The sequence below is a fragment of the Nitrosomonas sp. TNE100 genome (assembly GCF_055387135.1).
On sequence record NZ_AP040997.1, the window covers coordinates 182,332 to 238,659 of the forward strand.

57 protein-coding genes, 2 tRNA genes and 4 pseudogenes (2 of these 63 cut by a window edge) are annotated in these 56,328 nt (G+C 48.4%); 49 read left to right on the top strand and 14 right to left on the bottom strand.

Annotation, left to right across the window (positions count from 1 at the left end; genetic code table 11):
• From glmS to queC, 14 genes are all read left to right on the top strand, one after another.
• Positions 1-1,688: the 3' portion of a glutamine--fructose-6-phosphate transaminase (isomerizing) gene (glmS, locus tag ACZ5EJ_RS00895; RefSeq protein ID WP_074455742.1), read on the top strand. 160 nt of this gene lie to the left of the window's left edge; 1,688 of the gene's 1,848 nt are visible here — the last part of the coding sequence; the start codon falls outside the window, past its left edge; the stop codon is at positions 1,686-1,688.
• A 142-nt stretch (positions 1,689-1,830) separates the two neighbouring features.
• On the top strand, positions 1,831-2,556 hold the full coding sequence (locus ACZ5EJ_RS00900; RefSeq protein WP_011633409.1) for a YebC/PmpR family DNA-binding transcriptional regulator: 726 nt from the start codon (positions 1,831-1,833) through the stop codon (positions 2,554-2,556).
• Between the two features lie 2 nt (positions 2,557-2,558).
• Positions 2,559-3,095, top strand: coding sequence for a crossover junction endodeoxyribonuclease RuvC (gene ruvC, locus ACZ5EJ_RS00905; protein ID WP_074455741.1), 537 nt, complete (start codon positions 2,559-2,561; stop codon positions 3,093-3,095).
• Entirely contained in the window at positions 3,092-3,676 is a 585-nt protein-coding gene (ruvA, locus tag ACZ5EJ_RS00910; RefSeq protein ID WP_011633411.1) for a Holliday junction branch migration protein RuvA, read from the top strand. Before ruvC ends, ruvA begins: the two co-directional genes overlap by 4 nt.
• An 18-nt stretch (positions 3,677-3,694) precedes the next feature.
• Complete coding sequence (gene ruvB / locus ACZ5EJ_RS00915; RefSeq protein ID WP_074455740.1) at positions 3,695-4,735, top strand: Holliday junction branch migration DNA helicase RuvB; 1,041 nt, start codon at positions 3,695-3,697, stop codon at positions 4,733-4,735.
• A gap of 60 nt (positions 4,736-4,795) precedes the next feature.
• A complete protein-coding gene (ybgC, locus tag ACZ5EJ_RS00920) occupies positions 4,796-5,209 on the top strand; it encodes a tol-pal system-associated acyl-CoA thioesterase (protein WP_074455739.1) in 414 nt (137 codons plus the stop codon).
• The gene (tolQ, locus tag ACZ5EJ_RS00925; RefSeq protein WP_011633414.1) at positions 5,202-5,906 is read left to right on the top strand and encodes a protein TolQ; all 705 of its coding nucleotides are present in this window, start codon (positions 5,202-5,204) and stop codon (positions 5,904-5,906) included. The genes ybgC and tolQ overlap by 8 nt, the downstream gene beginning before the upstream one ends.
• Entirely contained in the window at positions 5,903-6,319 is a 417-nt protein-coding gene (gene tolR, locus ACZ5EJ_RS00930; RefSeq protein WP_176752576.1) for a protein TolR, read from the top strand. Before tolQ ends, tolR begins: the two co-directional genes overlap by 4 nt.
• Positions 6,320-6,338: 19 nt before the next feature.
• Positions 6,339-7,253: a cell envelope integrity protein TolA gene (gene tolA / locus ACZ5EJ_RS00935; RefSeq protein ID WP_074455738.1), complete on the top strand. Its 915-nt coding sequence runs from the start codon at positions 6,339-6,341 to the stop codon at positions 7,251-7,253.
• A gap of 38 nt (positions 7,254-7,291) precedes the next feature.
• Positions 7,292-8,563 carry a Tol-Pal system beta propeller repeat protein TolB gene (gene tolB / locus ACZ5EJ_RS00940; RefSeq protein WP_464557273.1) on the top strand — a complete coding sequence of 424 codons (1,272 nt, stop codon included), beginning with the start codon at positions 7,292-7,294 and terminating at the stop codon, positions 8,561-8,563.
• 62 nt (positions 8,564-8,625) lie between these two features.
• Positions 8,626-9,147, top strand: a complete 522-nt coding sequence (gene pal / locus ACZ5EJ_RS00945; protein ID WP_011633418.1) for a peptidoglycan-associated lipoprotein Pal — start codon at positions 8,626-8,628, stop codon at positions 9,145-9,147.
• Positions 9,147-9,968 (top strand): tol-pal system protein YbgF, encoded by an 822-nt coding sequence (gene ybgF, locus ACZ5EJ_RS00950; protein WP_074455736.1) that lies wholly within the window; start codon positions 9,147-9,149, stop codon positions 9,966-9,968. Before pal ends, ybgF begins: the two co-directional genes overlap by 1 nt.
• 101 nt (positions 9,969-10,069) lie before the next feature.
• Positions 10,070-10,705 carry a 7-carboxy-7-deazaguanine synthase QueE gene (queE, locus tag ACZ5EJ_RS00955; protein WP_011633420.1) on the top strand — a complete coding sequence of 212 codons (636 nt, stop codon included), beginning with the start codon at positions 10,070-10,072 and terminating at the stop codon, positions 10,703-10,705.
• Positions 10,706-10,726: 21 nt separating this feature from the next.
• Positions 10,727-11,407, top strand: a complete 681-nt coding sequence (gene queC / locus ACZ5EJ_RS00960; protein ID WP_074455735.1) for a 7-cyano-7-deazaguanine synthase QueC — start codon at positions 10,727-10,729, stop codon at positions 11,405-11,407.
• On the opposite strand, the gene ACZ5EJ_RS00965 is transcribed toward queC, so the two are convergent.
• On the bottom strand, positions 11,408-11,761 hold the full coding sequence (locus ACZ5EJ_RS00965) for a dihydroneopterin aldolase (RefSeq protein WP_074455734.1): 354 nt from the start codon (positions 11,759-11,761) through the stop codon (positions 11,408-11,410). It lies immediately after the preceding gene.
• 85 nt (positions 11,762-11,846) lie between these two features.
• On the opposite strand from ACZ5EJ_RS00965, the gene plsY reads away from it, so the two are divergent.
• Positions 11,847-12,449: a glycerol-3-phosphate 1-O-acyltransferase PlsY gene (gene plsY, locus ACZ5EJ_RS00970; protein ID WP_074455733.1), complete on the top strand. Its 603-nt coding sequence runs from the start codon at positions 11,847-11,849 to the stop codon at positions 12,447-12,449.
• Between the two features lie 17 nt (positions 12,450-12,466).
• On the opposite strand, the gene tsaD is transcribed toward plsY, so the two are convergent.
• Positions 12,467-13,483, bottom strand: coding sequence for a tRNA (adenosine(37)-N6)-threonylcarbamoyltransferase complex transferase subunit TsaD (tsaD, locus tag ACZ5EJ_RS00975; RefSeq protein WP_464557274.1), 1,017 nt, complete (start codon positions 13,481-13,483; stop codon positions 12,467-12,469).
• Between tsaD and ACZ5EJ_RS00980 the strand changes: the two genes are divergently transcribed.
• The 7 genes from ACZ5EJ_RS00980 to cspE all read left to right on the top strand — a co-directional run bounded on the left by ACZ5EJ_RS00980 (position 13,456) and on the right by cspE (position 19,808).
• Positions 13,456-13,701, top strand: coding sequence for a hypothetical protein (locus ACZ5EJ_RS00980; protein ID WP_464557751.1), 246 nt, complete (start codon positions 13,456-13,458; stop codon positions 13,699-13,701). The genes tsaD and ACZ5EJ_RS00980 overlap by 28 nt on opposite strands.
• 58 nt (positions 13,702-13,759) lie before the next feature.
• Complete coding sequence (rpsU, locus tag ACZ5EJ_RS00985; RefSeq protein ID WP_011110871.1) at positions 13,760-13,972, top strand: 30S ribosomal protein S21; 213 nt, start codon at positions 13,760-13,762, stop codon at positions 13,970-13,972.
• A gap of 31 nt (positions 13,973-14,003) precedes the next feature.
• Positions 14,004-14,453 carry a GatB/YqeY domain-containing protein gene (locus tag ACZ5EJ_RS00990; RefSeq protein ID WP_011633425.1) on the top strand — a complete coding sequence of 150 codons (450 nt, stop codon included), beginning with the start codon at positions 14,004-14,006 and terminating at the stop codon, positions 14,451-14,453.
• 94 nt (positions 14,454-14,547) lie between these two features.
• The gene (dnaG, locus tag ACZ5EJ_RS00995) at positions 14,548-16,341 is read left to right on the top strand and encodes a DNA primase (protein WP_074455731.1); all 1,794 of its coding nucleotides are present in this window, start codon (positions 14,548-14,550) and stop codon (positions 16,339-16,341) included.
• 181 nt (positions 16,342-16,522) lie between these two features.
• Positions 16,523-18,772, top strand: coding sequence for an RNA polymerase sigma factor RpoD (gene rpoD, locus ACZ5EJ_RS01000; protein ID WP_464557276.1), 2,250 nt, complete (start codon positions 16,523-16,525; stop codon positions 18,770-18,772).
• 51 nt (positions 18,773-18,823) lie between these two features.
• Positions 18,824-18,900 (top strand) — tRNA-Ile (locus ACZ5EJ_RS01005).
• A 704-nt stretch (positions 18,901-19,604) separates the two neighbouring features.
• A complete protein-coding gene (gene cspE / locus ACZ5EJ_RS01010; RefSeq protein ID WP_011633429.1) occupies positions 19,605-19,808 on the top strand; it encodes a transcription antiterminator/RNA stability regulator CspE in 204 nt (67 codons plus the stop codon).
• 931 nt (positions 19,809-20,739) lie between these two features.
• Here cspE and ACZ5EJ_RS01015 read toward each other — a convergent pair.
• Positions 20,740-21,375, bottom strand: a complete 636-nt coding sequence (locus tag ACZ5EJ_RS01015; RefSeq protein ID WP_074455729.1) for a c-type cytochrome — start codon at positions 21,373-21,375, stop codon at positions 20,740-20,742.
• Positions 21,376-21,487: 112 nt separating this feature from the next.
• Between ACZ5EJ_RS01015 and ACZ5EJ_RS01020 the strand changes: the two genes are divergently transcribed.
• The 7 genes from ACZ5EJ_RS01020 (at position 21,488) to ACZ5EJ_RS01050 (ending at position 28,344) form a co-directional block, all read left to right on the top strand.
• Positions 21,488-22,090: a hypothetical protein gene (locus ACZ5EJ_RS01020; RefSeq protein WP_074455728.1), complete on the top strand. Its 603-nt coding sequence runs from the start codon at positions 21,488-21,490 to the stop codon at positions 22,088-22,090.
• A gap of 114 nt (positions 22,091-22,204) precedes the next feature.
• Positions 22,205-23,011 (top strand): type I methionyl aminopeptidase, encoded by an 807-nt coding sequence (gene map / locus ACZ5EJ_RS01025; protein ID WP_074455774.1) that lies wholly within the window; start codon positions 22,205-22,207, stop codon positions 23,009-23,011.
• A 59-nt stretch (positions 23,012-23,070) separates the two neighbouring features.
• The gene (gene rph / locus ACZ5EJ_RS01030) at positions 23,071-23,799 is read left to right on the top strand and encodes a ribonuclease PH (RefSeq protein WP_011633435.1); all 729 of its coding nucleotides are present in this window, start codon (positions 23,071-23,073) and stop codon (positions 23,797-23,799) included.
• An 18-nt stretch (positions 23,800-23,817) separates the two neighbouring features.
• Positions 23,818-24,432 (top strand): RdgB/HAM1 family non-canonical purine NTP pyrophosphatase, encoded by a 615-nt coding sequence (rdgB, locus tag ACZ5EJ_RS01035; protein ID WP_074455727.1) that lies wholly within the window; start codon positions 23,818-23,820, stop codon positions 24,430-24,432.
• A 34-nt stretch (positions 24,433-24,466) separates the two neighbouring features.
• A complete protein-coding gene (gene hemW, locus ACZ5EJ_RS01040) occupies positions 24,467-25,702 on the top strand; it encodes a radical SAM family heme chaperone HemW (protein WP_011633437.1) in 1,236 nt (411 codons plus the stop codon).
• Positions 25,703-25,732: 30 nt separating this feature from the next.
• Positions 25,733-27,532 carry a copper resistance system multicopper oxidase gene (locus ACZ5EJ_RS01045; protein WP_011633438.1) on the top strand — a complete coding sequence of 600 codons (1,800 nt, stop codon included), beginning with the start codon at positions 25,733-25,735 and terminating at the stop codon, positions 27,530-27,532.
• Positions 27,529-28,344: a copper resistance protein B gene (locus ACZ5EJ_RS01050; protein ID WP_074455726.1), complete on the top strand. Its 816-nt coding sequence runs from the start codon at positions 27,529-27,531 to the stop codon at positions 28,342-28,344. Before ACZ5EJ_RS01045 ends, ACZ5EJ_RS01050 begins: the two co-directional genes overlap by 4 nt.
• Before the next feature lie 40 nt (positions 28,345-28,384).
• Here ACZ5EJ_RS01050 and ACZ5EJ_RS01055 read toward each other — a convergent pair whose 3' ends face one another.
• Positions 28,385-28,972: a GIDE domain-containing protein gene (locus tag ACZ5EJ_RS01055; protein ID WP_074455725.1), complete on the bottom strand. Its 588-nt coding sequence runs from the start codon at positions 28,970-28,972 to the stop codon at positions 28,385-28,387.
• Between the two features lie 91 nt (positions 28,973-29,063).
• Between ACZ5EJ_RS01055 and ACZ5EJ_RS01060 the strand changes: the two genes are divergently transcribed.
• The gene (locus ACZ5EJ_RS01060) at positions 29,064-29,381 is read left to right on the top strand and encodes a DDE transposase (RefSeq protein ID WP_074455724.1); all 318 of its coding nucleotides are present in this window, start codon (positions 29,064-29,066) and stop codon (positions 29,379-29,381) included.
• Positions 29,382-29,486: 105 nt separating this feature from the next.
• Here ACZ5EJ_RS01060 and ACZ5EJ_RS01065 read toward each other — a convergent pair whose 3' ends face one another.
• Together ACZ5EJ_RS01065 and ACZ5EJ_RS01070 are read right to left on the bottom strand one after the other, a co-directional pair.
• The gene (locus ACZ5EJ_RS01065; protein WP_074455723.1) at positions 29,487-31,400 is read right to left on the bottom strand and encodes an ABC-F family ATP-binding cassette domain-containing protein; all 1,914 of its coding nucleotides are present in this window, start codon (positions 31,398-31,400) and stop codon (positions 29,487-29,489) included.
• A gap of 173 nt (positions 31,401-31,573) precedes the next feature.
• Positions 31,574-32,546, bottom strand: a pseudogene (locus ACZ5EJ_RS01070) (IS481 family transposase).
• 208 nt (positions 32,547-32,754) lie between these two features.
• Here ACZ5EJ_RS01070 and ACZ5EJ_RS01075 point away from each other — a divergent pair.
• The 3 genes from ACZ5EJ_RS01075 to ACZ5EJ_RS01085 all read left to right on the top strand — a co-directional run bounded on the left by ACZ5EJ_RS01075 (position 32,755) and on the right by ACZ5EJ_RS01085 (position 36,438).
• Positions 32,755-34,461, top strand: coding sequence for a cation:proton antiporter domain-containing protein (locus ACZ5EJ_RS01075; RefSeq protein ID WP_074456199.1), 1,707 nt, complete (start codon positions 32,755-32,757; stop codon positions 34,459-34,461).
• A gap of 581 nt (positions 34,462-35,042) precedes the next feature.
• Positions 35,043-36,098, top strand: coding sequence for a methyltransferase domain-containing protein (locus ACZ5EJ_RS01080; RefSeq protein ID WP_011633444.1), 1,056 nt, complete (start codon positions 35,043-35,045; stop codon positions 36,096-36,098).
• A 67-nt stretch (positions 36,099-36,165) separates the two neighbouring features.
• A complete protein-coding gene (locus tag ACZ5EJ_RS01085) occupies positions 36,166-36,438 on the top strand; it encodes an ABC transporter permease family protein (RefSeq protein ID WP_011633445.1) in 273 nt (90 codons plus the stop codon).
• Positions 36,439-36,615: 177 nt separating this feature from the next.
• Here the strand turns inward: ACZ5EJ_RS01085 and trmB are convergent, their stop codons facing one another.
• Genes trmB through thiS form a run of 3 tightly spaced genes read right to left on the bottom strand, consistent with a single transcriptional unit; the run spans position 36,616 to position 38,389 of the window.
• Entirely contained in the window at positions 36,616-37,290 is a 675-nt protein-coding gene (gene trmB, locus ACZ5EJ_RS01090; RefSeq protein ID WP_011633446.1) for a tRNA (guanosine(46)-N7)-methyltransferase TrmB, read from the bottom strand.
• Between the two features lie 32 nt (positions 37,291-37,322).
• The gene (locus tag ACZ5EJ_RS01095) at positions 37,323-38,129 is read right to left on the bottom strand and encodes a thiazole synthase (RefSeq protein WP_011633447.1); all 807 of its coding nucleotides are present in this window, start codon (positions 38,127-38,129) and stop codon (positions 37,323-37,325) included.
• Positions 38,130-38,188: 59 nt separating this feature from the next.
• Positions 38,189-38,389: a sulfur carrier protein ThiS gene (gene thiS, locus ACZ5EJ_RS01100; RefSeq protein WP_011633448.1), complete on the bottom strand. Its 201-nt coding sequence runs from the start codon at positions 38,387-38,389 to the stop codon at positions 38,189-38,191.
• A gap of 59 nt (positions 38,390-38,448) precedes the next feature.
• On the opposite strand from thiS, the gene ACZ5EJ_RS01105 reads away from it, so the two are divergent.
• From ACZ5EJ_RS01105 to ACZ5EJ_RS01120, 4 genes are all read left to right on the top strand, one after another.
• Positions 38,449-38,519: transfer RNA gene (locus ACZ5EJ_RS01105), tRNA-Gly, on the top strand.
• Between the two features lie 96 nt (positions 38,520-38,615).
• A complete protein-coding gene (locus ACZ5EJ_RS01110) occupies positions 38,616-39,203 on the top strand; it encodes an ATP-dependent zinc protease family protein (protein ID WP_011633449.1) in 588 nt (195 codons plus the stop codon).
• Positions 39,200-40,732: an inactive transglutaminase family protein gene (locus tag ACZ5EJ_RS01115; RefSeq protein ID WP_074456200.1), complete on the top strand. Its 1,533-nt coding sequence runs from the start codon at positions 39,200-39,202 to the stop codon at positions 40,730-40,732. Before ACZ5EJ_RS01110 ends, ACZ5EJ_RS01115 begins: the two co-directional genes overlap by 4 nt.
• 4 nt (positions 40,733-40,736) lie before the next feature.
• Positions 40,737-41,687, top strand: coding sequence for an alpha-L-glutamate ligase-like protein (locus ACZ5EJ_RS01120; RefSeq protein WP_074456201.1), 951 nt, complete (start codon positions 40,737-40,739; stop codon positions 41,685-41,687).
• A 184-nt stretch (positions 41,688-41,871) separates the two neighbouring features.
• Here ACZ5EJ_RS01120 and cls read toward each other — a convergent pair whose 3' ends face one another.
• Both cls and ACZ5EJ_RS01130 read right to left on the bottom strand, forming a co-directional pair.
• Positions 41,872-43,350 carry a cardiolipin synthase gene (gene cls / locus ACZ5EJ_RS01125; RefSeq protein WP_083331359.1) on the bottom strand — a complete coding sequence of 493 codons (1,479 nt, stop codon included), beginning with the start codon at positions 43,348-43,350 and terminating at the stop codon, positions 41,872-41,874.
• Positions 43,351-44,005: 655 nt separating this feature from the next.
• A complete protein-coding gene (locus ACZ5EJ_RS01130; RefSeq protein WP_074456202.1) occupies positions 44,006-44,545 on the bottom strand; it encodes an AmiS/UreI family transporter in 540 nt (179 codons plus the stop codon).
• Between the two features lie 236 nt (positions 44,546-44,781).
• Here ACZ5EJ_RS01130 and ACZ5EJ_RS01135 point away from each other — a divergent pair.
• From ACZ5EJ_RS01135 to ACZ5EJ_RS01145, 3 genes and pseudogenes are all read left to right on the top strand, one after another.
• Positions 44,782-44,972: pseudogene (locus tag ACZ5EJ_RS01135) on the top strand (transposase); the annotation flags it as partial.
• 207 nt (positions 44,973-45,179) lie between these two features.
• A pseudogene (locus ACZ5EJ_RS01140) lies at positions 45,180-45,310 on the top strand (IS5/IS1182 family transposase); the annotation flags it as partial.
• 471 nt (positions 45,311-45,781) lie between these two features.
• On the top strand, positions 45,782-46,942 hold the full coding sequence (locus tag ACZ5EJ_RS01145; protein ID WP_011633454.1) for a baeRF3 domain-containing protein: 1,161 nt from the start codon (positions 45,782-45,784) through the stop codon (positions 46,940-46,942).
• Positions 46,943-47,003: 61 nt separating this feature from the next.
• Here ACZ5EJ_RS01145 and ACZ5EJ_RS01150 read toward each other — a convergent pair.
• The 3 genes and pseudogenes from ACZ5EJ_RS01150 to flgA form a co-directional block, all read right to left on the bottom strand.
• A pseudogene (locus tag ACZ5EJ_RS01150) lies at positions 47,004-47,495 on the bottom strand (DDE-type integrase/transposase/recombinase); the annotation flags it as partial.
• Between the two features lie 92 nt (positions 47,496-47,587).
• Positions 47,588-48,595, bottom strand: coding sequence for a type I glyceraldehyde-3-phosphate dehydrogenase (gap, locus tag ACZ5EJ_RS01155; RefSeq protein WP_011633456.1), 1,008 nt, complete (start codon positions 48,593-48,595; stop codon positions 47,588-47,590).
• A 187-nt stretch (positions 48,596-48,782) separates the two neighbouring features.
• A complete protein-coding gene (gene flgA / locus ACZ5EJ_RS01160; protein ID WP_011633457.1) occupies positions 48,783-49,478 on the bottom strand; it encodes a flagellar basal body P-ring formation chaperone FlgA in 696 nt (231 codons plus the stop codon).
• 226 nt (positions 49,479-49,704) lie between these two features.
• Here flgA and flgB point away from each other — a divergent pair, with 226 nt between their 5' ends.
• The 9 genes from flgB to flgJ all read left to right on the top strand — a co-directional run.
• The gene (gene flgB / locus ACZ5EJ_RS01165) at positions 49,705-50,115 is read left to right on the top strand and encodes a flagellar basal body rod protein FlgB (protein WP_011633458.1); all 411 of its coding nucleotides are present in this window, start codon (positions 49,705-49,707) and stop codon (positions 50,113-50,115) included.
• Between the two features lie 5 nt (positions 50,116-50,120).
• Positions 50,121-50,525: a flagellar basal body rod protein FlgC gene (gene flgC, locus ACZ5EJ_RS01170; RefSeq protein WP_011633459.1), complete on the top strand. Its 405-nt coding sequence runs from the start codon at positions 50,121-50,123 to the stop codon at positions 50,523-50,525.
• A gap of 12 nt (positions 50,526-50,537) precedes the next feature.
• Positions 50,538-51,209, top strand: coding sequence for a flagellar hook assembly protein FlgD (locus ACZ5EJ_RS01175; protein WP_011633460.1), 672 nt, complete (start codon positions 50,538-50,540; stop codon positions 51,207-51,209).
• Positions 51,210-51,224: 15 nt separating this feature from the next.
• Entirely contained in the window at positions 51,225-52,484 is a 1,260-nt protein-coding gene (gene flgE, locus ACZ5EJ_RS01180; protein WP_011633461.1) for a flagellar hook protein FlgE, read from the top strand.
• Between the two features lie 40 nt (positions 52,485-52,524).
• A complete protein-coding gene (gene flgF / locus ACZ5EJ_RS01185; protein WP_011633462.1) occupies positions 52,525-53,268 on the top strand; it encodes a flagellar basal-body rod protein FlgF in 744 nt (247 codons plus the stop codon).
• Positions 53,269-53,306: 38 nt separating this feature from the next.
• Entirely contained in the window at positions 53,307-54,089 is a 783-nt protein-coding gene (flgG, locus tag ACZ5EJ_RS01190) for a flagellar basal-body rod protein FlgG (RefSeq protein WP_011633463.1), read from the top strand.
• A gap of 186 nt (positions 54,090-54,275) precedes the next feature.
• A complete protein-coding gene (locus ACZ5EJ_RS01195; RefSeq protein ID WP_011633464.1) occupies positions 54,276-55,016 on the top strand; it encodes a flagellar basal body L-ring protein FlgH in 741 nt (246 codons plus the stop codon).
• A gap of 21 nt (positions 55,017-55,037) precedes the next feature.
• On the top strand, positions 55,038-56,165 hold the full coding sequence (locus ACZ5EJ_RS01200) for a flagellar basal body P-ring protein FlgI (protein WP_011633465.1): 1,128 nt from the start codon (positions 55,038-55,040) through the stop codon (positions 56,163-56,165).
• Positions 56,166-56,178: 13 nt separating this feature from the next.
• Positions 56,179-56,328, top strand: partial view of a flagellar assembly peptidoglycan hydrolase FlgJ gene (flgJ, locus tag ACZ5EJ_RS01205; RefSeq protein WP_011633466.1) — the start only. Its footprint extends 858 nt past the window's final position; 150 of the gene's 1,008 nt are visible here — the first part of the coding sequence; the start codon lies at positions 56,179-56,181; its stop codon lies beyond the right edge, outside the window.

Below are 56,328 nucleotides of genomic sequence, written 5' to 3' on the forward strand. Positions count from 1 at the left end.
GCAAGCTGGTTCATGCCGGAGGAACATCAGGACTTACCGGTATTGCGCATACTCGTTGGGCAACGCATGGGGCGCCTTCTGAGCGGAATGCTCACCCGCATTTTTCTGGTGATCAAAGAAAAATTGCTGTTGTACATAATGGTATTATCGAAAATCACGAAACTCTCCGGCAACGTTTAGAACAGGAGGGATTTAAATTTCTGTCAGATACCGACACCGAAGTAATTGCTCATTTGATTTCGCTTTATCTTCGTAAGACCGATGATTTGCTGGATGCTGTCTGCTATTCCCTTGAGGAGTTGCAGGGCGCATATGCTATCGCCGTTATGGAAGAGGCGCGTCAGGATCGCATTGTCGTTGCCAGAAATGGGGCTCCACTCTTGCTCGGGATAGATGATGGTGGACTTTACGCTGCTTCTGATGCCTCTGCACTGGTACAGATTACGCAGCGGATTGTGTATCTTGAAGAAGGAGATGTGGCGGAGTTGTCCAGTGATGGATATCGTATTTTGAATTGCCTGAATACAGTAAACGGCTGTGAAGTCACTCGTGAAGTAATTGAGAGCAGCTTGACGCGGGATGCGGTGGAGCTAGGTTCATATTCGCATTTTATGCAAAAGGAGATCTTTGAGCAGCCGGTTGCTGTGGCAAATACCCTGGAAATGGTATTGAATGTACAATCAGTGTCTCCTCAATTATTTGGCAGTGAAGCACAAACGATTTTTGCTCAGACTCGGGGAATATTGATACTCGCTTGCGGGACCAGCTATCATGCTGGTCTGGTTGCAAAATACTGGTTGGAAACAATTGCAAGACTTCCTTGTAATGTCGAGATTGCCAGTGAATATCGATATCGCAATCCAATTGCTGATCCAGCTACGCTGGTTATTGGTATTTCTCAATCTGGTGAAACTGCGGATACTCTGGCTGCGCTAAGTTATGCTAAATCATTAGGCCATCGCTACAATTTAGCAATTTGTAACGTGCCGGAAAGTGCCCTGATTAGGCAAACTAATCTGCGCTTCCTGACTCGTGCCGGCCCTGAAATTGGAGTTGCCTCCACAAAAGCTTTCACTACGCAGCTGGCAGTTTTGCTGTTGTTTACAGCAGTGCTTGCAAAGATACGCAACAAATTGCCGACTGAAGACGAACAGAAAATGATTGCCGCATTACGGCATTTGCCAGTTGCGATACAGCGTACGCTTCAAAGTGAGCTGGAAATTAAAAAATGGGCAGGAGATTTTTCCCAGAAACACCATGCTCTGTTTCTGGGGCGCGGCGTACACTACCCAATCGCATTGGAGGGGGCGCTGAAGCTTAAGGAGATTTCGTATATTCATGCTGAAGCTTATGCCGCAGGTGAGCTCAAGCACGGCCCTCTTGCGCTTGTAGACAGTGGAATGCCTGTAGTTGCCATAGCTCCGAATGATGTGTTGCTGGAAAAGCTGAAATCCAATTTGCATGAAGTGCGTGCACGCGGAGGAGAGTTGTACGTCTTTGCAGATGCAGATTCACGTATTGAGGAGAGTGAAGGGGTGCATATTATTCGCATGGATGAATATGGAGGTGTACTTAGTCCCATTTTGCATACTATTCCGTTACAGCTATTGGCTTATCACGTGGCTTTGCAAAAGGGTACCGATGTTGATAAACCCAGAAATCTGGCAAAATCCGTTACGGTTGAGTAATTGAGCTGCTTTGATTTTCAGCTTGCGATTAAAGTATCCAAGTACTCTCTGGCCCGACCAACAAGGCACACGGCTGCGGCATGCTTTATACAATGATGCTGGAATGGTAGCATTGTAGCCTTTCAATGATTAGAGGAAGTCAATGGCTGGTCATAGTAAGTGGGCCAATATTAAGCATAAAAAGGCCGCGCAAGATGCAAAACGAGGAAAGATTTTTACTCGTCTGATTAAGGAAATTACAGTTGCTGCCCGGCTGGGTGGCGGAGATCCTGGTAGTAATCCCCGTTTAAGGTTGGCGATGGATAAAGCCTTTGGACATAACATGCCAAAGGATAATGTCGAGCGTGCGATCAAGCGCGGGTGTGGTGAGCTTGAAGGCGTTAACTATGAGGAAATTCGCTACGAAGGCTATGGGGTATCCGGGGCTGCTGTCATGGTTGATTGCATGACGGATAATCGTACACGAACCGTGGCGGATGTTCGTCATGCATTTACCAAGCACGGTGGCAACTTGGGAACGGATGGTTCTGTCTCTTATTTGTTCACACATTGTGGCCAATTATTATTTGCGCCAGATATTGATGAAGCGCGGTTACTGGAAGTTGCGCTCAATGCAGGTGCGGAAGATGTTATCGATAATGATGACGGCAGTCTGGAAGTTATTACCAGTCCGGATACATTTGTAGCAGTCAGAGACGAGCTGGAAAAGGCTGCTTTTAAGGCTGAACTGGCTGAGGTAACCTGGAAACCGGAAAACGAAATCTTGCTGCAGGGTGATGATGCAGCCAAAATGCAGAAGCTGTTGGATGCTCTGGAAGATATAGACGATGTACAGGATGTTTATACTACTGCAGTCTTAGACATCTAATCTTGTTACCTTCCGGCAAGAGCATCCGCATACTGGGGATTGACCCTGGCTTACGTATAACAGGTTTTGGTGTTATCGAAAAAAATGGAAGCCAACTAACCTACCTTGGGAGTGGCTGCGTAGTAACCGAAAAATCCGGTTTACCGGATCGCTTGAAGACCATCCTTGATGGACTGAATGAAATTATTTTGCAGCACCAACCGGAGCAGGTTGCTGTAGAGCAGGTTTTTGTCAATATCAATCCTAAATCGACGCTGTTGCTCGGACAGGCTCGCGGTGCCGCAATTAGCGCAGCAGTTCTTCATGAACTTTCCGTATACGAATATACTGCTCTGCAAATCAAGCAATCTGTAGTGGGGAATGGCCATGCCCGGAAAGAGCAGGTGCAGGAAATGGTGATGCGATTGTTGAGGCTGGGAGAACGCCCTCGCCCGGATGCGGCTGATGCGTTGGCCTGTGCCATTTGCCATGCTCATGGAGGAACAGGCTTGCTTGCCCTGAGTGTGCGTAATCATCCGAAACGAGGTGGTTGTCCGTGATTGGTAGAATTACCGGGTTGCTGCTTGAAAAACATCCTCCGCTGGTGTTGGTTGATGTACAAGGTACCGGTTATGAAATTGACGTGCCGATGAGTACTTTCTGCAAGTTGCCTGATATTGGCAAAAAGGTAACGCTCCATACCCATTTCTGGGTACGAGAGGATGTACATTTGTTGTTTGGTTTTATGACGGAGCAGGAACGTGCGCTTTTTCGCCAGCTTACAAAAATTTCTGGTATTGGTGCGAGAACAGGTTTGGCGATTTTGTCCGGCTTGAGCGTCACAGATCTCCATCAAGCTGTGGTATCGCAGGACAGTATTCGCCTAACCAAAATCCCCGGAATTGGAAAGAAGACGGCGGAGCGTTTATTACTGGAGTTGCGCGATAAGATCGATCCAGTAGCGATCCTTTCTGAAGCGGGAGCGGCTGCATCTAACGTTGACAAAGACATTCTCTCTGCACTATTAGCACTGGGCTATAATGGCCGCGAAGTTAACCGGGCATTAGAGCAATTGTCGGAAGGTGTTACGGTATCTGACGGTATTATGCAGTCACTTAAATTTTTGTCGAAAGTAAAATAACGTTTTGGCTGATCTTAAATGATTGAATCGGATCGGATTATCACTGCCTCTCCGTTTTCTTCCCAAGAAGAAGTAATAGAACGCGCACTTCGTCCTGTTCAGCTGGATGACTATGTCGGTCAGGAAAAGATCCGTGAACAATTGAAGATTTTTATTGAGGCTGCCAGACAAAGGCAAGAAGCACTGGATCATGTGCTGCTGTTTGGCCCGCCCGGATTGGGTAAAACGACACTGGCTCATATTATTGCTCGCGAAATGGGTGTGAATTTGCGCCATACTTCCGGCCCAGTACTAGAGCGCGCAGGTGATCTGGCCGCTTTGCTGACCAATCTGGAAGCCAATGATGTATTGTTCATTGATGAGATTCACCGGCTTTCTCCCGTTGTTGAGGAAATCCTGTATCCGGCGATGGAGGATTACCAGTTGGATATCATGATCGGCGAGGGAGTGGCAGCAAGATCAGTCAAGATTGATTTGCCAAGTTTTACTCTAGTGGGAGCGACTACGCGAGCGGGTATGTTGACCAACCCACTGAGAGACCGCTTTGGAATCGTTTCCCGTCTGGAATTTTATACTTCCGATGAGCTCAGCAAGATTGTTACCCGTTCTGCCGGGTTGCTTGATGTCGATATTACTGCCGATGGCGCCAGAGAGATTGCATGCAGGTCACGGGGCACGCCACGGATCGCCAATCGATTACTGCGCAGAGTCCGTGATTTTGCTGAAGTCCGGGCGAACGGACGTATTGATCGCCAGGTAGCAGATGCTGCATTGCAGATGCTGGATGTTGATGCTGCTGGTCTGGATGTACTGGATAGAAAGCTTCTGCTAGCAGTGCTGGAAAAATTTGGCGGTGGTCCGGTAGGAGTGGATAATCTTGCTGCGGCTATCAATGAAGAGCGTGACACGATTGAAGAAGTGCTGGAGCCTTATCTTATTCAGCAGGGTTTTCTGCAGCGTACGCCTCGTGGCCGAATGGCAACAACCATGACTTATCAGCATTTCGATATCATCCCTTTACAGCAAGCCGCTACACTCGGTCTGTTTAACCCAGATTGAAAGCCGGTAATAACCCGCAAACCAAGATTCAATATCTTTCTGAAGAGTATTTTTACAAAAATGAAAGCTGCTTTTTTTTATCCCGTGCGTGTCTACTACCAGGATACTGATACGGGAGGTGTTGTATATCACGGATCTTACCTCAACTTTATGGAGCGCGCCCGTTACGAGTGGTTGCGCGATCTGGGGTTTACGGTGGATACCATGATCCGGTCACATAAAATGATTTTTCTTATTCGTTCACTCAGTATCGAGTACTTCAAGCCGGCTGTACTAGACGATTTGCTGGACATAACTGTGAAGGTAACAGAAATGGGCAGAAGCCGGATAACGTTGCAGCAGCAGATTTTACGTGAACAAGGTACACTTGCCAGCGCAACTGTTCATGCAGTATGTGTCGGATCAGATACGTTGAAACCGATTAGTATTCCAGTGCCACTTCGTCAAAAAATAGAAAACGGCCATTATGAGTAAAACCATCACCCAGGATTTATCATTTCTTCACCTGATTAGCGGTGCAAGCCTCCCGGTTCAACTGGTTATGCTGCTATTGTTGTTGGCTTCATTTATTTCCTGGTGGTTTATTTTCAGAAAATTATTTACCCTCCGTCAGGAAATCAAGCAAACCGATGAATTTGAAAGCGTATTCTGGCGCGGATCAGATTTGAATGCGCTGTATCAGCGAGCGGCCAGTGCGCGCCATGCAGCAGGTAGTATGGAGCGTATTTTTGAAGCTGGATTTCGTGAATTCACCAAATACCAGTCGGGGATCGATATCGGTCCCATCATGGACAGTACGCGCGGCGCAATGCGAGCTGTTTACCAGCGGGAAATGGACAGGCTTGAATCACATTTATCGTTTCTGGCTACTGTAGGATCTGTAAGTCCGTACGTAGGATTGTTCGGAACGGTGTGGGGGATTATGAATGCCTTTCGTGAGCTGTCCAATGTTGGTCAGGCGACCATCGCGCATGTTGCGCCTGGTATTGCTGAGGCGCTGATTGCAACGGCAATGGGGCTTTTTGCAGCGATTCCGGCCGTAATTGCCTATAACCGCTATGCTAGTGATACCGCTCAGCTCGCCACTCGCTATGAAAGTTTTATAGAGGAAGTATCCAACGTTTTGCAGCGTCGTGTGGCTAAACCTCGGGATATGGCAAATTTCTCATGATTCCGCGTCGCAGTAAACGCCGATTAATGAATGAAATCAATGTTGTGCCGTATATTGACGTTATGCTAGTGCTGCTTATAATTTTTATGATCACAGCACCGCTTATCCAGCCCAGCCAAATTGAATTGCCTGAAATCGGTAAATCATCTGTACCTCCAGCAGAGCCTTTAGAAGTCACAATTACCGCAAATGGTAATCTCACGTTACGTGATCGTGCCGGTGCGAACAGGGAGCAGCAGGTGAATCACAACCAGCTAGTGGAGCTGATCAAGGCCAGGCAGGCACAGAATACCAATCAGCCTGTCGTGATTGCAGCAGATAAAAATGTTCGTTACGAAAAGGTAATTCAAGTAATGGATATGTTGCAACAGCAACAAATCCGTAAAATCGGGTTGTTAACCAAGTCAAAATAACTATCGGGGTGTATGCGCAATGGTCTGGCTACCCGGGAATAAGAGCGAACCGGGAAAACTGCGTGCGGCATTGTTTGCCCTGTTGGTGCATGCAGCATTTCTCGCTTTGCTGGTATTTGGCCTGAACTGGAAGAATGAAGCACCTGAAGCGATGTCCGTTGATTTATGGGCAGATCTGCCTCAACGTCCGATCAAGCCTATATCACCTGTTGCGCAAGTAACATCCCAGACCGAACCAGCTAAGCTGCAATCCCGGCCACAACAAAAAGCTCAAACCCAGCCTCAGCCGGTGATCAAGGCGACACCCCCTCCGGTGCGTAAACCCGAGATTGCACTTAAACCCGAGATTGCACTTAAGGATAAAACGGAAAAACTACAACCTAAAGAGGAAGTGAAAAAACTGGAACCGGTGAAAAAGGAAGTGTCAAAAGAAGAACCAGCCAAGAAATCGGTAGAGAAACCAGCATCCAAGGAAGAGGTAAAGAAACCAGAGTCGGTTAAGAAAGAGGCACCCAAAACTGAATCTATCAAAAAAGTTGAACAGAAAGCCGAGAAAAAGGATGACGCTCGGCAGCAGGCTGAAGCACAAAATCGGGCTCGGCAGCGTGAACAGCAGATGGCTGCAGCAAAGGCAGCCCAAGCCAGAGCGCTGGGTGAAATCGAAAAATACAAAGCCATGATTCAGGCCAAGATTCGTAGCCGGATTATCATGCCGCCGGATCTTCCGGGGAACCCTGCAGTTGAGTTTATGGTGACCCTGCTACCGGGAGGAGATGTGCTGACAGTCACTTTGCGCAAATCAAGTAGTTATACTGCTTTTGATGAGGCAGTGGAAAGGGCGATTTATCTAGCGAAGCCCTTGCCTTTGCCCCCGGATCCCGGATTGTTTAATGAGTTTCGTAATTTAAATATTACTGTTTATTATCGTGAATAGTTTTTGACCTACCTCTACAACATGGCATGGTGATTCATATGCGTAATTTTTTGTATTGTACTGGTGTGTTTTTGTTGTTATGGATAAATACACCGCTACAAGCTGCTCTTAATATTGAGATCTTTGGTGGTGGGGCTAACAGGATGCCGATTGCCATAGCTCCGTTTAATGGCGGAAAAGAGCTTCCCCAGGATATTTCGGTGATTGTATCGGCTGATCTGGAGCGCAGCGGGATATTTAAACTGGTTGATCCGTTGGGGTTAACCTCGCAAGAGCCAGTGAGCTATGTCGATTGGCTGGGGCGAGGTGCGAGTGCGCTGGTTATCGGCAGCACATCAATGTTGCCGGACGGGCGGGTGGATATCCAGTTTCGCTTGCTGGATGTTGCCAAACAGGTTCAACTGACTGGATTTAGCGGTACCGTTACGATCGAACAGCTGCGTGCCTTTGCTCATCGTATTGCGGATATTGTATATGAAGCACTGACAAATGAACCTGGTGTCTTCAGCACGAGGATTGCCTTCGTCAGAAAACAGGGAAGCCGCTATGCATTGCAAGTGTCAGATTATGATGGGTTCAATGCACGTTCACTGATCGAGTATACCGAGCCGATCATCTCCCCGGCTTGGTCGCCAGATGGCAGCAAAATTGCTTACACTTCCTTTGAAAAGAAAAAACCAGTGGTTTATGTGCAGGCGCTGGCAACCCGTGAACGTAAGGTGGTAGCAAATTTCAAAGGAAGTAACAGTGCCCCGGCCTGGTCGCCTGATGGTGGAAAATTGGCAGTGGTTTTGACATTGCATGGTGGATCACAGATTTATCTGATCAATGCGGATGGTAGTGGACTGCAGAGGATTTCACAAAGCCCGGGGATAGATACAGAGCCCAGTTTTTCACCGGATGGAAAATGGCTGATATTTACTTCTGACAGAGGAGGAAGTCCGCAGATATATCGTATGCCGGTATCTGGCGGTGCTGCCGAGAGGTTGACCTTTGAAGGAGATTACAATGTCAGTCCGCGTTATAGCTCGGATGGAAAACGGTTTGTCTATATCCACAGAAATTCTGGCCGATTCAGCGTTGCTGTACAGGATTTATCGACTCGCCAGATGCAATTACTAACGGATTCCAGTTTTGATGAATCTCCCAGTTTTTCCCCCAATAGCCGCATGGTTCTGTACACGACGGAAGTGAGTGGGCGTGGTATATTATCCATCGTTTCCAGTGATGGCCAGACGAGAAGTCGATTTTCGCAGGAAGCGGGTGATGTCCGGGAAGCGGTTTGGGGGCCGTTGCTGAAACAGCGGTAATGTGGATAAGAAACGCTCACTGGATGTGGGTTATTTATTTATTTATTTATTTATGGTGAGAAATGAAAAAATTTTTAGCAGTGCTGGCGATTAGCCTGCTGTCAGCTTGCGCTAGCGATAATGCACAACAAACTTCTGATATTGAGGATCATTCGTATAGCAGGGGAGGAGAAAGTGAGGGTATGCGAAGCGGTACCGGATCAGATAGATTTGGGATGAATCCTTTACAGGACCCGAACAACATATTATCCCGGCGTAGTGTTTACTTTGATTTTGACAGCTATACAGTAAAGGGCGAGTACCGCGACCTGGTTCTTGCGCACGCTGCCTATTTGCGTGACAACCTGAACGCACAGGTGTTACTGCAAGGCAATACTGATGAACGTGGCAGTCGGGAATATAACCTTGCACTTGGGCAACGCCGAGCCAACAGTGTGAAGGATATCCTACTGCTATCCGGTGCCCGTGATCAACAGGTTGAAGCTGTCAGCCTGGGTGAAGAAAAACCGCGTGCTCTGGGGAGTGATGAGTCATCCTGGGCTGAGAACCGACGTACTGATATTCTCTATCAAGGAGAGTATTAATGTTTTTGCGCGCTTTCTTGCCGTTACTTTTGCTTCTTGGTTGTAGCGTTGCACAGGCTGCACTGTTTGGTGATTCTGAAACCCGTGAACAGTTGGATGCGCTGCGCGCAAAGGTATTGGAAATGGAAGCGCGCATGCAGCGTACGGAAGAAGTTTTTATGGGCCAATCTCTAATCGAATTGCATTCTCAGGCAGAAGCCCTCAAGGAAGAAATGGGAAAACTACGGGGGAAGATAGAGGTACTTGAGGATGAGAATCGGTCATTGCGCAAGCAACAAAAGGATTTCTATCTGGACCTTGATAACCGACTGCGTCAGATTGAGCCTGGTTCAGCGAGCGTCTCTGTGCCGGACTCCGAAATCTCTGTCCCGGCATCAGAACCGCCAGCTGCTGATATAAAAAATACTACACCTCTCAAAGCGTCTGTGATTCTGCAATTACCGGATACAGCTCAGCGCAATCGCTATGATGCAGCCTATGCTTTGTTTAAGGATGGTGATTATTCCGGATCGATAGCCAGTTTTGAGAGTTTCTTGTCCCGGCATCCCCAATCTGCTCTGGCACCTGCCGCAGCTTATTGGATTGGAAACGCACATTATGCAATGAGAAATTTTGACAAAGCGATTGCTGCGCAACAGCGATTGATTGAAACGTATCCTGATAGTCCCAAAGTACCGGATGGGCTTCTTAATATGGCAAGCAGTCAGGTTGAAATCGGTCAAAAAGCTGCTGCCAGAAAAACATTGGTAAATCTCATTACGAACTACCCTGGTACTGAGGCGGCAGAAAAGGCTAAGCGTCGTTTGGGATCTCTCAAATAGACTTGACTGTCTATGTTGCTAAAATTTAGCACAACTTGTTCTACTCATTTTTAAATTCCTTTTGGCAAGCAGAGGGAATGTTCCAGTCCCGTTAGGATCCGATGTTACGAGTTACGGAAATTTTCTATTCGCTTCAGGGGGAAACAAGCCGGATGGGATTGCCCACGGTATTTATCCGCCTGACCGGCTGCCCGTTACGTTGTGGATATTGCGATACCAGCTACGCATTTTCTGGTGGCGAAAGTATGGATATCAGTGAAATCATGCGCAAAGTGGCTTCGTTTTCTCCGCATTATGTCACTGTTACGGGAGGGGAGCCGTTAGCTCAAGCCGACAGCCTGACTCTGCTGACAGCTTTGTGTGATCGAGGATATTCCGTTTCTCTTGAAACCAGCGGAGCACTGGATATTTCACGAGTAGATACGCGTGTATCGAGAATTCTGGATATCAAAACACCAGGTTCTGGTGAGATGGAAAAAAATTACTGGAATAACCTCGACTGCCTGACTGCTCATGATGAAATAAAATTTGTATTGTGTGATCGGACTGATTATAACTGGGCGATGCAAAAACTCCTGACGCTGGAGTTAGCTAACATCTGCCCGGTTTTGTTCTCCCCGGTTTATAACCAGCTTGATCCCGCAGCGCTGGCGGCTTGGATATTACAAGATAGATTGCCGGTTCGTTTGCAATTCCAGCTACATAAGTTGCTCTGGGGGGAGTGTGTCGGGCGATAAAACAGTAGACGGGTTTGATTCATGAAAAAAGCAGTTGTGCTGTTATCAGGAGGGCTGGATTCCACTACAACACTTGCTATTGCCAGGGGAAATGGGTTTGCCTGTTACGCACTCAGTGTTGATTATGGTCAGCGTCATGCTGCCGAGCTAGCTGCTGCAACGCGAATTGGTCAATCACTCCAGGTTTGTGAACATCAGTTTCTCAAGCTGGATTTGACTGTTCTGGCCAGCTCTGCGCTGACCGATCCTTCTGTTACTGTTCCGATACATGGCACCAATCGAGGAATTCCAGCCACTTATGTTCCGGCCCGAAACACCATTATGTTGTCGCTGGCGCTGGCATGGGCGGAGGTGCTGGGCAGCCAGGATATTTTCATCGGTGTAACAGCTGTTGATTATTCTGGATATCCTGATTGCCGGCCGGATTATATTGATGCTTTTGAGAAAATGGCGAATCTGGCCACAAAAGCAGGAAGAGAAGGCAATCTTCTAAAGGTGCATGCTCCTTTAATTAATCTGCCCAAACATGACATCATTCGTCGCGGCCTGGAGCTTGGAATAGATTACAGTATGACTGTTTCCTGTTACCAGGCAGATGCAAGCGGGTGGGCTTGCGGTCAGTGTGATGCGTGCCATATCCGCCGAGCTGGTTTTGCAACGGCAAATATTCCCGACCCAACATACTACCAGGACAAACGATGATTACAATCGACTGCGCTCGATGCAGATACCAAGCTGTTTCACCCCTTGAATAACATCCAGTTTTGCTGCACTGACTTTTACCCAGGGTGAGCCAAATTCGTTAAGAATCATCTGAGCAATATTTTCTGTGAGCGTTTCAAGTAAAGAAAAATGTTGCTGATCGAGCATTGAATTAATTTTATACGCGACTTGTGAGTAATCCAGCGTATCTTCAATATGATCAGTCTTGCTAGCCTGTTGAGAGGGCAAAGCAATCTCAAGGTTTAATTCGATGGTCTGCGGAATTTTTTTTTCCCACGGATAAATGCCAATCAAGGTTTTTATTCTGAATTCTTTGAGAAAGATAATATCCATGGACAGACTCCGGGTTGGTTTGGGGGTTACGGGTAATACCCGGGTTGCACAATTTTAGTTTATTTATTGGAATATAAAAGTTTTGATGATTACGGTGATTCTGATTTTTTCTGCCTACTTGCTAGGCTCAATTTCTTTTGCTGTTGTTGCAAGCTGGTTATTCAAGCTTCCGGATCCGCGTAGTTACGGTTCTGGTAATCCCGGAGCAACGAATGTATTGCGTACCGGTAAGAAAGCGGCAGCGGCAGTAACATTATTGGGAGATGCGGGTAAAGGCTGGGTAGCGGTTGTGGTCGCTAAATATTTAGGTAATGTTCTGGGATTAGGTAATGAGGTTATTGCCAGCGCAGCACTTGCAGTATTTCTGGGACATTTATTTCCGATTTTTCTTGCGTTTAAGGGTGGAAAAGGCGTTGCCACATCGGCAGGCATACTGTTAGGATTAAATCTGTGGTTAGGTATTCTTGCTATATTAACTTGGATAATCGTTGCATTGGTTTCACGTATTTCTTCATTGTCTGCCTTATTGTCAGCTCTGCTTGCACCGTTGTACACTTATTTTTTATTGCAGAAAGAAATGCTGACAATAACTGTGCTTATCATATCCATACTATTGATATTAAAGCATCAATCGAATATTGCTAACTTGATCGCCGGCAAGGAAACAAGGATAGGCAAAAGTAGCTAATTTCAAGCTGCATATTCTCATAAATCTTCCAGGTTCCAGCGAGCCTTGATGGTAAAGCTGCCATCTGATCCAGGTGGTTTTTCGTTGAGCTGCTGCAAGCGTAATGCGCCGGCTAAGGCGATCATTGCACCATTATCAGTACAAAATTCTAGCTCAGGAAAGAAGACGGCAATACCCGTTCCTACCAGATGATGTCGCAGTTTTTGGCGTAAACGGTTATTTGCGCCTACACCGCCGGCTACGACCAGTTGTTGCAGTCTGGTAATTTTTAAAGCAGCGATAGATTTTTTTACCAGTACGTCAGTAACCGCATCTTCAAAAGCAAGCGCGATGTCGGCACGGGTTTGGGTATTTGCTTTTTGTTTATTAATGAGTAAAGCTGCGGCTGTTTTTAATCCACTAAAACTGAAATTCAGATCGTCACTGTTAAGCATGGGGCGTGGGAGTTTAAATCTTCCTGGTTGGCCCTGGGTTGCCAGGTCTGCGAGCAATTTTCCACCCGGATAATCCAAGCCCAATAGTTTTGCAGTTTTATCAAATGCTTCTCCTGCAGCATCATCCACCGTTTCACCTAATAGCTTGTATTGCCCGATGCCTTTTACGTGCATTAATTGAGTGTGTCCTCCGGATACAAGCAGCGCCACAAACGGAAAATCAGGCGCCGGATCAGATAAAAGTGGGGAAAGAAGATGGCCTTCAAGATGATGGATGTTCAATACAGGGATGTTGCGTGCAAAAGCTAGTGCATTGCTAATGCTCGCACCTGTCAATAACGCTCCCGCAAGTCCCGGACCCTGGGTATAGGCAATTGCATCAATAGTTTCCAGAGAAGTATTCGTTTGTTCTAATACCTGTGTGACAAGGGGTAATACCCGACGGATATGATCACGTGATGCGAGTTCCGGCACAACACCACCATAATCACGATGCATGTCAACTTGAGAGTACAGAGCGTGGCCAAGCAATTTTCGACGGGTGTCATAGAGTGCCACGCCTGTTTCATCGCATGAAGTTTCAATACCTAATACGAGCATTTTGGGATTTTTGGTGGGAAATATTTTTTGTAGTGATCAAACTTTCTTTTGGAAAAAAAATGATTGATGTTAAACTAGCGGGATTTTTCGAGGCTGGTTGGGCAAACAGGCTTTGGAAAAAGCAGGCTGGTTTGGAGCGAACTTGCGTTGCTTCATTATTCAAACAAGGAATCAGTCAGGTTTATAACTTAGTTTTAACTGCAGGGCAAATCGATTAACGTTTGCTTTGTGTGATATGGAAAACAATCAAAGGAGACCGAAAGGAATTATTACTTTATGACTACTGTTAAAGTCAAGGAAAATGAGCCATTTGAAATTGCAATGCGGCGTTTTAAACGTTCTATTGAAAAAACAGGTTTACTGACCGAGTTACGCGCACGGGAATTTTATGAAAAACCCACAGCGGTGCGTAAGCGTAAACATGCTGCGGCAGTAAAACGTACCTATAAACGGTTACGTAGTCAGATGTTGCCACCCAAATTGTATTGATTCCATTTGTTTTCCTGGGTTTCATCATTTAATGAAATTAAGGCAAAAAATAACCGAGGATATGAAGTCGGCAATGCGTGCAGGGGACGTGCAGCGTCGAGATGCGTTACGTTTGCTGCAAGCTGCCTTAAAACAAAAAGAAGTTGATGAGCGGATTGAGCTGGACGATGGTGCCGTAGTTGCTGTGATAGAGAAAATGCTTAAGCAGCGTCGGGATTCCATTTCGCAATATGAAGCGGCACAGCGTCAAGATTTGGCGGATATCGAAAAATTTGAGGTAGAGGTTCTACAGGTGTATATGCCTGTAGCACTAAGTGATGCTGAGCTGGATGCTATGATAAACGAAGTGATTACTTCACTTGGAGAAAGTGGGTCACCAAAAATTGGGCAGATCATAGCGCTGCTTAAGTCAAGGCTTGCAGGTCGGGCAGATATGGGAAGGGTATCTCAGCTGGTAAAGGAAAAAATCGCATCAAATTAAGTTGAAGCTAACCGGCTAATACCTGTTCCAGGCAGGCATACTTCAGAAGAGGTGTGCTCCGAGTGGTCTTTTATCGGAGATTTATTACCCATAAATGATTGCGCAGCCATTTATTCAGGAATTGTTGGATCGTATCGATATTGTCGATATTGTTGCGAGACATCTTAAACTCAAAAAGGCCGGTGCAAATTTTACAGCGTGCTGTCCTTTCCATAATGAAAAAACCCCGTCATTTACTGTAAATTCGTCCAAGCAGTTTTACCATTGCTTTGGTTGCGGCAGGCACGGCAATGCCATTAATTTTTTGATGGAACATAGTGGAGTCAGTTTTGTCGAAGCAGTGGAAAGTCTCGCGGCGCATGCTGGTATACAAATTCCTGCTTGGAAGAACATTAATTCAAAAGCATCCGATTCAGGTGAAACTTCATTGAATGAAGTGAGATTTGATGAGGTTATACAGACATCATCTGATTTGTATGGGCGGATGGAGCAGGCTGCAAAGTTTTATCGTGTGCAACTCAAACAATCAGAGTTGGCGATTGCTTATTTGAAAGATCGAGGGGTGTCAGGGCAGACCGCTTTGCATTTCGGAATCGGATACGCACCTTCTGGCTGGCAAAATCTGGCTGAGATCTTTACGGATTATCCGTCAGGTGATTCCAGTCATGCGCTGGTGCGATCAGGTTTGATCGTTGCTCATGAAAGCAAAAAAAACTATGACCGTTTCCGTCATCGGATCATGTTCCCTATTCTCGATCTTAAGAAGAGAATAATAGGATTTGGCGGACGAGCATTGGATGGGAGTGAACCGAAGTACCTCAATTCGCCGGAAACCCCGTTATTTATCAAAGGACGCGAACTTTATAACCTGGTATCAGCCGGTCCGGCAATCCGGAAATCAGGTCGGGTAGTCGTCGTAGAGGGCTATATGGACGTTGTAATGCTGGTGCAGCACGGCATTGAAAACGTAGTGGCAACTTTAGGTACGGCAACGACGTCTACGCATATCCAGAAGCTTTTACGTTATACGGATGAAGTGGTTTTTTGTTTTGATGGAGATGAAGCCGGTACAAAAGCTGCTTGGCGAGCATTAGAAACCAGTTTGCCGCAACTCAAAGATGGAAAGGATATCAAATTCTTATTTCTACCGGATAAAGAAGATCCGGATAGCTATATTCGCAAATACGGCAAGGATGCTTTTAAAGATCTGCTGGAAAAAGCTCAGCTGCTATCTGTGTTTTTTTGTAAAGAGTTATCCAGCCGTGTGAATCTTAGTACAAGTGAGGGACGTGCCCGATTGGTTCAGCAGGCAGAACCGCTGCTTGTACAGATTAATGCTCCTATATTTGGATTTATGTTAATGAAGCGTATTTCTGAGTTAGCTGGAGTGGATCAGAATCAGCTGATTGCTTTTCTGAAACCCGGAAAGAAGAATCAGCCTTCCATATCTCGTTCAAATGTATCCAGGCCCTTATCGGTTACGCCATATCGAAGGTTGATACAGATTTTGCTGCACACTCCAGCTTATGTGGATAAGCTGGATACAGATCTTTTTGCATTAAATGATGGTCAAAATGAGGAAAAGGCACTGCTGGCTGCATTGGTAGATTTTCTTAAAACATCTTCCTGCACTTCGATGGATGAATTGAATTCAGTAGCAATCATGTTGCATCTTGATCAAACTCCGCATCGTGTTTTATTGGAAAAGATTGCCCGGGATATACATGTAAAAGATGTAGATTGGGATATCGATGCTGAATTTACTGGAGCAATGGTGCGATTACGAGAAGCTCAACGTAAGTCGAGAGTGGCTGAGTTACACAATAGACCGCTTGCATCACTTACTCCAGAAGAGAAAAAAGAGTTGCGACGATTGATACTTTCTTGAGCTGTGGCGTGTAGGACCTTTTACAAGGTGATCAAAATAAAAAATGTGGGGTATATCAAATTGTGTTGCCGCGATTGGTTGATAAGCGATACTTTTGTTCATCTATTAAAAGTGCGTCAGAAATTTGATATAATTAAAAGCTTTCGGTTTGTTTCGTCTTTAGTCTTAATGGGTGCTCTGCATGGCAAAAGTAAAAGTGTCAGAATCAGCTAAAAAAAATACGGTTACATCACAAAAAACGACTGAAACAAAAAGTAAAAAAACGCCTATTACAGTCCACGATGATGAGATTAAAGTGGTAGTTAAGGGTGCTGGCGATATTCCTGTGGCTAAATCAGGGGTTGCATCTGTTAAAAAGAAGGCGATCACCCGGAAGAAATCTGTTAAGGGAACGAAGTCCAGCGGTGATCTATCTGCCTCGCCCGGACAGGATGTGGTGATGCCTGAAACAGGAGTGGAAGAGTCGAAACTCGTTGATGATATTTCTGAAAAAAACAAAGTGAGCAAAAAAGATAAAAGCCTTCTTTCAGAGAAGCAGGTTATTGAATTGAGCAGGAGCTCCGTGTCTATATCATCGGGCGATGATGTTGAATTACGCAGAATGCGTTTGAAGAAATTAATTATGCAGGGTAAGGAACGCGGTTATCTGACTTACTCTGAGATTAATGACCATTTGCCAGATGATATGTTGGATGCTGATCAAATTGAAAGCATTATCAGCATGATCAATGACATGGGTATTTCGGTACACGATGAAGCGCCTGATGCAGAAGCTTTGCTGATGTCGGATACGGCGACGGCGGTGGCTGACGAGGATGTGGCTGAAGAAACGGAAGCGGCACTTTCTAGTGTGGATTCAGAGTTTGGACGTACTACAGATCCAGTACGGATGTATATGCGTGAAATGGGTTCGGTAGGGTTGTTGACGCGAGAAAGTGAAATAGAAATCGCCAAGCGTATCGAAGATGGTTTAAGACATATGATCCAGGCAATTTCTGCCTGTCCGACGATTATAGAAAACATACTTGGGCTGGCTGCAGATGTGGAAAGCGGCCAGTTGCGTGCAGACGAGCTGGTCGATGGTTTCTTGGATGACGATACAGAGGAAATCATAGGCAAGGGAATGCCTGAAGAATCACTGGATCAGGACTTTGATTCGGATGAAACTGAGGAAGAGCAAATCGCTTCAGCCAATGCCGATATGCTGAAGATGAAAAATGAGGTGCTGGAGCGTTTTGCTGTGATACGCCAAACCTATGATGATATGAAAAAAATCATTGATAAAAAGGGTGGTGGGCGCCAAGACAAGAAATATAAGCAGCTACAGGAAAAAATTTCTGCCGAACTGATGGCAATGCGCTTCTCGGCCAAGATGGTTGAAAGATTGTGTGATACACAGCGTACTATTGTGAATGATATTCGCAGCTGCGAACGCAAAATTGCTGAATTGTGTGTCGTGCGGGCGAAAATGCCACGAAATCATTTTATTAAGGCATTTCCAGGTAACGAAACAAATATTGACTGGATCAACTCGGAAGTAGATGCAAATCAGCCTTACAGCCAATCTCTTGAGCATTATCGTCCGGCTGTTATGGAGCAGCAGCAAAAGATGCTTACTCTTCAGGAACAGGCTGGTATTCCTATCAAGGAATTGAAGGAAATTAATCGTCGTATGACGACGGGTGAAGCCAAAGCACGACGTGCAAAGCGCGAAATGACAGAGGCTAATTTGCGGTTAGTTATATCAATTGCCAAGAAATACACTAATCGCGGATTGCAGTTTCTTGATCTGATACAGGAAGGTAATATCGGATTGATGAAGGCAGTTGATAAATTCGAATATCGACGTGGATACAAGTTTTCAACGTATGCGACATGGTGGATCCGTCAGGCAATTACACGCTCTATTGCAGATCAGGCACGTACTATTCGTATCCCAGTGCACATGATAGAAACTATCAACAAGATGAATCGTATCTCCCGTCAGATTCTGCAGGAAACCGGACAAGAGCCAGAACCTGCAGTACTTGCAGAAAAAATGGAGATGACTGAGGAAAAAATCAGAAAAATCCTTAAGATATCAAAAGAACCAATTTCAATGGAAACACCTATTGGTGATGATGAGGATTCTCACTTGGGAGATTTTATTGAAGATGTCTCTACCATGGAGCCGGCCGATGCTGCGATTTATGCAGGATTGCGTACTGTCACAAAAGATGTACTGGACTCTTTAACGCCTCGGGAAGCAAAGGTTTTACGCATGCGTTTCGGTATTGAAATGAATACAGATCATACTCTAGAAGAGGTAGGAAGGCAGTTTGATGTGACGCGTGAACGAATTCGCCAGATCGAGGCAAAAGCACTGCGAAAATTAAGGCATCCTGCCCGATCTGACCGATTACGCAGCTTCCTGGATAGTGGAAATTCCTGATACTATATTAATCAAATTGAAAAAAGAAGCTGTCAAAAACTTCTGTCATCAGGGTCTGTAGCTCAGTTGGTTAGAGCAGGGGACTCATAATCCCTTGGTCGTAGGTTCAAGTCCTACCAGACCCACCATTCAATCAAATAGTTATGGGTTATATAACCCATAACTATTTCCGCAAACCGCTACTTCGTTGGAGTGGTTTTGTCACCTTTTCTCTCCCGAACATATATCTCCGTCATCATGGTGACTGATGCGTGTCCCAGTTGCTTTTGAGCCTGTCTGATATCATCTGCAGACTCTGCTTTATCGATCCCGGCTTTTGCACACAAATCGCGGAACTGAAATTTGCCTTTATCTACGCTGGCCGCTTCCCTGATGACCTTATCAAAATGTGCGCGCAGCGTGATATATGCCAGCTTCTTACTGGCTGTAGTAGTCTAATTTGCCCGGACACCTTGATAGGTGGAAAAAAACCCATCATCCGAGGAGTTTTACATCAAAAAGCAATGTAGGCCATGAAAGAATGGTATAAAACTCATCCCCATCTCTTTCATAAAAAACCATACAATCATTCAGGATGCGACAGCTAGCTTCTCCTGCTTAGCTTCCATCGTCAATTGAATCAGTTGCAAGCGTGACTTATTAATGGTGATTTGGGGTAACTCAGATTTTTATTTTATAGACTTTCAGTTCTATTTGGAGTATAAGTAACTATACAACGAATTTGTTTCAAAGCTTTTGCAGTTATTGGTGTTCCTGTTGGTATTCCATGTGCAATCTTAGATTCAAATAGCTCTACGGAAGCCTTTCCGTTTTTTGACAAAGGAGTATTCACATGACGACAGGTATAGTTAAATGGTTTAATGATGCAAAAGGTTTTGGGTTTATTACCCCTGATGATGGTAGCGAGGATTTATTCGCGCATTTTTCTGCAATCAGCATGAATGGATTTAAGACTCTGAGAGAAGGTCAAAGAGTTTCTTTTGATGTGACACAAGGTCAAAAGGGTAAACAAGCATCCAATATTCAAGCTCCCTGATTAAGACTTGATCTGATAAAAAGCCCAGCCCTTAAGAAGCTGGGCTTTTTGCTGTTTACCCTACATTCCCCACCTTTCCATTCCCTTCCTTGCCATCTGTGCAGGTAATTCACCCCCCTCCCCCCCGGGTGATCCATCCAGCTAGGGGGTCTCATCCACCTCAGTCCAACCGGTAACGAGTAGATCCTGAAGATCTTCAGAGCATTCCACAAAGGCCGCCAATTCTACGTGGTAAAGTATTGGCCCAGACTTTCAGTTCTGTGATCAGTTTGTCTGTTAGTTACTACGATGGTACGAGCTAATCTCTTATAGCGACGGGATCTGGCTTTGTCCAGACAGGTGCCTTGATAGACAGCTTCGGCGCAGGAGGTGCCTTTGCTTCTTAATACCTTAATAGTCATTGCCATCTCCTGTGTTAACAATAGCGGCCACCTTGTAGAAAAAGTGACCAGCTTAATTCAGGGGGGCATTTTTACATTGCCGGTGACACTCCAGCCATAAGGACGATCTCTCCCTTCTGGAAACCGGATTGCCGTCAGGTTAAACAGGATGCCTTGCTGTTCCGGTGAAATGAATTTGTCGGGATTGCTGACAGGTTACTGGTTAACTTCCTTATCCAGAATATCCAGCACCCATTTACGAAACTCCTTGGCAACTTTGGTGCGGGTAAACATGGCCAACAGGCGACAATTAGCCTGATACAAGGGGGGGATTGGGTAGAAGGTATGGCGAATGCGTAAGATGCTGTGAAGGGCAGGTTTGTTTGATGACTAGATGAAAAAACCGTTAACCCAACTTTAGTTTAAAAAGAACAGAGTATGTTTTTTCCACAAACCTTACTGAGGCCGGTTGAATGATCGTAATAATATAAAAAACAGGAGGTTAATTCTTGAAGAATGTCTCCTGTCAATTACGTCAGATAAGTAAGATGTTACCTGAGTGTGGTGATGTACTCAGATACTGCCTTCATCTCTTGTTCACTCATGCGCGAAACAATCATCTGCATGGCACTGTTCGTGTCATTCTTGCGTGTTCCCAGGCGAAATGCTTGTAGCTGGGACAGAGTGTAGGCGGCATGCTGGCCATCTATTCTTGGATAATGCGGTGGAATACCTTGTCCATTGGGAGAATGGCAGCTGGAGCACGCAGGAATAAAGTTTTCCAGATTTCCGCCCTGATAAAGCCTTTTTCCTTCCTCTATCAGGGAAGCATCACCAACTATTCCGGGTTGTGGCTTTTGCTGTGAATAGTAAGCGGCAAGATTTTCGATGTCGCTCTCACTTAATGTTGCCACCATGGGAGCCATAATCATATTGTCACGCGCGGCAGTTTCACCTGCTGCAGCCTTGAAATCATGCAATTGCTTGGCAGTATATCCCGGTTCCTGCCCCGCAAGAATGGGGTAAATAGGAATAGTACTGTTACCATCAGCATTGTGACAGCCTGCACATATTCCGGCTGCAATTTCTTTGCCTTTCTCAACATCGCCCGCAGCTGGGGATTCGGCAAATGCAAAGCTGGAAAATGTGAGTACGATTGCTGCTACAGTAGTTCCAATGAGTTTCATGATCGTTATAGGCTATAAAGTAGTTTCTGATAAAAGAGACAATATATATGTATTCTAACAAGATTTGTTGACTACAGTAAACGCTGCTATTGTTTACTTATAAATCTATGAGATGAAAAAACTTCTTCTTTTTTTATTGCTGGCAAATATAGGTGCTGCTTTTTACTTTTACAGCCTGCCGAAAAATAATTTTTCTGTACAGAAGCCATTGATTCATCCAGAAAAAATAGAGCTGTTGCCAACCAGGGTTGTATGTCTTAAATGGGGAAGCCTGCCAGAACCTGTTGCCGGATTAGCCAGAGCGGAAATTTCTAAATGGGAAACGGGGAAAGATCTTGTCACTGAGATTTCCCAAGGAAAAATTACTATTCATTGGATGCACATTCCACCATTACAAAACGCACGTGAGACTGCGAAGCAGATCGAACAACTGGAAAAATTGGAGATTCCTCATTTGCATATTCAAGAAAATGCAGATAACCCGTGGCATAATGCAATTTCATTGGCAATCCTGACGGATAACTCCGATGCGGTGGCGTTGACAGAAGACATGAAAAACAAGGGTGTGGAACATGTATTGGATAGTGAACAAACTCTGGAACAATTTGAGTTTGTAGTTCGCAGTCCAACTAAACAGATCACTGAAAATATTCAGCAGCTGATCCGTCAGTTCCCGGGCACACAGCTTGAAGTTAGCGAATGTGATCGCTTATAAAAGTCGGTAGCGCAGTATTTCTCGAGCGGTAAAATCAATGAATTGTTTATCTGTAGATTTTTCACAGATTTCTTCAAATATTTATTATGATTATTGGAGCAAGTTGGAGTGGGTGTGGTAGTTCATATTAAAACAGCACAGGAAATTGAAACCATGCGTATTGCCGGGCGACTGGCGTCTGAGGTGCTAGATTATATTGAACCCTATGTAGTACCCGGCATAACAACAGGTGAGCTGGATAAGCTTTGCCATCATTATATGGTCGATGTACAGAAAACGATACCGGCTCCTCTTAATTATGCACCGCCTGGTTACAGTCCTTATCCGAAATCTATCTGTACCTCTGTGAATCATCAGGTTTGTCACGGTGTGCCGGGAGATAAAAAGCTTAAGGACGGAGATATTGTCAATCTCGACATAACGGTCATCTATGAAGGTTACCATGGTGATACCAGCCGTATGTATTACGCAGGTGAGCCCTCCATTCAGGCCAAGCGGTTATGCGAGTTCACCTATGAGGCAATGTGGCGTGGAATCGAGGAGGTGCGTCCGGGCAAACATTTAGGAGATATTGGCCACGCGATCCAGCGTCTGGCAGAAAAAACTGGTTATGGCATCGTCAGAGAATTTTGCGGGCATGGTATTGGTGCAAAATTCCATGAAGATCCCCAAGTATTGCACTATGGCCGCGCTGGTACGGGAATCGAGCTTAAACCTGGTATGATTTTTACAATCGAACCCATGATCAATGCAGGAAAAGCTGCCATCAAGCAACTCCCGGATGGATGGACAGTGATTACCAAGGATCGCAGTCTGTCTGCGCAATGGGAGCATACAATACTGGTTACCAATAATGGCTACGAAGTACTGACCATATCATCGGGATCTCCCGCCAAGCCTGACTACCATTTCTCAGTCTGATGACATTATCCGATAGCACGCTGGAATTACATTATCAGTGTAAAAAATAAGTGATTGATATGCCACGATACAATCATCGTACGCTTGCACAAATGCGCCCGATCAGAATAACTCGCCACTATATCCGGCATGCTGAGGGTTCGGTGTTGATTGAATACGGTGAAACCAAGGTCATTTGTACCGCTAGTGTTATTGAAAAAGTCCCGCCTTTTCTCAAGGGGGCCGGGCAAGGCTGGTTGACGGCAGAATATGGCATGTTGCCGCGTTCCACAGGTGAAAGAATGCAGCGTGAAGCGGCCAAAGGTAAACAATCCGGACGTACTATGGAAATTCAGCGCTTGATCGGGAGAGCATTGCGTTCCGTACTGGATCTGAAAAAACTTGGTGAACGCACAATTCAGATTGACTGTGATGTGATCCAGGCCGATGGGGGAACTCGTACCGCTAGCATTACCGGCGCATTTGTTGCGTTGTGTGATGCAGTTGGATATTTGCGTGCAGAAAAAATAATTTCAGAAAATCCGATCAAGGATCACGTTGCTGCTGTTTCGGTTGGCATACTGAAAGGCCAACCCCTACTGGATCTGGATTATGCGGAAGATTCCAGTTGCGATACTGATCTGAATGTCGTCATGACTGGTAATCTGGGATTAGTGGAAGTTCAAGGTACTGCAGAAAAAGTCGTTTTCAGCCGTCAGGAACTGGATGTCATGCTTGATATGGCTCAACAGGGGCTGCAAGAGCTGTTTGACCTGCAACGTAAAACACTTGAAACCGCTGCTTCCTGACAATAAAAGTAACTACACATGCAGCGCTCCCTGAGCAGGATTGTTATCGCCAGCAATAATGCCGGAAAGCTTGCTGAAATAGGAAAACTGCTGGCTCCCCTTGGTATTGAAGTGGTTACACAAGCATCGCTTGGAGTAACTGAAGCGGATGAACCTCACATGACGTTTGTGGAAAATGCGCTGGCCAAAGCACGACATGCGAGTCTCGCAACCGGATTACCCGCATTGGCAGATGATTCCGGGATATGTGTTAATGCTTTGCAAGGTGCGCCCGGTGTATTGTCCGCCCGTTATGCGGGCGAACCTCGCTCGGATAAACGTAACAATCGCAAACTGGTTGAAGCACTGCATGGCCAATCCGATCACCGGGCCTATTATTACTGTGTGATTATCCTGTTGCGTCATGGGCAGGATCCGCAACCTGTCATTATCGAAGATACTTGGCATGGAGAAATCATTGCTGAACCCAAAGGTCAGGGCGGATTTGGTTATGATCCCCATTTTTTTCTGCCCAAACTGGGTAAAACCGCAGCCGAGCTTTCCATGGAAGAAAAAAACAAGATCAGTCATCGCGGCAAGGCGCTTGCCAGGCTGGTACAAATACTGGCGGGGAATGAAAAAATGCCGGTTTAGTTTGACATAACGTGTTTGTGATCATGCGATTGACATGAAAAAAATAATCCCGGTTTTATCCCTGCCTGATTCAAAATCACCTCATCTGATTGAGCTTCCTCCCTTAGGGTTGTACATTCATCTGCCCTGGTGCGTCAGAAAATGTCCTTATTGTGATTTCAATTCGCATGCAATTGATCCGAATAGCGCGCTCCCGGAGGCCGAATATGTTGCAGCACTCAAGCGTGATCTGGAGCTATCGTTGCCACAAATCTGGGGGCGGCCTGTTACCAGCGTATTTTTGGGTGGCGGAACCCCGAGCCTGTTCAGTGGTGCCTCAATCGATGCAATTCTTTCGTATGCGCGTATGCTGCTGTCTTTTGCTCCCGAGACTGAAATTACACTGGAAGCCAATCCGGGAACGCTGGAAGCACAAAAGTTTGCAGATTTCCGGTCTGCTGGCATTAATCGACTGTCCATTGGTATCCAAAGTTTCAATCCCGGGCATTTGCAGGCATTGGGGCGTATCCATAATGATGCTGAAGCTTCTCGTGCGGTTGAACAGGCGCTACAGCATTTCAGCAATATCAATCTGGATTTAATGTATGCACTGCCGAATCAAACCCAGGATGAAGCATTGCAGGACATTGAGGCAGCCTGTGGCTGGGGCGTACCGCATATCTCTGCTTATCACCTGACGCTTGAACCCAATACCCTGTTTTATCGCCAGCCGCCAAAATTGCCAGATGAAGATACATCAGCTGATATGCAGATCATGATCGAGCGTGTTCTTGCAGAAAAAGGCTACCAGCACTACGAGACTTCTGCATTTGCACAGCCCGGGAGGATGTGTGTGCATAATATGAACTACTGGCAATATGGCGATTATCTGGGGATCGGTGCCGGGGCGCACAGCAAAATCAGCTTTCGAGAAAAAATTATCCGGCAGATGCGTCATAAGCACCCTCGTCACTATCTGGAGCAGGCCGCAGCTAGAAATACCAATCTTGAAAATATGCTTGCCACGGAACAGGAAGTTGGGCCGCAAGACCGGATTTTTGAGTTCATGATGAATGCACTGCGATTGACGGACGGTTTTGATCCTGGGCTGTTTCATACTCGTACTGGCTTGACAGTTGCCTCAATTCAGCAGCAACTAACCACTGCCGAGCAACGAGGGTTGATTGAGTGGCAGCACGATTGTATCCGGCCGACGGCTGACGGGCGAAGGTTTTTGAATGACTTGCTGGAGATTTTTCTGCCAGAATCCAGGCAAACGACAACTTCCTGAACTTAAAATAGCGGGGGGGGGGAGATCGGAATGAAGGACTCAATTTCAAGACGCGCCTTTCTGAAAAAATCAGGCACACTGGGAACCCTTACTGCTCTGGACGGGATGCTGCCGACCTATGCCTGGTCTAATTTCTTAAGTGCTGTTACGCCGGCTATGCAGCTAAGCGGAGATGTTATCAATCTCACTATCGCCAGAACGCCGTTTCGTATCGATCATCGCACTACAACCGCCACAACTGTCAATGGTACCGTTCCAGGGCCTTTACTTCGTTTGCGCGAAGGGCAGGATGTTACCCTGAATGTGACTAACCGCCTGGACGAAACGTCTTCAATACATTGGCACGGCATTCTCCTGCCACCTGAAATGGATGGTGTGCCTGGTGTCAGTTTCCCGGGTATTGAGCCGGGAACAACCTTTTCCTATCGCTTCACGATCAGGCAGTACGGCACGTACTGGTTTCACAGTCATTCAGGCGGCCAGGAGCAGGCAGGCGTGTATGCACCAATGATTATTGATCCGCTTGAACCAGACCCGATCCAGTACGATCGCGAATATGTGATCATGCTTTCGGACTGGAGCTTTTCTTCAGTGGATGCAATGATCGGAAAGCTCAAGAAGCAGCCCGGCTACTTCAACTTTCAAAAGCGCACGCTGGGTGATTTTATTAAGGACGTCATGCAGGATGGCTGGCTCCCGGCATTTGACAATTACTTGATGTGGGCCCGGATGCGAATGGATCCGACAGACTTGGCAGACGTAACGGGTTATGCCTACACCTACCTCATGAATGGATTGACCTCGGCCGCAAATTGGACGGGGATTTTCCGTCCGGGTGAACGCGTACGATTGCGCTTTATTCAAGCAGGGGCTATGACATTTCAGGACATCCGGATTCCCGGACTCAGGATGACCGTAGTGCAAGCGGATGGTCAGAATGTACAACCTGTTGAAGTGGATGAGTTCCGCATCGGTCCGGCTGAAACCTACGATATTATCGTGGAACCTAAAGAGGATCGTGCTTACACGATTTTTGCAGAGACACTGGATCGAAGTGGTTTCGCACGCGGCACCCTGGCACCGCGCCCTGGAATGACGGCAGAGATTCCGCCGCGCCGCTCCCGTCCGCTTCTCACCATGGCAGATATGGGCATGCGACACATGAACGCCGAGAGCCATGGTGACCACGAATCTCACGATGCAGCTAGAGGTGAACCGACAAAAGGGATGCAGCTCGACGACACGCATGGAGAGCATGATCGGCCCGGGCATCTCGATACCAAGCCAGTCAGGCATGCTGCTGACGATCATGGTCCTGGCAATCAGTTCATTCCGGATTTCACACAGAGTCGTATGGATGAACCGGGCATCGGGCTGGGAAATGATGGCCGCCGGGTGTTAGTCTATACCGATTTAAAGAGCCTCAAGCCCTATCCTGATCAGCGCAAACCTGAGCGTGAGCTCGAAATTCACCTTACCGGTCATATGGAACGCTTCATATGGTCGTTCGATGGCAAGAAATATTCAGATGCCAGGGAGCCGATCCTTTTCCATCATGGAGAGCGGTTACGCTGGATTTTTGTTAACGATACGATGATGGACCACACGATGCATCTGCATGGCATGTGGATGTATCTGGAAAATGGCGCTGGCGCATACCTTCCGCGTAAGCACACGGTTCTTGTCAAGCCCGCTGAACGCATTTCTGTTGCCATTACTGCTGATGCACCTGGTCCTTGGGCCTTTCATTGCCACTTGCTCTTGCATATGGAAACAGGAATGTTTCGTGTGGTTGAGACCCTGGATGCAGTTCCCGGAACAGAACCGTGAAATTCTTTCTGCAACTTGGGGCTGGCATTGTTGCGATTCTGTTCTTAGGTGCGGGTAGCAGCCTGCCGGCAGCAAGCGCAGAAATACTGTCAGACAAAGCAAAACAGACTTTGCCCAATCATCTGCTCCAATCTCGGGGTGAATATCATCATCCGACCCATAGTGATCAGAACTATGCGTTCCTGAGTGCTGGTGTGCTTGAATACCGTCCGGGAGAGGATGGCGGCGATTTCCGCTGGGATATACAGGGTTGGTACGGAGGAGACTTCAACCGACTGTGGTTTAAAAGTGAAGGCGAACGAAATACGGCTTTCAAAGCAGACCACGACATCGACATACAGCTTCTGTACGGTAGATTTATTGGGAAGTATTATGATTTTCAGATCGGTGTGCGCGGAGAGACACAAATCTTTAAAGGGAGAGATGTGGCGCGGGCTCATGCGGTTATTGGGTTTCAAGGGCTCGCTCCGTATCGCTACGAAGTGGAGTCTGCGCTCTTTATTAGCCAGGATGGAGATGTGTCCGTGCGTTTCCAGACATCCCGCAACTTTTTGCTGACACAGCGGTTGATCTTGCAAGGACGTATTGAGACTCATGCAGCCGTGCAAAAGGTAGAAAAGTTTACTACTGGCCAAGGGCTCAACAATATTGAGCTGGGGTTGCGGCTGCGTTATGAAATCAGGCGAGAAATCGCACCTTATATTGGAATTTCATACGACCGCAGCTTTTTTAAGACGGCTGATCTTGTGCGAGAGGAAGGCGGAGATTCCAGCCAGGTTCGCTTTGTGGCCGGCGTGCAGTTGTGGTTCTAGTCATCGCAGTTTTTATTAAATACCGTCAGAAAATATCGGTTTAACCTATCCATGTACCCGCAACAGCCAAGCAGCGCAGCTCATCATCCCCAGGCTGACCGTCAGCATAAAGAGCGCGTGGCGGCGACATTTCCGGATCAACTCTGTTTGCGGGAACCGATATGATAAACGGACGTCTGTCATCTTCCGGTCTGGAAATATGATGGATTTCCAGTTCGTGCAATAGCTGTTGATGAAGGGTGTGAGCTTGTGATCGAGCAGCCTCACGAGCGATTTCCCATTCTGCCTGATCTATCTCGCTATCCCGATTGCTGTCAAAGCGTTCCAGCAATTGCTCTCTGTCCTGTTTCCAATCACTGAGCAGATCACGTGTAATATTCTGCACAGATTGCTCGGTTGCCGGTGATCGCGTTTGCAGATGGCCGAGGATATACAGCCGTTGCCCAGGCAGGATCAATCGCTCACTGTAGCGGTAACGGCTGGTCAGCGCGACAATGGCTGAAGCGCTATCCAGCACCTGGGTTTGTGTTGGCCATTCGGTATTACCGTGCCAGATCAGTTTTTCATTGCTGGTGATTTCTGCCCCTTCCGGATTGATCAGACAGATACCAGTACCATCATCCAGCATAAACGACTGATCGCTGGTGTGCTGATACAGGATTTTCCATTCGGTGCGGGTGCGTATTGCCTAAATTGCCTACAACTACTCTGATCCGGACATGGAAGATGTACTTGATGAGATTGCCAGCCTGCGCCAGTTCTGCCGTTTTGAACTGGATCGCATGCTTGATGAAAGCGCTATACTTATACTGCGTTTTCGTCACCTGCTGGAACAACATAACCTGGCTCAGCAAGGCTTTGCCACTGTCAATCGCCAACTGGCAGCCCAAAGTTTCTCAAACAAGATGATCGTCGATGTCAGCTTGATTGCTGCATCGCCTTCCACCAGGAATACTGAAGGCAAACGCAATTCTGAAAGGTACTCAAGCAAGAAAGGCGGCCCATGGCGTGTGTCACGAACACAGGCGGCAGTATAGTGGTTCAATAGTTTCGGACTTGTATGGGTACCGGCCGGGGCGATTCAGTGGGGTGGCCAAGCGTTTCGTGATACCCCAGTTCAGCCAGCTCTTCAAACCATTGCGTTATGCATCTTCCTCAAGTTCACTTTGCAATAATTCTAGCTCTTCTAAGTTATTGAGCCAGGTTTCTTCCAGTTTCACTTGCTGTTGTAGCAAGTTGGTTTGCTGGTTTAAGTGTTGCTTGAGCTGCTCTTTTTGTGGCGGCTCATAGAGATTATTATCAGTCAAGATGGTTTCCAAAGCCTGTAGCTCTTTTTGAATGTTATCTAACTGTTTTTCCAATGTATCAGTGTGCTTGCGTAGCGGTGCCAGTTGTTTACGTAGTGCTGCAGCTGCTTGGCGTTGTGCACGGCGATCGACTTTATCGGGGCTGGTGCCTGCATCGCTATTAGGATGCTGGCGCAAACGATAGTCGCTGAGCCATTTGCTGTAGTCCTCAAGATCACCTGCAAACTCTTGTACCCGGCCCTCGGCGACTAAGTACAACTCATCCATGGTACTTTTAATCAGATGACGATCGTGAGACACCAGCAGTAGTGCACCGGAGAAATCTTGTAAAGCCATACTCAATGCTTGTCTCATTTCTAAATCAAGGTGGTTGGTGGGTTCATCGAGCAGTAATAAATTAGGTTTGCCCCACGCAATCAGTGCCAAAGCTAAGCGGGCTTTTTCACCACCAGAGAAATTGAGCACAGGTTCATCACAGCGCTTGCCTCGAAAATTAAAACCGCCGAGAAAATTACGCAAGACTTGCTCGCGCTCATCTTGAGCAATGCGTTGAAAATGCAGTAACGGGCTGGCTTTGGGATCAAGTGAATCCAGTTGATGCTGAGCAAAGTAGCCGATCACTAAGTTTTCACTACAGGTGAGCTGGCCTGCCAATAACGGTAAATCACCCATAATACTTTTAATCAGCGTTGATTTACCTGCACCGTTGGGGCCAAGCAAAGCAATCCGTGCGCCGGGGACTAGCTGTAGTTTTACATTGCTTAAAATAGGCTGCTCTGCGTGGTAGCCAAGCGCTGCTTCATCGAGATTCAGCAGCGGGGTAGAGACTTTATCGGCTTCGCGGAAAATAAAGTCAAAAGGTGAATCAAAGTGTGCTGGCGCCAACTCCTCCATGCGCTCCAGGGCTTTAACACGGCTTTGTGCTTGCCGTGCTTTACTGGCCTTGGCTTTAAAGCGTCGGATGAAATCTTCCATATGCGCGCGCTGTGCGCTTTGTTTTTCGTGCGCTTGTTGCTGCTGCATAATACGTTCAGCACAGGCGCGTTCAAAGGCTGTGTAGCCGCCGCGATACAGCGTTAGTTTTTGCTGATTAATATGGACAATATGACCGACCACCGCATCTAAAAAATCACGGTCATGGGAAATCAGTAACAAAGTACCGGAGTAGTTTTGCAGCCAACCTTCCAACCATAAAATTGCATCGAGGTCCAAGTGGTTGGTGGGCTCATCAAGTAATAGTAAATCTGATGGGCACATCAATGCTTGCGCTAGATTTAAGCGCATCCGCCAGCCACCGGAAAAGCTGTTGACCTGGTTTTCCATTTGTTCTTCCAAGAAACCCAAACCAGCTAATAATTTACGCGCGCGCGCGTCGGAGGTATAGGCATCAGCGTTGTCAAGTTCCGAGTACAAGCGACCAAGCTCGACCCCATCTTGCCGTTGTTCAGCTTTGGCTAATTGCTGTTGAATATCGCGTAAGTGGCTGTCACCATCGAGTACATAATCAATCGCATCACGATCAGGTGCGTCGATTTCTTGACGCATATGGGCAATGCGCCAGTTCATCGGCAATAAACAATCGCCCGCGTCAGGATGCAGTTCGCCGCGCAGCAGGGCGAATAAGCTGGATTTGCCGGCACCATTGGCACCAATTAAGCCGACTTTATGCCCTGGGTGTAGGGTTAAATCTGCATTTTCTAGTAAGCGCAAAGGGCCACGTTGCAGGGTTAGTTCTGAGATTCGTATCATGGCGCGCAGTTTAGCAGTTTCGCGGCTGTTACTGATATGGAGAGAGCCATTTAGTTTGTCTTACGAGCTTTTGAGTGAGGGTAGCCATAAGAATGATGCCTGTTGCTGAGTAATAACAGTTTGATGATTTCAAATTGTTCGCGACTGATATCACTCGGGTAACTTATCTCTGGCTAATTGTCGCATCCCGGATGATTGTATGGTTTTTTATGAAAGAGATGGGGATGAGTTTTATGCCATTCATTCATGGCCTGCATTGGAGCTTTACTCTTGAGGGCAGACAGCGGTAGTTGCGGGTTTACAGACTGACATAACGTATCAGGGTCTGTTCCAGATCTTCAGCGCTATTGAAGCGATATATTTTGAGTACGTCAGTAATATGTCTGTTGAAACGTTCGACCATCCCATTGGTTTGCGCAGTGTGTGGCCGGGTCAGGCGATGTTCGATACCGAGTTCCTGGCACAGCTGGTCAAACTGATGATTGCCACTGGGATTACGTTCACGGCTGGCAAACAGTCTGTCAGTAAATTCCTTGCCGTTGTCTGTCAGCATACGAGTAATCCTGATCGGACAGGCATTGTGCAGCGCCTTCAGAAATGCTCCGGCACTGGGCGCTGGCTGCGGTTTTGTTGGTTTGGTGGCCACATACACCCAACGGGTGGCCCTGTCTATTGCTATCAACAGGTAGCGCCTGCGGTGTTCATCTTGCATTTGTGGCAGGTATTTGATGTCGATATGGATATAACCGGGTTGATAATGCTTGAAAGCCTTGTGTGCGGGTTGCGCTTCTTTGGGTTTGAGCACACATTAAGATTACCCACACCATGGCGTTGCAAGCATCTGCCCAGCCCGGAGCGAGAGACGTCAGGGCATAAAAATTCACGGGTGATGGCCAGCAGATCATCCAAAGGCAGCAGCAGTGAGCGACGCAGATAAATCACAATGGCTTCTTGTGCTGGTGTAAGCGTAGTCTGCAGCCGGTGTGGCGTATGTGACCGATCGGTAAAAACATCGCGATGCTTCCATTTGCAGATCGTCTGTTCGGTGACGTCATAGCGTTGCGCCAGCACCGCAGCAGAGTCAACGCTTGCGGCAATTTCAGCCCGTATCGCTGGTGTAGTACGAGCATTCTTATGTAAAGCTATATCATTTCATGGCTCTCCCGGATGGCCTGAAGGATTCTATCAGCTCTCTCATGACAGCTCGCGCCATGAACAGCGGATAACGAGTTTTATCTATACAATCATATGGGACTGAACAAATAACTCTTTAACTTCGGTACTAGGGTATCCAACTATTCGATTCCACTTGTTGTAGTAGCCTATGGCAGGCCTTGCACGGTAAACTCCAGCCATGATGGAGTATCTCGTTCAGATTATTCTACTGCTGGCCGTTGCCATCACTGTGGTGGTGGTTTTTCAGCGGCTGCATATCCCCACCAGCCTGGGTTACCTACTGGTTGGAATCCTGCTGGGGCCCCATACAGCTGGGCCTGTGGTCTCTATGCCTGGGCTGGAATCGCTCGCGGAGTTCGGTGTTGTTTTCTTGTTGTTTACCATTGGGCTTAACTTTTCCCTGCCGCAAATGGATGCGCTGAGAACCCGGGTTCTCGGACTGGGTACCGGGCAAGTCGTGCTTACCACCTTGGTGGTGGGCGTTGTTACCTGGCTTGCCGGGCTTCCTATCATTGCAGCATTCGTGTTTGGTGCGGTGTTTGCCCAGTCCTCCACCACTATTATTGCCAGCCTGCTCACTGAACAAGGTGAGGTAAATACGCCCCACGGCCGTCTGGGTCTGGCCATGTCAGTGTTTCAGGATGTCACTGCCGTTCCATTTCTGGTGGTGATCCCGGTTCTAGGTGTATCCGTGGCCGCCGATGTGCTGGCTGGATCCCTGGCTCTGGCTTTTGCCAAAGCGGTGTTGGCTTTCATTCTGGTGTTCATCGTCGGGCGCTGGCTATTATCCCCATTTTTTCAGATTATTTCTGAACGCAGGTCAGTTGAGGTATTTACGCTGGCCGTGTTGCTGGTGGCCCTGTTTGCCGCATGGATTACTAACAGCTTGGGCTTGTCACTGGCCTTCGGTGGATTCCTTGCCGGCCTTGTTCTGGGTAAAACAGAGTTTCGCCATCAGGTTGAGTCCAGTATCAGCCCGTTCCGGGATGTGTTGCTGGGCCTTTTCTTTATTGGTATTGGCATGCGTTTCAACCCGGTGGCGATACCGCCTATCTGGCAGTGGACACTGCTAGGCGCCTTGCTTATTTTGATCAGCAAGATCCTGATTGTTGCCGCATTGGTACGCGGGATTGGGGTTGATGCCAGGATGATGTGGCGCACGGGACTAATGTTGAGTGTGGGTGGTGAGTTCGGGCTTGCCCTCATTGCAATTGCACTTGATTCTGGTGTGATTGACATCGGGCTTGGTCAGATCGCGATATCATCCGTACTTCTGTCGATGGTTTTGGGTGCTGTGCTGATCCGCTTCAATGATGCCATCGCTACTTTCTTGACTAAGACTCCACCGCCATCTGATGAGGAGGCAGCCGAGTTGCCGCAAGCGGCCGAGCGTTCCGTGATAATTGGTGGCTACGGGCGCATGGGGCGTACGATTGCTATTTTATTGCATGCATGCGGTATACCGTTTGTGGCGTTTGATACGGATCCCCGACGGGTGGCCCTGGGCCGGGCGGATCGACATGCGGTTTGGCTCGGTGATATTGCCGATCCCATATTACTGGCCTCCATTCGGGTGGAGCGGGCGTCTCTGATCGTGCTGGCAGTTGATATCAAGAGCACCGCATTAAGTGCCATGATCTATATAAAAAGAACCAGTGCCCATGTTCCGGTGATTGTACGGGTACGGGACCTGGAAACCAGCCGGCATTTGCTAGCGGCCGGTGCTGCCCATGCTTACCCGGAAACAATTGAATCGAGTCTGAGCCTTGGGGTGACAGCGCTGCGGATGCTCAATGTTGCGGCCGATGAAATTGAGGAGGCCGTTCAAAATCTGAGAAACCGAGGTTATCAGCCCGTTGTGGAAGATGAAAAAAAGAAGTTATGAGAGCGTTCATATTTCACCACACAGCCAACGGGTGAGGTGTGTTGTCAAAAATGGAGTCCATGTGTTTAAGCGGCGATCAGATTTGCGTAACATTGTTGTTTAAATTCTACTGGCGATAGATAACCGAGTCTTTCCTGTTTTACTTGTAATCGTATTCTGAATTTCCGATGCTGTACCAATCCGGTTTCGAAGATTCTCCAGAAGCTTCCGCTAGGGGCGTTATCCCAGCAATCTCCCTTGCCACTCATGGAGGCGCGACCAAACCAAATTGTTTTAATATGTGCTGGTCATCATGTGAGCAATATTGGCTACCACGATCCAAGTGAAGAATTAAGCCTTGCTCCGGAAGTTTTTCGTCAATTGCACGGAACAACGGAACAGTGCCCGGATAACCAGATTCGATCTCATCTAGTCACGCAGGTGACCAGCTGCCCCGCGCGCTCTTGGCAAACATTTGATCTACCAGCATGAGCCGATCACTTTTCTTTTACTGGGCCCGATTCAGTTTGAGGTGAGTGTAAGAACCGCCTTCGTTACAACGACCAATTCCAATACCGCACTCAATTACCAGGACATTTATCATGCACAACATCGTTCAAGACTCAGTCAAAGATTATTACGGTCGCCAATTACAGCATACTGGCGATCTCAAAACCAGTACCTGCTGCGATATCAGTGCGATGCCAGCCTGGCTCAAGCCTGTGTTTGAGCACATCCATCCGGAAGTGCTATCGCGCTATTATGGTTGTGGCCTGGTTTGTCCGCCCTTGTTGGAAGGTTGCCGAGTGCTCGATCTCGGATGTGGCTCAGGACGCGATGTGTATGCTCTGGCGCAACTGGTAGGACCGACGGGCGAGGTGATCGGCATTGACATGACTGACGAGCAACTCGCTGTGGCCGTAAAACACAAGGCTTTCCATGTGCAATCCATCGGTTACGACAATGTGCGCTTTTTGCACGGCTATATTGAGCGTCTGGATGAACTCGACCTGGAGCCGGGTAGTTTCGATGTGATCGTCTCCAATTGTGTCGTCAACCTGTCGCCTGACAAGGATGCGGTACTGCGTGGTGTGCAATACCTGCTGAAAGACGGTGGCGAATTCTACTTCTCTGATGTGTACGCCGACCGACGCGTGCCGGCAGCAGTACGCGACGATTCAGTGTTGTACGGCGAATGTCTGGGGGGCGCATTGTACTGGAATGACTTTCTGCGCCTGGCGCATCGACACGGCTTTCTTGATCCGCGCTTGGTGACCGACCGTCCATTGCAGATCACCGATCCTGCATTGGCGCCACGGGTCGGTGATGTACGTTTTTTTTCAGCCAACTACAGGCTCTTCAAGCTCGGTGATCTGGAAACGGCGTGTGAGGATTATGGCCAGGCTGTCATCTACCGCGGCACAATTCCCTACTGCGCCGAACGTTTCGTTCTCGACAAACATCACGCGATCGACACTGGCCGCGTCTTTCCCGTGTGCGGCAACACTTGGCGCATGTTGCATGATTCTCGTTTTGCATCACATTTTGATTTTATCGGTAATTTTGAGCGTCATTTTGGTTTGTTTGACGGCTGTGGCAGCAAGTTGCCGTTCGATATGAACACTTCCTTGTCAGGCTCTGGCGGCACGTGCTGCTAGAAATAAACGTTTGTACAAGAGAGATCAAGAATGAACATCAAGACTGTAGTAGGCAATCCGGAGAGTATTGGTTATATCTCCATCGGCACAGGGCGCGCCGATCAAGTTGCTGCCGTTGGAAGAAATGGCGGCTACTGTTGCTAACGTGCGCGCCGGGCATATCCTGTTACCGGCGGCCGGGTCGGCTATCGCTGCTGGGCTCATGCTTGGCATCGGTCGTGCCACGGCGGAGACAGCGGCGTTGATTTTCACCAGCAGCTATGTTGATCGCATACCGGAATCATTGTCCGATACTGGCCGTGCCTTGGCTGTGCATATCTACGATACAATCTATCAATGAACGTCAGCGGTGATGAAGCGCAGCCTATTCCTCAGCACTAGCGCTCTCTGGTGGCCAACAATAGTGTGGTTATGCATTTGCCCGCGCATTGGTGCTGGAGACATCGGTTCTGCTGCTTCAACCATGCAAAAATATTTTCTACCAAGTGTCGGTAATCACAAGCGCAAGGAGGATTGTTCAGGCAGCTTTGGTGAATATCAGGTCGCGGATGGTGTGGCCGAGCTTCATGCCACGTTGCTCGAATTTGGTCAGTGGCCGGTATGCGGGGCGGGGGGCATAGTCAGCGGCAGTATTGATGAGCCGCTGCTCGCTGCTTAAAACATGCAGGCTATGAATGGCGTAGTCTTCCCAGTCGGTGGCGATATGCAGATAACCACCAGGTTTCAGCCGGTTACACAGCAGCGAGACAAAATCCGACTGGATCAGGCGGCGCTTATGGTGGCGTGCCTTGGGCCACGGATCCGGGAAAAAAATGTGGATCCCATCCAGTGATTCACCAGTAAGCATGTGTTGCAAAACCAGTTTGGCATCATGCGGAATAATCCGCAGATTGGTCAGGCCGTGTTTCTCGATACGATCAAGCAGGCTGCCAATTCCGGGTGCATGAACCTCAATGGCCACAAAATCTTTTTCCGGATGCTGGGCAGCAATCTCGACAGTGGTTTCCCCCATGCCTGATCCGATTTCCAGAATTTTTGGTGCGGTACGTCCAAAAATCGAATCGAGATCAATCGGGTTTTCCGAGAATGGAATACCGTAACGCGGCAGCAGGGATTCGTAAGCGTGCCGCTGTGCATGGGAAAAATACCCCTGGCGGAGCACATAGCTGCGAATAGGAGGGTGAGAAGACAAAAATCGGTTTCCTGAAGAAGCGTTGCTGCAGCTTAATTGTTTGCAGCAGAATGCGGCGATCCGGTAATCATGCCTTCTGACGGGGAGCTTGGCGTGGCCTGATAAATTTTCTTCGGCATGCGTCCGGCCAACCAGGCTTCGCGTCCTGCTTCAACTGCTTTGCGCATGGCCGAGGCCATCAGTATCGGGTTGCGGGCGCTGGCTACAGCCGTATTCATCAGTACACCATCACAGCCGAGCTCCATGGCAATGGCGGCATCCGATGCAGTACCGACGCCAGCATCAACGATAACCGGCACTTTGACCTTGTCAATGATGATCTGCAGATTCCAGGGATTCAGGATGCCCATGCCGGAACCAATCAGCGAGGCCAGTGGCATGATGGCGGCACAGCCGATATCCTCCAGTTGTCTGGCGACGATGGGATCATCCGATGTATAGACCATGACATGGAAACCATCCTTGACCAGAATTCTGGCTGCTTCGAGCGTTGCCACCACATCGGGAAACAGCGTTTTCTGATCGCCCAGCACTTCCAGTTTAACTAACGCATGTCCGTCGAGCAGTTCGCGTGCCAGGCGTAGCGTGCGAACGGCGTCTGCTGCCGTGTAACAGCCGGCGGTATTGGGCAGGAGCGTAAATTGTGAGGGAGGCAGTACATCCAGCAGGTTGGGTTCATCGGGATTCTGCCCGATATTGGTACGACGTATGGCTACGGTGATAATTTGTGTGCCACTGACATCAACTGCAGCGCGGGTTTCAGTAAAATCCTTGTATTTTCCCGTCCCCAGCAGTAAACGGGAAGTATAACTTTTACCAGCAATGACGAGCGTGTCCATAAGTGTGTCAGTGGTTGTTTTGTGTTAGTTGGGGACAGGATCAAAGCAAATTTTAATAATCAGCCCCCACCAACTGCCACAATAATTTCCAGTTGATCCCCATCATTGAGGATTTGTTCGGGAAAACTGCTGCGGGGGATGATTTCACCGTTGCGTTCAATGGCTATGCGCTTGTTCTGCAGCGACAAGTGTTCAACCAGTTGCTGTATATTCAGCGGGCCATCATAACTTTGTTGCTGTCCGTTGATTATGAGTTGCATAATATTTAAAAAGTACCCAAGGTAAGGTAGACTTTAAACCAAGCAATCCATTCTAACATGCGGGTGTAGCTCAATGGTAGAGCAGAGGCTTCCCAAGCCTACGACGAGGGTTCGATTCCCTTCACCCGCTCATCCAGAGACTGACAACCCACGTTAATTTTATCTGTCAGAATTATCCGGTTACCGAGAGTGATTCTTTAACTATTACAAAAATTCAGAAACCCCGATGACTATTCGTTTAATCAGACAGATCTTGTACATCTTGTCTGCAGTTTTGCTGCTATTGCCTTATGGTGCCACCTGGGCAGAAAAATCTGCCGAGACCCCGGATTCCCTAAAAATTCTTGGCTGGGTTGAATTTATCCGCCTGGAACCTTGGGGAATTAAGATGCCTGCACGAGTCGATACCGGCGCTAATACTGCTTCCATGAGCGCTCGCGATATTGAGGTATTCAGAAAAAATGGTAAGCCATGGGTTAAATTTACCTTTGATTTCAGGAAGGGTTCCGGGGAACGCTCTGTCGAGATTGAGCGCCCGTTGACCCGGATGCTTAAAATCAAACAGCACGACGGACCTTCTCAGGAACGCCCGGTGATTTCCATGGAGATCTGTCTGGCAGATGAGGTTCGGGAAACCGAGTTTGATTTGATTGATCGCCGTGCCTTGAATTATCCGGTATTGCTCGGGCGCAAGGCGCTGGCCGGTTATGCACTGGTTGATCCTGCGCGTGCCTATCTCACCAAGGCAGTGTGCGGTCACGTCAAAAAGAAAAAGAAGAGTGATGAACCAACTGATTCCAGGCAGCCTGAATGAGAAAACTGCATCTTTATTTGCTGGCTTTCATACTGTGTTTCATAGGACTGGGACTGGCCTATTACAAGGTTGCTGTAATTGGCCTGCCTTTGACTGCTTCCGAACAGGCAGAGGTATGGGATATTGAAGCGCGTATCAGCTTTCGCGCCAAATCTGACAGCGCGATCAAGGTAACCCTGCCGCTTCCGCTTAACCCTCCCGGTTATTCCATTCTTGATGAGGATTTTGTCAGTGCGGATTATGGGCTGGCAATCGAGCAGGATAATGCCGGTCGTGTTGCGCACTGGGCTAAACGAAGAGCGCAGGGTAAGCAGTTACTGTTTTACCGGGTTGTATTATTTGAAAACGAGGGAGCTGTACAAAAACCGGATGTGGTGCCAGTTTATCCGAAGGCCCCGGAGTATCCGGAAAACCTGGCCCCGGTGATTCAAGGACTGTTGGATAAGGCACGTCAGCAATCTGCCGATACCGTTTCTTTTTCGCAGCGTGTGATTGAACAGTTGAATGCAGCAGCATCCATGACGGAGCTAAAATTGCTGCTGAAGCATATCAACCGGACACGTAATTTGGCAAAAAATCTGAGCTGGATACTGGCCGGCGCTCGTATTCCTTCCCGTATCGTTCGCGGCCTGCGCCTGCAGGACAACAAAGAATATTCGGAGCTGGAGCATTTTCTGCAGGTTTATGATGGCAAACAGTGGCGTTCACTGAATATCAAGGATGGACAGGAAGGATTGCCGTCGAATTTCATTGTGTGGCAGATTGACGATGATCGAGCCTTCTCGATCGAAGGTGCTACAGAATCGAGCGTTCAATATACTGTTGCCAGTGCATTACAGGAAACCATCAATATTGCCGGCTCCCGTTCGGCGGAAAGGGGTTTCCATCTGATGGATTTTTCACTGTACTCGTTGCCGGTGCATGTCCAGAATGTGTACAAAGTGTTGCTGATGATACCGCTGGGCGCTTTAGTGGTGGTATTCATGCGCAACATCATCGGAATCCGGACGTTTGGCACGTTCATGCCGGTCCTGATCGCACTGGCTTTCCGCGAAACAGAATTGTTATGGGGCGTGATTCTGTTCTGCCTGATTGTCGGTCTTGGATTGCTGTTGCGCGCCTATGTTGAACAGTTGAAACTGCTGCTGGTGCCTCGCCTTGCAGCGGTGTTGACCATGGTGGTGTTACTGGTCGCTGGTGTTAGCGTGGTTATGCACAAGCTTGGGCTGGAGACAGGGTTGTCCGTGGCCTTGTTCCCGATCGTTATTATGACGATGACAATCGAGCGCATGTCACTGACCTGGGAAGAGGCTGGTCCAGCTGAAGCATTCAAGCAGGTTTCAGGCAGCTTGCTGGTGGCGGTAATAGGTTATCTGGCCATGAATATCAATGAATTTCAGTACATGTTCTTTGCCTTTCCAGAACTGTTGCTGGTAGTGTTGGCCATAATCCTGCTGCTGGGGCGCTACTCAGGCTACCGACTGATGGAACTCTGGCGTTTCCGTGCATTTGCACGGAACAAGCCGTAATATCATGTTTGGAATCTGGGAAAAGCTCAAGCAGAGCGGAGTCGTTGGTATGAATCAGCGCAATGCTGATTTTATTCTGCGTTATAACAAGCGCTCGCTTTATCCGCTGGTGGATGACAAGTTGCGGACCAAATATTTGGCGACAGCTTCCGGTATTGCGGTACCCGAGCTGTATGGCGTGATTGAAATCCAATATGATGTCAGCCGTGTTCCCGAGATCGTCAAGGATCATGAAGATTTTGTGATCAAACCGGCGCATGGCTCGGGAGGCAGTGGTATTTGTGTCATTACCGGGCGTCTCAATAATCGTTACCGGCAAAATAATGGTGACCTGCTGACCGGGGAAGATATCGAATATCATATTTCCAACATACTCAGCGGCCTGTACAGCCTGGGTGGCCAGCCCGATCAGGCGTTGATTGAATACCGGGTCAAGTTTGATCCGCTGTTTGAGGAAGTTTCCTACCGTGGTGTGCCGGATATTCGCACCATCGTCTTTAGAGGAATTCCAGTCGCTTCCATGGTACGCTTGCCAACCCGCATGTCGGATGGCAAGGCCAATCTTCACCAGGGTGCAGTGGGTGCTGGTATCGATATGATGACCGGCCGTACCACCCATGCTATCTGGCAAAATTATCCAATTGAACAACATCCGGATACCGGTGTTGCCATCAGTGGACTCAAAATTCCTCACTGGCATAAATTGCTGACACTGGCAGCGCAATGTCATGAGCTGGTCGGACTAGGCTATCTGGGGGTAGACGTTGTGCTCGATCGGGAATTGGGCCCACTGGTACTGGAACTCAATGCACGCCCCGGTTTATCCATCCAGATTGCCAATCGCAGAGGTATGAGCCAGTTGCTGGAAAAAATCGCCAAACTGAAAGAAATTCCTACCTCGGCATCAGCCCGTGCCACACTGGGACAACAATTGTTTCTGGAAAATCAGACTTGATGTTGCGAAAATTTATCCGTTTGAATATATCCCATTTCAGTAGTCTGTTAGGGCTTTAAACACATATGACAGACTACATAGTAGTTAACACCAAAGCGGCCCATATAAATATGGACCCAACAGGAAGAGCTGTTTACATTAATTGTTAAAGATATGCAGCTCACCAAATTTGGTAACACTGAAATTACAATATCGGACTAAACAATCTGGCGACAATGGTCCCGGTACGGATGTACCATGGCCGCAACCGACCATGACTCGCATTCATGTTATCGGAAGCCGCGAAATCTTGTTCCAGCATTTGTGCTGCCTCCTGAACAAGACCGGGATCTGCTACCGCCAGCATCAGTTCGAAATTCAGGTGCAGAGAGCGATTGTCCAGATTAGTTGATCCGATCAGTACCAGATTGTCGTCCGCCAGAACGCACTTCTGGTGCATGAATCCTTCGGAACAATAACGGTATACCGGAATGCCCAGTGATTCGAGTTGCTGTTCGTAATAGAAGCCGGCAAGGAACACGAGCCAGGAGTCAGCCTTTTCGGGAATCAGAATTCTCACATCGATGCCTCTTGCCCGAGCCATCGATAGCGCCGTAATGCAGGAATCATCCGGGACTAAGTACGGAGAACTGATCCACAGCCGCTTTCGAGCGCAGCCGGCAATGGTAGCGAACATCATGGTAGCGCGCATACGGTCGTCTGTCGGGCCGGTCGCGCACACCGCCGCCATTCCATGCTGATCACCCGAAACGACTTGTACTTCGGCAGTCGTGCTCCAGACAGCTTCCGGCAGATCCCGTCGAGTGGCCCAATAGTAATCACTGGCGAATACGGCTTGAATTTTTCGGGCAACTGCTCCGTCAACATGAATTGCCGTGTCCCGCCAGCGAGGAGCCCAGGAGATGCGACCAAGATATTCGTCACCGACATTCAGGCCACCTACGATCGCTCGCTGCCCATCGATCACGACGAGTTTACGGTGGTTGCGAAAGTTCAATTGAAAACGATTGGCCCAACCCTGACGCGTATTGAAAGCCAATACGTCCACACCGGCATCGCGGACCCGCTGCAACCATGTCTTTGTCAGTTTCGTGCAGCCGATTTCGTCGTACAGCAGACGCACAGTGACTCCGGCCTGAGCGCGTTTGCATAAAGCTTCTGCAAACTCACGGCCAATATCGTCATCTCGGATAATGTAAAATTCGATATAAATATAGCTTTTTGCGCTGTGGATCTGTTCAAACAACGTGTTAAAAAAAGACTCGCCATCAATCAACAATAGAAAAGTATTGTTACAACTCAATGGTGTATCAAGAACGTCTGCTAGAACGTCCAACGGCGACTCGCCCGTTGCACTGCCGGCGTTTCTGTCCGTCATCAATTCACGATGGACCGCTTCGACGGAAGCTTGGTGCTGCTCACCCACCTGCCGAATGGCGTCTCGATAACCTGCAAACTGTTTCTGTCCGAATACCCAGTACAGCGGTAGCGCCAAAATCGGCATCGCGACGAGGCCAACAGCCCACGCGACGGCTGCCTGGGACGTTCTAACTTTGTTTATCGCATGCCAGGCTGACGCAATGCCAAGCAGTTCAGTGGTTGTGACAAAGAGCATGACCACGGTAGTCTGCGATTCACTTAGCAGATTCAGAACGACGTCCATTCAGATTTGGTTCCTTTGCCTTTTATTGATTAACACCCGGAAAATTCCGGCTTATTCAGCAAGTGCGTACTTTGTGGTAAAAATGTTGAAGAAAGTAGATTTGAGGCTGAAATTGTCTCTGAATTTTAACCATGAAGCTTTTTCAATATATTCACCAGTTTTCTATATCGCAACCTTTGGCATAGTTGATGATTTTTATCAAAGTACGCATTTTATTGTGGACATCATAATTGTTTCAATACAGAAAGATAAATGGCGATAAAAGTGTTCGGTTTATCTAAAGCCAGAAGTACCCCAAGCACGAAGTGCTACTACTGGAGCAGTTTCATGCTCTGACTGAAATGCTGCGTTCTGGACTGGAATCATGCGACCGATAGCTTGGTAGTGCTGGTTGCACCGGGGATATTCACTTTTATCATCTGCCGCGCCCGGTGGCCATCAGCTTCCGCCCTCAGCCATGGATACGCATCACACAATCAGCCGACTGTTACCAAATTTTGGGACTGATGCAGCTGTTTGAGGACAACCTGACAGCCTGATTGAAGTTTTTTCCCGTAGGCGGCGCAGCCAGTAAACTCTTGTGCCTGGCCTTGTGCGATATCGAGAAAAATGGGAGGTGCCGCCTGTAACCCGGAGATTTATTTGCGTTTCTTTATCAGCTGGCGGTGATTTGCAGTGGCCACCAGTTGCCGAACGGCCAGTAACCGTACAGGTAGATCCAACCGGTTATCGCAACTTCGATACCGACAAAATATGTCATCGCGATAGTCATCCCCATGAGTTTGGTGTTGCCCTTGGTCATTATTTGATAGAACAGGTACCAGAGAATGCCGTATGTGATCCATTCAAAGGTCCAGCCCAGATCTCCATCCATAAAAGCCTTGATGGCATAAGACACAGTCGTGAATGCAACCAGCAGGCAGTAATACCCCAGCGCACGCTGATCTTCAGCGCCGCGAACTGCGTTGACACCGACCCACAGATAGGTCATGGCGAACAGCAAACCTCCGGCGGACAGCGGAAAATTGTTCTGTACCAAACCGAAATAAAGTGCGCCAATAGTGGCGAGGATCCCAACTAGCAGGTTGAAGATTCCAACATCCTTGGTATCCACCTTGCCCTGTAGCCATATAGCGTTAACAATAAGGATAAATCCTATGAACAGTAGTGGCACACCTAAAAAATCACCAGCCATCTTTAATCCTCTTTAAACTGAATTACTATTACTGCTTTCATTATTCCACCAGCCTAGCAGTAGTGCCCAAGGTCTGGTCAAATTTGTTTGGCAGGACGCCGTTGATGCCGTAAATGATGAAGTTCACCACCTCGACGGATGCATAACATAATTCCCAATCTGTTGACTATTGTCAACGGCGATTTAAAACCGATACACCGCCATTACATTCGCATACTACTTTGACAGTTTCTTAAAAAAACCAGGTATCAGAGGCCCGTATCCGGGCTGGCTGCAACGCATGTCCAGGTATGCCGATTGTTGATACCCAGAGTGTAAAAAATACGGATACCACCGAGGAAAAAGGCTACGATGCAGGCAAGAAAGCGTCCGGAATCAAACAACATATTGCTTGACACCTTGGGATTGCCCCACGCCATTGCAGCAACAACCTTGCAGACGTTATCAATCGTTAAGAGGACACTATTGTTGCATTAACGCCAAGCATCCTGACTGTCCTGCGTATTGAGCATGCTTACTGATTCTGGCTACACAGCTCAACCATTTACCGAGGCAGTCAGGTTTGTTTGGGTGAGGTGGTCGCGAGATCGCCAGGAGAAGTAAACTGCACACTTTTACAGTCATTTCCAGGTGCTGGATTATGAAACGAATTTTTCATGGTCGGAAAAATGTCGGCGATTATGGAAGAGCTGCGAGCGAAAACGCAATACCAGCCTGCAATTTGTCCACCTGGCACTTTTAACGCTATTGCCCAGAAGAGCATAAACAGGTTCATAGGCGTGGCTCGCTTCGGAGACCATAGCTTATACCCTGCAAAATATCCAGCACCAACGCGCGGGCTGTCCAACTGATCTCACCTTCCATTTTGATGCTCATGGTGTCTTTTTTCCATTATCATCTGCACAGGTTTTTACTGGATCGTTACACACACCCATCATCAATATTGATGAATGCCAATTACTTTCTTGAGATTCGACCTATCATTAATTGACACAAAGACAGCTTTTATTTTTCTCAAGGCAAAGAAATCTTAAAAAACCCTGTTACATTCCCATATTCTTTAGTTTGTTTTACAAAATCCTCTTTATTGTTGGTATTTTATAATCTAACGTATTTTTTATAAAAAATAGTATTGACGATTTAAATTCAGGTTATCGTGACTGTAAGATCTGTTTATCTATTCATGCTGCAGCACTTCAAAGCTGTTTTTTAATTCCATTTTTGAAAGGTTCCACAATGAATTCTTTGAACCATGACTACCCAGACGTTCTGCTGCATAACAAGGAGGTGCCTTGTCTGTCGCTGTACCAGACGACGCACCGGCTGCATCCCGACAACGTGCAAGACCCGATCCGCTTTCGCAATCTGGTAAAAGAGTTGGAAGAGTCGCTGCGCCAGAAGTACCCCAAGCGGGAAGTGATGCCGCTGCTGGAGCAGTTTCATACTCTGGCCGACAATGCTGCGTTCTGGAACCATACGACCGATGGCTTGGCGGTACTGGCTGCACCGGGGATGTTTCGTGTCTATTGTCTGCCACGCCCGGTGGCCGATCTGGTCGTGGTGGCCGACAGTTTTCATACCAAGCCATTGATGCGCATCACGCAATCGGCCGACCATTACCAGATTTTGGGACTGAGCCGCAGTAGCTTTAAACTGTTTGAGGGTAACCGCGACAACCTGGTTGAAATGTTTCCTATGGAAAGCGGTGCCTGGACGGCGGAAGGAATGCTTGGCAAAGACCCAGGCGCCCGCGAAGGCGCGCACCGCGCTTATGGCCCTACTGGCGGCCATGGCCCTACTGGTGGCTCTGTATGGTCAGGCACCGACGTCAAGCAGAACCTGGTCGACCGCGACACCGAGCAGTTTTTCCGTGCTGTCGATCAGGCTGTAATGCATCGCTATGACAAGTCTAGCGGAATGGGCTTGATCCTGGCCGCGCTGCCTGAGCATCACAACCTGTTCCGCTCGGTCAGCAAAAATCCGCAGCTGCTGAAAGATGCTCTGGACGTGCACCCCGATGCCATGTCGATCGACGCGCTGCGTGAGCGCGCATGGCAATTGATCCAGCCACAATACCTCGAACGCCTGGCGGGCTTTGTCGATTCTTATGGCGTCGCTAATGGCAGGGGTCAGGGCTCTGACTTGCTGGACGACATTGCCAAGGCTGCCGTCGAAGGGCGCGTGGCCACGCTGTTGATCGAAGCCGACCGTATCGTTCCGGGCCAGATCGACGTTGCCACCGGCAGGGTGACTGTTGGCAAGCTGGATGACCCAGAGGTAGATGACCTGCTGGACGATCTGGGCGAACTGGTGCTCAAGACTGGCGGCGAAGTGGTGATAGTGCCTGCTGAGCGCATGCCTACCAACACAGGTGCAGCAGCAGTTTTTCGTTTCTAAACGGCAAGACGCCCGAGAGGATATCACCCGGGCGTCTTTGCTGCGGATTGAGTAGTATCTGTCCCGGATGATTGTATGGTTTTTATGAAAGAGATGGGGGATGAGTTTTATGCCATTCTTTCATGGCCTGCATTGGAGCTTTACTCTTGAGGGCAGACTGCGGTAGTTGCGGGTTTACAGGCTGACATAACGTATCAGGGTCTGTTCCAGATCTTCAGCGCTATTGAATCGATGTTGTCTTGAGTACGTCAGCAATACGCCCATTGAAACGTTCGACTATCCCATTGGTTTGCGCAGTGCGTGGCCGGGTCAGGCGATGTCCGATACCGAGTTCCTGGCACAGCTGGTCAAACTGATGATTGCCACTGGGATTACGTTCACGGCTGGCAAACAGTCTGTCAGTAAATTCCTTGCCGTTGTTTGTCAGGATACGGGTAATCCTGATCGGACGGGCATTGTGCAGCGCCTTCAGAAATGCTCTGGCACTGGCTGCGGTTTTGTTGGGTTTGATGGCCACATACACCCAACGTGTGGCTCTGTCTATCGACACAAACTGTGGCTTTGCACTTGACGAATATTTGTGACAGAACTCCTTTTATCAACCAGCTCAGGCTGGTCGATAAATGAAATGCCGGTATCTATGGATTATTTCCGCTTGTTGTCGACAAAAAGAAGCGCGTCGATCATGCGGGCCGAATAACCCCATTCATTGTCGTACCACGAGATGGTCTTGGCCATATGTGTGCCGATCACCATGGTCGCTCTCGAATCGAAGATCGATGAATGAGGGTCGTTCATCATGTCTGTCGAGACGACCGGGTCTTCGGTGTAAGCAAGGATGCCGTTCAAAGTCGTTTGCGCGGCTTTTTTCATTGCAGCGTTGATGGATTCGACCGTCACAGGCTTTTCGAAGGTCGCGACAAGATCAACGCACGAAACATTGGGTGTTGGAACGCGAACCGACATGCCGTCGAGTTTGCCTTTGAGCTCAGGCATCGCCTTGGTCACGGCAACGGCTGCGCCAGTGGTGGTGATGACCATGTTCACAGCGGCTGCGCGAGCACGGCGGAAGTCCGACTTATGCGGTGCATCCAGGAGGCCTTGGTCGTTTGTGTACGAGTGAATTGTTGTCATGAGGCCGTTCTGAATACCGAAGTTTTCATGCAGGACCTTTGCAACTGGAGCCAGGCAATTGGTAGTGCAGCTCGCGACGTCGATCACAGTCATATCAGGAGTGAAACCTTCTTCGTTCACGCCCAACACAAAAGTCATGTCGAGGCCCTTGCCGGGAGCCGACATGAGCACAAATTTTGCGCCAGCTTCGATGTGTTTCGAAACCTGCTCTTTATTGCGGAAAATACCCGTGCATTCCAGCACATAATCCACACCAAGATCGCCCCATGGAATATTGGAGGGGTCTCTTTCAGAAAAAACGCGTATCTTGTCACCGTCGACGCTGATCAAGTTTTCGGTGCTGCTGACCACGCCCGCGTATTTGCCATGCGTTGAGTCGTACTTAAAGAGGTACGCAAGCTGCTCGGCGCTTGTCAGATCGTTAATTGCGACAAGGTCGACGCTAGGGTTCTGAGCCGCAATGCGTGCAACGCAGCGACCGATTCGTCCGAAGCCGTTGATACCAATTTTGATCGCCATGATGTCCTCGTGCTGGTTAGGTGTATAGGAAAAATAAACGGTTCTGTCGCATTAGGCGCAAAACGCATATTTTGGATGAGCTGACATGCCATCCTCTTAAACTAGCAGATTTTTATTCCGCCAGTGTATAAAACTGCTTAGTAACTCAGTAAACTTCTTCCAAATTTTATGCCTCTGGCCGTTGTCACTATTGCTTTATCTCCACTATTCCTCCCGCCCGTGCTATTCCGCTCATGATTCGTCCAGTGTGGTTACGTATTTGTACCACTTCTCCTTCGGCAGCAGCAGCGAGTGCTTCACCTTCCGTGCTGACGGCAAATCCTGCTCCGGTTGCGGTGAGCCGTATTTTCTGTCCACGTGTGATGATATATGGAGCGCGTAGCTGGTGTGTGCGTATCGGCTGGCCGGAAGCAAGAAAGGTTACCGCCACCTTGCCGACTACCTGATCAGGATCCGTGACTGCCCCAGCGGGGATGCGCACGAGATCGACTTCCTTGCTCACAATATCCTGTGTATCCACTAATTTTCCCATGTTGATGGGCTGTGCGGCGTGTATGACGTTGGCAATCACTTCGATTTCAACCGGCACATAAAGTGTCCAGGCAGCTTCATCCTGACAACGCACGCCAACTGAGAATTTTCCCCATAAGCGTCCGCCTGGCGGCAGAAAAGGCTGAAGCTGGTTACACGGGCGTAATGTCTGACGTGAATCCAACTGGTTTGTCTTGATGATGACCCTGCCGGGCAGGTGACGGGTTTCCACACGCACAAAATCATTGATTATCTTGTGTATTGTTTCTGTAGGTAAGTCTTCGCTAGCGATTGCCGTTGTAGGGAGCAGGAGGCTGCATACGAGTATGATCAATAAGGGTTTTTTGTTCATGTCCGGTATGGTTGGCTATCGGGATTGACAATCAGGACGGTCAGTTTTTGCCGCTGACGGCAATTTTTGCCGCTGGTTCAGCATGGTATCGCCGCAATTCCCTGGCTAACCTGGAAACTGAAAGGTGATTATGGATCAGTTTGATTGATTGGCTGGAAATAATGGCTTGTTCAATTTGGCATGGTTCCTGCTTATAGTAATTATGACTACTTTGCAGGAGGAAAACATGATCAACAAACTGGACAATCTGCTTGGCTTTAACCAAAAGGCACTCGGGTTACGAGCGGCCCGGCAGGAGCTGTTGTCGGGAAATATTGCCAATGCGGATACCCCGAGTTTTAAGGCGAAAGATTTCGATTTTTCCAAGGCAATGCAAAACGTTCAGTCGCCAAGACAGGTACAAAGTGCGCTGGCGACGACTTCATCAAGACATATCGGCTTGTCCGATTTCAGATCGATTACGTCCGTGCCGGAGCAGTATCGTGTTCCGCAGCAACCCAGTATAGACGGTAATACCGTTGATATGGATACCGAGCGTATGCAGTTTATGGATAACGCCATACGCTATGACGCTGGACTGACATTTATCAGCGGCCAGTTCCGAACCCTGTTATCCGCTATCAGAGAAGGAAATTAATAGCCATGTCCCTGTTCAGTGTATTCAATGTCGCCGGTTCAGCCATGGCCGCCCAGTCACAGCGGCTGAATGTGGTGGCCAGTAATCTCGCCAATGCAGACAGCGCTACCAGTTCAACGGGTGAAGCCTATCGTTCCCGGCAAGTTGTTTTTCGTACCGTTGATATTTCTGCAGATAAGGCAAAGGGCGTCAAGGTGGCAGGTATCGTGCATGATCCCTCGCCCATGCGGGTGGTGTATGACCCGAAGCATCCGATGGCGGACGAAAAAGGCTACGTTACCCTGCCCAATGTCAACGTTGTGGATGAAATGGTCAATATGATGTCGGCATCGCGTTCCTATCAGAACAGCGTTGACATGATGAACGTGACCAAAACATTGCTGCAAAAAACACTATCAATTGGCCAATAAGGAGAGATAGATATGAGTCAGGTGCAAAACAATTCCAGCGTATCCGAACTGCTGACTTCCAATGGGGGCAGTATCAAGACTGCCCGCAAGGGTGATGAGGATATGCAGGAGCGGTTTCTCAAACTGCTGGTGACACAAATGCAAAATCAGGATCCGCTCAGCCCGATGGATAACGCAGAAGTAACCAGCCAGATGGCGCAGATCAGTACCGTAAGCGGCATCGACAAGCTCAATAGCACGCTGGAAAAGCTGGTATCGGATTCCGATGCACGGCGTTCATTTGAAGCCGCCAACATGATTGGCCGTAGCGTGTTGGTTCCAGGCGCTGACATGCAACTGGAAAACCACACCGGAATCGGCGGATTTGAACTGACCGAACCGGTAGACAAGCTGGTCGTCACCATCAAGGATAGCGCCGGTATTGCCGTGCGTGACATTGATCTAGGCACGCAACCGGCAGGGGTGGGCACATTTGCCTGGGATGGCCTGGCAAACAATGGTAACGAAGCTGCCGGGGGGCAATACAGTTTCGCCCTGAAAGCCGTGCGCAGTAACCAGGAGGTAGCTGCTTCCACTCTGGCATTTGGTTCGGTCAGCAGCGCACAGGCTGGCAAGGAGGGCGCCTTGCTGGAAGTAGGTAGGCTGGGTTACGTCGGTATGCATGATATTAAAAAAATATTTTGATCAGGGGAGTAAATCATGGGTTTTCAGCATGGATTAAGTGGTCTAAAAGCAGCCTCGGCCAAACTGGACGTTACCGGTAATAATATTGCTAACGCTAATACGGTTGGCTTCAAGCAATCACAAGCGCAGTTCAGTGATGTATTCGCCAATTCATTAGGTGGGGGCAAGAATCAGATCGGAATTGGCACCCAGGTGGCAGCTATCGCGCAGGAATTTGCCCAGGGGAATGTGACCAGTTCCGACAATCCGCTAGATGTGGCAATAACCGGAAATGGTTTTTTTCGGACGAATAACAATGGCACGATCAGCTATACCCGTAACGGCCAGTTTCATCTGGATAAGGATGGATTTCTGGTTAATGCAAATAGTTACAACGTTACTGGTTTTGCCGCCGATGCTTCCGGTCAGATTATTCCCAATATACCGGTTAATCTGCGATTACCTACTTCGGATCTGACACCTAAGCCAACTGCCAATTTTGCAACAGGCGTCAATTTGGATGCGCGTACAAGTGTTACAAGTGTGGCGTTTGACGCAAACAATCCATTAACCTATGCCCATTCCACTTCAGGTGAGATATTCGACAGTCTGGGTAATTCCCATATATTGAATCTGTTTTTCCAGAAAACAAATTCAACGGAATGGGGTGTATTTGCAACTGTCGATGGAGCTGTTGATACCACTAACGGGTTACCACTCGGTGTGACATTTGGAGGGGGAGGATCCACTTCTCTGACCTTTGATTCCAATGGAATCATGACTACGCCCACAGGACCAATTGATGTCACTGTCGATTTTCAAGCAATAGATGCTACTAAATGGGGGGCGATCCCAGATCTTACATTTTCGTTCGATCTGACTCGCTCTACCCAGTTTGGCAACAAGTTCGGTGTCAACATGATGAATCAGGATGGATTTACTTCGGGCCGTCTGGCCGGGTACAGTATTTCTGATAATGGTGAGATCAGGGGCAGTTATACCAATGGTGTCACACGCACGCTCGGGCAGCTTGCGTTGGCAGGTTTTTCCAATCCTAACGGTCTCAAACCGATGGGAAACAATCAATGGGCAGAGACCGCTGAATCCGGGTTGCCGTTGATTGGCACGCCAGAGACTGGTGTGCTGGGTTCACTGCAATCTTCGGCGGTGGAAGAATCCAATGTCGATCTGACTAGTGAATTAGTCAGCCTGATCATGACGCAGCGCGTGTATCAGGCTAATGCCAAGACCATTCAGACACAGGATGCGGTCATGCAATCCATCATGAATATCTGAAGGATTTTCTGTTTAACCCTGACCTGGTAACGCTCTAAAAATGGATAGACTGATTTATACCGCGATGACCGGCGCGCTGCATACCCTGACGCAGCAGGCAACGGTTTCCCATAATCTGGCCAACGCCTCGACCACAGGTTTTCGTGCACAGGCCGATGCTTTCCGGGCAGTGCCTGTTTACGGAGAGTCGCTACCCACGCGTGCATTTGTACTGGATTCAACCACCGGCGCGGATTTTACACCGGGCGCGATCCAGCAGACCGACCGTCCGCTGGATGTAGCGATACAGGGTTCCGGCTGGATTACGGTACAGCTTGAAAACGGTGAAGAAGCCTATACCCGGCATGGCAATCTCAAGACGGATGCCAACGGTGTACTGCAAACACAGCAGGGGTTCAATATCAAGGGAGAAACGGGGCCGATTACTATTCCACCGGATAGTAGGGTGGCGATTGGCAAGGATGGCAGTGTCTCGGTATTGCCGTCAGATTCCCGGATCACGGCGGTATCGATTATCGGGCGCATCAAACTGGTGGATCCGCCTGCAGAGCAGCTTGTCAGAGGAGATGACGGCCTGTTCCGATTGAAACAAGGGGGTGAAGCACCTGCCAGCGGTAAAGTAGCCCTGATTGATGGAGCGCTTGAGAGCAGTAATGTCAATGCAGTCAGTGAGATGGTGAAGATGATTACGCTTGCCCGGCAGTTCGATATGCAAATGAAGATGCTCGAAAACGCCCAGCAGAATGCCCAGCAGGCTAGTGAAATCATGACACTGAGAGGCTGAATTCTACCTGTTTTTAATTTTCCAAAAAGGATAACGCTATGGTTCGCTCGTTGTGGATATCAAAAACCGGTCTGGATGCCCAGCAGACCAAAATGGATGTGATTGCCAATAATCTGGCCAACATCAGTACCAATGGCTTCAAGCGCATGCGTCCGGTGTTTGAAGATTTGCTGTATCAGACCATCCGCCAACCGGGTGCGCAGTCATCCGAACGCACGCGTCTGCCTTCTGGTTTGCAGCTGGGAACCGGGGTGCGGCCGGTGGCAACCGAAAATATCTTTTTGCAGGGTAATTTGCAGCAGACTGGCAATACACGTGATGTGGCGATTCAGGGGGAAGGATTTTTTCAGATTTTGCTGCCGGATGGCACGCTGGCTTATACCCGCGATGGTGCATTCCAGTCTGATCAGGATGGTCAGCTGGTGACCGCCAGTGGCTTTCCGCTGCAGCCATCCATTACCATTCCGCCGAATACGCTAAGTATCACGATCGGACGGGATGGCACGGTATCTGTACTGACACCGGGTTCGGCCACACCATTGCCAGTGGGTAATATTCAATTGACCTCTTTCATTAACCCTGCTGGCCTGCAGCGCTTTGGTGAAAACCTTTATCTGGAGACTATGAGCAGTGGTGTGCCCAATCCCGGTATTCCGGGGACTAACGGCATCGGACTGCTAAATCAGGGATTTGTGGAAACTTCCAACGTGAATGTGGTGGAAGAGCTGGTTGAAATGATTCAGACCCAGCGCGCGTATGAAATCAATTCCCGGTCGATCCAGACTTCCGACCAGATGTTAAGCAGACTTACCCAACTTTGATTCAGTTTGAATGAATGTGGTTTTAACACATCAGCTGTATCAATTGGAAATTCAGGCTTTTTGGTACGCTCATGGGATGTGTGGCTTCTGATTTTATGGATAGGTAATGTTCTGGCGCCATGGAATTTTTGTATGAAGAATTTTGGGGAAACACTGATTAAATTGATGGACGTCATTGCGAATGAAATGAAGCAATCCAGCTGCTTTGACGCAATAAATCAGCGTCTTCTTGGCACGCTGATTTCTCCCGTATTAATTGTCATGGTCAGTATGGTGACAGGGTGTTCAATGATCACGCCCGCGCCGAAAGTGCAGCAACCGATGACGATCCGGCCGCCTGAGCCGCTGATTATTCCTGTCAGTCAGAGCAATGGTGGGATTTATCAGGCGGCATTCAACTATCAGGGCAGCGGGCGCTATACGCCATTATTCGAGGATCGTCGCGCGCGCGGCATCGGTGACACCATCATCGTCATGCTCAACGAGAAGACCAATGCGAGCAAGAAAAGTGGCAGTAACGCCCAGCGTGATGGGGGGATTGATCTTTCAGTACCGTCATTCCTCGGTTTGCCATTCAAATCCATTTTTCAGGATCTTGATCTGGAAGCCAAATCAAGCAACAAGTTTGATGGCAAGGGAGAGAGCTCCAGCAACAATAATTTCACCGGCACGATTACTGTGACTGTGATCGATATTCTGCCCAACGGCAATTTGCTGGTGAGCGGTGAAAAGCAGATCGGTATCAATCAGGGGCATGAATTCATCCGGCTTTCCGGGGTGATCAACCCGATTAATGTTATGAACAACACCGTGTCATCGGTGCAGGTGGCTGATGCGCGTATCGAATACCGGGGCACTGGTTATCTGGATGAAGCGCAAACCATGGGCTGGCTGTCACGTTTCTTTTTGTCGATTTCACCTTTTTAAGCATACCAGAGGCATATCGCTATGACTTTATCCAAATGGATTCGGAATTTCGGGCTGCTGAATCTCGGATTATTGGGCTGCCTGATTATTTCTGCCCCAGCTTCTGCCGAACGCATCAAGGATCTGGTCAATATCCAGGGTGTGCGTGCTAATCAGTTGATTGGCTATGGATTGGTAGTCGGCTTAGATGGTACGGGTGATCAAACCCAGCAGACACCCTTTACCGTACAAAGTATCCTCAGCATGTTGGGGCAATTGGGCGTGAATCTTCCGCCAGGAGTCAATTTACAGTTACGCAATGTTGCTTCTGTCATGGTAACGGCTACCTTGCCGGCCTTCGCCAAACCGGGGCAGCAGATTGATGTGACGGTTTCATCCATGGGCAATGCCAAGAGCCTGCGTGGCGGTACCTTGCTGATGACCCCGTTAAAAGGGATTGATAACCAGGTGTATGCCGTTGCCCAAGGCAGCCTGGTGATTGGCGGTGCGGGTGCCAGTTCAGCCGGCAGTAGTGTTCAGATTAATCATCTGGGCGCAGGGCGGATCAGTGCGGGTGCGATTGTGGAACGCGCTGTGCCAACGTTGCTCGGCCAGGGGGAGTACATCAACCTGGAATTGCACGACACTGATTTCACGACCGCACGGCGTATCGTGGAGACAATCAACAGCCGTTTTTCGTATGGAACGGCCACTGCACTGGATGGGCGCGTTATCCAGCTGCGGGCACCCGTGGATAACAATCAGCGTGTCACGTTTATTTCGCAGATTGAAGGTCTTGATGTCATGCCGGCACAGGGTGTGGCCAAGGTCATCATCAATGCGCGTACCGGTTCGGTCGTCATGAACCAGATGGTGACGCTTGAACCCAGTGCGGTGGCGCATGGCAATCTCTCGGTGATCATCAATACCCAGCCGATTGTCAGCCAGCCCGGACCCTTCTCACAGCGTGGTGAAACGGTGGTGGTGCCGCAATCACAAATCGAAGTGCGTTCGGAAGAAGGTAATCTGATGTTGTTGCCGGGATCAGCTAGTCTGGCTGATGTGGTGAAAGCGCTGAATGCCATTGGTGCCACTCCGCAGGATTTGCTGGCAATTTTGCAAGCACTCAAGGCAGCGGGATCATTGCGGGCAGAGCTGGAAATTATTTGATTAGGTTGGCGATATGATCAATTCTCCCGACATTTCCGGCCAGTTGGCCATCGATGCGCAAGCAGTTGATCAATTGCGCAATCAAGCCCGGCGCGATCCGCAGGAAGGGCTGAAGCAGACGGCAAAGCAGTTTGAGGCGCTGTTTCTCAACATGATGATGAAA

What these genes read in the sequence shown, in the direction of transcription:
- ACZ5EJ_RS01015 (WP_074455729.1), bottom strand. Translation starts at nt 21,375, where the DNA reads ATGAAACTCATTGGAACTACTGTAGCAGCAATCGTACTCACATTTTCC.
- ACZ5EJ_RS00990 (WP_011633425.1), top strand. Translation starts at nt 14,004, where the DNA reads ATGAAATTAAGGCAAAAAATAACCGAGGATATGAAGTCGGCAATGCGT.
- ACZ5EJ_RS01115 (WP_074456200.1), top strand. Translation starts at nt 39,200, where the DNA reads ATGAGAAAACTGCATCTTTATTTGCTGGCTTTCATACTGTGTTTCATA.
- ACZ5EJ_RS01095 (WP_011633447.1), bottom strand. Translation starts at nt 38,129, where the DNA reads ATGGACACGCTCGTCATTGCTGGTAAAAGTTATACTTCCCGTTTACTG.
- ACZ5EJ_RS01055 (WP_074455725.1), bottom strand. Translation starts at nt 28,972, where the DNA reads ATGCTGGATGATGGTACTGGTATCTGTCTGATCAATCCGGAAGGGGCA.
- flgG (WP_011633463.1), top strand. Translation starts at nt 53,307, where the DNA reads ATGGTTCGCTCGTTGTGGATATCAAAAACCGGTCTGGATGCCCAGCAG.
- thiS (WP_011633448.1), bottom strand. Translation starts at nt 38,389, where the DNA reads ATGCAACTCATAATCAACGGACAGCAACAAAGTTATGATGGCCCGCTG.
- tolA (WP_074455738.1), top strand. Translation starts at nt 6,339, where the DNA reads ATGGTCTGGCTACCCGGGAATAAGAGCGAACCGGGAAAACTGCGTGCG.
- ACZ5EJ_RS01045 (WP_011633438.1), top strand. Translation starts at nt 25,733, where the DNA reads ATGAAGGACTCAATTTCAAGACGCGCCTTTCTGAAAAAATCAGGCACA.
- cls (WP_083331359.1), bottom strand. Translation starts at nt 43,350, where the DNA reads ATGGACGTCGTTCTGAATCTGCTAAGTGAATCGCAGACTACCGTGGTC.
- flgB (WP_011633458.1), top strand. Translation starts at nt 49,705, where the DNA reads ATGATCAACAAACTGGACAATCTGCTTGGCTTTAACCAAAAGGCACTC.
- ACZ5EJ_RS01200 (WP_011633465.1), top strand. Translation starts at nt 55,038, where the DNA reads ATGACTTTATCCAAATGGATTCGGAATTTCGGGCTGCTGAATCTCGGA.
- ACZ5EJ_RS01060 (WP_074455724.1), top strand. Translation starts at nt 29,064, where the DNA reads ATGGAAGATGTACTTGATGAGATTGCCAGCCTGCGCCAGTTCTGCCGT.
- hemW (WP_011633437.1), top strand. Translation starts at nt 24,467, where the DNA reads ATGAAAAAAATAATCCCGGTTTTATCCCTGCCTGATTCAAAATCACCT.
- flgE (WP_011633461.1), top strand. Translation starts at nt 51,225, where the DNA reads ATGGGTTTTCAGCATGGATTAAGTGGTCTAAAAGCAGCCTCGGCCAAA.
- rpsU (WP_011110871.1), top strand. Translation starts at nt 13,760, where the DNA reads ATGACTACTGTTAAAGTCAAGGAAAATGAGCCATTTGAAATTGCAATG.
- rdgB (WP_074455727.1), top strand. Translation starts at nt 23,818, where the DNA reads ATGCAGCGCTCCCTGAGCAGGATTGTTATCGCCAGCAATAATGCCGGA.
- tolR (WP_176752576.1), top strand. Translation starts at nt 5,903, where the DNA reads ATGATTCCGCGTCGCAGTAAACGCCGATTAATGAATGAAATCAATGTT.
- tsaD (WP_464557274.1), bottom strand. Translation starts at nt 13,483, where the DNA reads ATGCTCGTATTAGGTATTGAAACTTCATGCGATGAAACAGGCGTGGCA.
- ACZ5EJ_RS00980 (WP_464557751.1), top strand. Translation starts at nt 13,456, where the DNA reads ATGAAGTTTCAATACCTAATACGAGCATTTTGGGATTTTTGGTGGGAA.
- tolQ (WP_011633414.1), top strand. Translation starts at nt 5,202, where the DNA reads ATGAGTAAAACCATCACCCAGGATTTATCATTTCTTCACCTGATTAGC.
- queE (WP_011633420.1), top strand. Translation starts at nt 10,070, where the DNA reads ATGTTACGAGTTACGGAAATTTTCTATTCGCTTCAGGGGGAAACAAGC.
- cspE (WP_011633429.1), top strand. Translation starts at nt 19,605, where the DNA reads ATGACGACAGGTATAGTTAAATGGTTTAATGATGCAAAAGGTTTTGGG.
- pal (WP_011633418.1), top strand. Translation starts at nt 8,626, where the DNA reads ATGAAAAAATTTTTAGCAGTGCTGGCGATTAGCCTGCTGTCAGCTTGC.
- ruvB (WP_074455740.1), top strand. Translation starts at nt 3,695, where the DNA reads ATGATTGAATCGGATCGGATTATCACTGCCTCTCCGTTTTCTTCCCAA.
- gap (WP_011633456.1), bottom strand. Translation starts at nt 48,595, where the DNA reads ATGGCGATCAAAATTGGTATCAACGGCTTCGGACGAATCGGTCGCTGC.
- ACZ5EJ_RS01075 (WP_074456199.1), top strand. Translation starts at nt 32,755, where the DNA reads ATGATGGAGTATCTCGTTCAGATTATTCTACTGCTGGCCGTTGCCATC.
- ybgF (WP_074455736.1), top strand. Translation starts at nt 9,147, where the DNA reads ATGTTTTTGCGCGCTTTCTTGCCGTTACTTTTGCTTCTTGGTTGTAGC.
- queC (WP_074455735.1), top strand. Translation starts at nt 10,727, where the DNA reads ATGAAAAAAGCAGTTGTGCTGTTATCAGGAGGGCTGGATTCCACTACA.
- ACZ5EJ_RS01145 (WP_011633454.1), top strand. Translation starts at nt 45,782, where the DNA reads ATGAATTCTTTGAACCATGACTACCCAGACGTTCTGCTGCATAACAAG.
- plsY (WP_074455733.1), top strand. Translation starts at nt 11,847, where the DNA reads ATGATTACGGTGATTCTGATTTTTTCTGCCTACTTGCTAGGCTCAATT.
- ACZ5EJ_RS01020 (WP_074455728.1), top strand. Translation starts at nt 21,488, where the DNA reads ATGAAAAAACTTCTTCTTTTTTTATTGCTGGCAAATATAGGTGCTGCT.
- flgC (WP_011633459.1), top strand. Translation starts at nt 50,121, where the DNA reads ATGTCCCTGTTCAGTGTATTCAATGTCGCCGGTTCAGCCATGGCCGCC.
- rpoD (WP_464557276.1), top strand. Translation starts at nt 16,523, where the DNA reads ATGGCAAAAGTAAAAGTGTCAGAATCAGCTAAAAAAAATACGGTTACA.
- dnaG (WP_074455731.1), top strand. Translation starts at nt 14,548, where the DNA reads ATGATTGCGCAGCCATTTATTCAGGAATTGTTGGATCGTATCGATATT.
- ACZ5EJ_RS00900 (WP_011633409.1), top strand. Translation starts at nt 1,831, where the DNA reads ATGGCTGGTCATAGTAAGTGGGCCAATATTAAGCATAAAAAGGCCGCG.
- ACZ5EJ_RS01065 (WP_074455723.1), bottom strand. Translation starts at nt 31,400, where the DNA reads ATGATACGAATCTCAGAACTAACCCTGCAACGTGGCCCTTTGCGCTTA.
- ACZ5EJ_RS01120 (WP_074456201.1), top strand. Translation starts at nt 40,737, where the DNA reads ATGTTTGGAATCTGGGAAAAGCTCAAGCAGAGCGGAGTCGTTGGTATG.
- ACZ5EJ_RS00965 (WP_074455734.1), bottom strand. Translation starts at nt 11,761, where the DNA reads ATGGATATTATCTTTCTCAAAGAATTCAGAATAAAAACCTTGATTGGC.
- ACZ5EJ_RS01195 (WP_011633464.1), top strand. Translation starts at nt 54,276, where the DNA reads ATGAAGCAATCCAGCTGCTTTGACGCAATAAATCAGCGTCTTCTTGGC.
- tolB (WP_464557273.1), top strand. Translation starts at nt 7,292, where the DNA reads ATGCGTAATTTTTTGTATTGTACTGGTGTGTTTTTGTTGTTATGGATA.
- ybgC (WP_074455739.1), top strand. Translation starts at nt 4,796, where the DNA reads ATGAAAGCTGCTTTTTTTTATCCCGTGCGTGTCTACTACCAGGATACT.
- flgF (WP_011633462.1), top strand. Translation starts at nt 52,525, where the DNA reads ATGGATAGACTGATTTATACCGCGATGACCGGCGCGCTGCATACCCTG.
- flgA (WP_011633457.1), bottom strand. Translation starts at nt 49,478, where the DNA reads ATGAACAAAAAACCCTTATTGATCATACTCGTATGCAGCCTCCTGCTC.
- ACZ5EJ_RS01130 (WP_074456202.1), bottom strand. Translation starts at nt 44,545, where the DNA reads ATGGCTGGTGATTTTTTAGGTGTGCCACTACTGTTCATAGGATTTATC.
- rph (WP_011633435.1), top strand. Translation starts at nt 23,071, where the DNA reads ATGCCACGATACAATCATCGTACGCTTGCACAAATGCGCCCGATCAGA.
- ACZ5EJ_RS01080 (WP_011633444.1), top strand. Translation starts at nt 35,043, where the DNA reads ATGCACAACATCGTTCAAGACTCAGTCAAAGATTATTACGGTCGCCAA.
- ACZ5EJ_RS01110 (WP_011633449.1), top strand. Translation starts at nt 38,616, where the DNA reads ATGACTATTCGTTTAATCAGACAGATCTTGTACATCTTGTCTGCAGTT.
- ACZ5EJ_RS01175 (WP_011633460.1), top strand. Translation starts at nt 50,538, where the DNA reads ATGAGTCAGGTGCAAAACAATTCCAGCGTATCCGAACTGCTGACTTCC.